Source organism: Nonomuraea guangzhouensis, from assembly GCF_019396345.1.
Taxonomy (GTDB): Bacteria; Actinomycetota; Actinomycetes; order Streptosporangiales; family Streptosporangiaceae; genus Nonomuraea; species Nonomuraea guangzhouensis.
In genome coordinates this window covers 167,685-224,323 of sequence record NZ_JAHKRM010000006.1, presented here as the reverse complement: position 1 = coordinate 224,323, position 56,639 = coordinate 167,685, and the positions used below count along the sequence as shown (strand labels likewise).

At 68.4% G+C, this 56,639-nt stretch carries 58 protein-coding genes, 1 tRNA gene and 2 pseudogenes (2 of these 61 cut by a window edge); 26 read left to right on the top strand and 35 right to left on the bottom strand.

Annotated features, from left to right (window positions below; translation table 11 throughout):
• Positions 1-623, bottom strand: partial view of an aromatic amino acid ammonia-lyase gene (locus tag KME78_RS14015; protein ID WP_219529290.1) — the 5' portion only. The gene continues 871 nt to the left of window position 1, outside the view; 623 of the gene's 1,494 nt are visible here — the first part of the coding sequence; the start codon lies at positions 621-623; the stop codon falls past the left edge of the window.
• Between the two features lie 62 nt (positions 624-685).
• Here KME78_RS14015 and KME78_RS14010 point away from each other — a divergent pair, with 62 nt between their 5' ends.
• Entirely contained in the window at positions 686-2,239 is a 1,554-nt protein-coding gene (locus tag KME78_RS14010; protein ID WP_219529289.1) for an NAD(P)-binding domain-containing protein, read from the top strand.
• Complete coding sequence (locus KME78_RS14005) at positions 2,223-3,716, top strand: class I adenylate-forming enzyme family protein (RefSeq protein ID WP_219529288.1); 1,494 nt, start codon at positions 2,223-2,225, stop codon at positions 3,714-3,716. Before KME78_RS14010 ends, KME78_RS14005 begins: the two co-directional genes overlap by 17 nt.
• On the opposite strand, the gene KME78_RS14000 is transcribed toward KME78_RS14005, so the two are convergent.
• Positions 3,703-4,512 carry a maleylpyruvate isomerase N-terminal domain-containing protein gene (locus tag KME78_RS14000; protein WP_219529287.1) on the bottom strand — a complete coding sequence of 270 codons (810 nt, stop codon included), beginning with the start codon at positions 4,510-4,512 and terminating at the stop codon, positions 3,703-3,705. The genes KME78_RS14005 and KME78_RS14000 overlap by 14 nt on opposite strands.
• 106 nt (positions 4,513-4,618) lie before the next feature.
• On the opposite strand from KME78_RS14000, the gene KME78_RS13995 reads away from it, so the two are divergent.
• Positions 4,619-5,305, top strand: coding sequence for a winged helix-turn-helix transcriptional regulator (locus KME78_RS13995; RefSeq protein ID WP_219529286.1), 687 nt, complete (start codon positions 4,619-4,621; stop codon positions 5,303-5,305).
• Between the two features lie 59 nt (positions 5,306-5,364).
• Here the strand turns inward: KME78_RS13995 and KME78_RS13990 are convergent, their stop codons facing one another.
• From KME78_RS13990 to KME78_RS13955, 8 genes are all read right to left on the bottom strand, one after another.
• The gene (locus KME78_RS13990) at positions 5,365-6,768 is read right to left on the bottom strand and encodes a S1 family peptidase (protein ID WP_219529285.1); all 1,404 of its coding nucleotides are present in this window, start codon (positions 6,766-6,768) and stop codon (positions 5,365-5,367) included.
• Positions 6,769-6,870: 102 nt separating this feature from the next.
• Complete coding sequence (locus tag KME78_RS13985; RefSeq protein ID WP_219529284.1) at positions 6,871-7,203, bottom strand: YnfA family protein; 333 nt, start codon at positions 7,201-7,203, stop codon at positions 6,871-6,873.
• Positions 7,200-7,640, bottom strand: a complete 441-nt coding sequence (locus KME78_RS13980) for a MerR family transcriptional regulator (RefSeq protein ID WP_219529283.1) — start codon at positions 7,638-7,640, stop codon at positions 7,200-7,202. Before KME78_RS13980 ends, KME78_RS13985 begins: the two co-directional genes overlap by 4 nt.
• Positions 7,637-7,957, bottom strand: coding sequence for a hypothetical protein (locus KME78_RS13975; RefSeq protein ID WP_219529282.1), 321 nt, complete (start codon positions 7,955-7,957; stop codon positions 7,637-7,639). Before KME78_RS13975 ends, KME78_RS13980 begins: the two co-directional genes overlap by 4 nt.
• A gap of 307 nt (positions 7,958-8,264) precedes the next feature.
• Complete coding sequence (locus tag KME78_RS13970) at positions 8,265-9,533, bottom strand: hypothetical protein (RefSeq protein ID WP_219529281.1); 1,269 nt, start codon at positions 9,531-9,533, stop codon at positions 8,265-8,267.
• Between the two features lie 417 nt (positions 9,534-9,950).
• Positions 9,951-10,931 carry a hypothetical protein gene (locus tag KME78_RS13965; protein WP_219529280.1) on the bottom strand — a complete coding sequence of 327 codons (981 nt, stop codon included), beginning with the start codon at positions 10,929-10,931 and terminating at the stop codon, positions 9,951-9,953.
• 475 nt (positions 10,932-11,406) lie between these two features.
• Positions 11,407-11,697: a hypothetical protein gene (locus KME78_RS13960; RefSeq protein WP_219529279.1), complete on the bottom strand. Its 291-nt coding sequence runs from the start codon at positions 11,695-11,697 to the stop codon at positions 11,407-11,409.
• Between the two features lie 303 nt (positions 11,698-12,000).
• Positions 12,001-12,564: an Imm21 family immunity protein gene (locus tag KME78_RS13955; protein WP_219529278.1), complete on the bottom strand. Its 564-nt coding sequence runs from the start codon at positions 12,562-12,564 to the stop codon at positions 12,001-12,003.
• A gap of 185 nt (positions 12,565-12,749) precedes the next feature.
• On the opposite strand from KME78_RS13955, the gene KME78_RS64245 reads away from it, so the two are divergent.
• Both KME78_RS64245 and KME78_RS64240 read left to right on the top strand, forming a co-directional pair.
• Complete coding sequence (locus KME78_RS64245; protein WP_246651035.1) at positions 12,750-13,274, top strand: hypothetical protein; 525 nt, start codon at positions 12,750-12,752, stop codon at positions 13,272-13,274.
• Positions 13,253-13,924, top strand: coding sequence for a tyrosine-type recombinase/integrase (locus tag KME78_RS64240; RefSeq protein ID WP_308126938.1), 672 nt, complete (start codon positions 13,253-13,255; stop codon positions 13,922-13,924). Before KME78_RS64245 ends, KME78_RS64240 begins: the two co-directional genes overlap by 22 nt.
• Before the next feature lie 221 nt (positions 13,925-14,145).
• Here the strand turns inward: KME78_RS64240 and KME78_RS13945 are convergent.
• Positions 14,146-14,227, bottom strand: a tRNA-Tyr gene (locus tag KME78_RS13945).
• An 81-nt stretch (positions 14,228-14,308) separates the two neighbouring features.
• A complete protein-coding gene (locus KME78_RS13940) occupies positions 14,309-14,638 on the bottom strand; it encodes a sulfotransferase (RefSeq protein ID WP_308126937.1) in 330 nt (109 codons plus the stop codon).
• Positions 14,639-14,751: 113 nt separating this feature from the next.
• On the opposite strand from KME78_RS13940, the gene KME78_RS13935 reads away from it, so the two are divergent.
• A complete protein-coding gene (locus KME78_RS13935) occupies positions 14,752-15,249 on the top strand; it encodes a YajQ family cyclic di-GMP-binding protein (RefSeq protein ID WP_219529277.1) in 498 nt (165 codons plus the stop codon).
• Positions 15,250-15,449: 200 nt separating this feature from the next.
• Here KME78_RS13935 and KME78_RS13930 read toward each other — a convergent pair whose 3' ends face one another.
• Positions 15,450-16,409, bottom strand: coding sequence for an ankyrin repeat domain-containing protein (locus KME78_RS13930; RefSeq protein WP_219529276.1), 960 nt, complete (start codon positions 16,407-16,409; stop codon positions 15,450-15,452).
• 175 nt (positions 16,410-16,584) lie between these two features.
• Here KME78_RS13930 and KME78_RS13925 point away from each other — a divergent pair, with 175 nt between their 5' ends.
• Positions 16,585-17,403 (top strand): glycerophosphodiester phosphodiesterase, encoded by an 819-nt coding sequence (locus KME78_RS13925; RefSeq protein WP_308126956.1) that lies wholly within the window; start codon positions 16,585-16,587, stop codon positions 17,401-17,403.
• Positions 17,404-17,417: 14 nt separating this feature from the next.
• Here the strand turns inward: KME78_RS13925 and KME78_RS13920 are convergent, their stop codons facing one another.
• Positions 17,418-17,900, bottom strand: coding sequence for a MarR family winged helix-turn-helix transcriptional regulator (locus tag KME78_RS13920; RefSeq protein ID WP_219529275.1), 483 nt, complete (start codon positions 17,898-17,900; stop codon positions 17,418-17,420).
• An 86-nt stretch (positions 17,901-17,986) separates the two neighbouring features.
• Between KME78_RS13920 and KME78_RS13915 the strand changes: the two genes are divergently transcribed.
• The 10 genes from KME78_RS13915 to KME78_RS13870 all read left to right on the top strand — a co-directional run bounded on the left by KME78_RS13915 (position 17,987) and on the right by KME78_RS13870 (position 24,434).
• Positions 17,987-18,286 (top strand): antibiotic biosynthesis monooxygenase family protein, encoded by a 300-nt coding sequence (locus tag KME78_RS13915; protein ID WP_219529274.1) that lies wholly within the window; start codon positions 17,987-17,989, stop codon positions 18,284-18,286.
• 38 nt (positions 18,287-18,324) lie between these two features.
• Entirely contained in the window at positions 18,325-18,654 is a 330-nt protein-coding gene (locus KME78_RS13910; protein ID WP_219529273.1) for a hypothetical protein, read from the top strand.
• 68 nt (positions 18,655-18,722) lie between these two features.
• Entirely contained in the window at positions 18,723-19,223 is a 501-nt protein-coding gene (locus KME78_RS13905; RefSeq protein WP_219529272.1) for a hypothetical protein, read from the top strand.
• A gap of 42 nt (positions 19,224-19,265) precedes the next feature.
• Complete coding sequence (locus KME78_RS13900) at positions 19,266-19,808, top strand: hypothetical protein (RefSeq protein WP_219529271.1); 543 nt, start codon at positions 19,266-19,268, stop codon at positions 19,806-19,808.
• 579 nt (positions 19,809-20,387) lie between these two features.
• On the top strand, positions 20,388-20,642 hold the full coding sequence (locus KME78_RS64235) for a GntR family transcriptional regulator (protein ID WP_219529270.1): 255 nt from the start codon (positions 20,388-20,390) through the stop codon (positions 20,640-20,642).
• 75 nt (positions 20,643-20,717) lie between these two features.
• A complete protein-coding gene (locus KME78_RS13890; RefSeq protein ID WP_219529269.1) occupies positions 20,718-21,695 on the top strand; it encodes an alpha/beta hydrolase in 978 nt (325 codons plus the stop codon).
• A gap of 12 nt (positions 21,696-21,707) precedes the next feature.
• Entirely contained in the window at positions 21,708-22,472 is a 765-nt protein-coding gene (locus KME78_RS13885; RefSeq protein WP_219529268.1) for a helix-turn-helix transcriptional regulator, read from the top strand.
• Positions 22,473-22,483: 11 nt separating this feature from the next.
• Positions 22,484-22,948, top strand: a complete 465-nt coding sequence (locus tag KME78_RS13880; RefSeq protein WP_219529267.1) for an NUDIX hydrolase — start codon at positions 22,484-22,486, stop codon at positions 22,946-22,948.
• 54 nt (positions 22,949-23,002) lie between these two features.
• Positions 23,003-24,205 carry a cytochrome P450 gene (locus KME78_RS13875; protein WP_219529266.1) on the top strand — a complete coding sequence of 401 codons (1,203 nt, stop codon included), beginning with the start codon at positions 23,003-23,005 and terminating at the stop codon, positions 24,203-24,205.
• A 19-nt stretch (positions 24,206-24,224) separates the two neighbouring features.
• Positions 24,225-24,434, top strand: a complete 210-nt coding sequence (locus tag KME78_RS13870) for a ferredoxin (RefSeq protein WP_219529265.1) — start codon at positions 24,225-24,227, stop codon at positions 24,432-24,434.
• On the opposite strand, the gene htpX is transcribed toward KME78_RS13870, so the two are convergent.
• From htpX to KME78_RS13840, 6 genes and pseudogenes are all read right to left on the bottom strand, one after another.
• On the bottom strand, positions 24,431-25,282 hold the full coding sequence (gene htpX, locus KME78_RS13865) for a zinc metalloprotease HtpX (protein ID WP_219529264.1): 852 nt from the start codon (positions 25,280-25,282) through the stop codon (positions 24,431-24,433). The genes KME78_RS13870 and htpX overlap by 4 nt on opposite strands.
• Before the next feature lie 128 nt (positions 25,283-25,410).
• Positions 25,411-26,991 carry an NADH-quinone oxidoreductase subunit N gene (locus tag KME78_RS13860; RefSeq protein WP_219529263.1) on the bottom strand — a complete coding sequence of 527 codons (1,581 nt, stop codon included), beginning with the start codon at positions 26,989-26,991 and terminating at the stop codon, positions 25,411-25,413.
• Entirely contained in the window at positions 26,988-28,607 is a 1,620-nt protein-coding gene (locus KME78_RS13855) for a complex I subunit 4 family protein (protein WP_308126936.1), read from the bottom strand. Before KME78_RS13855 ends, KME78_RS13860 begins: the two co-directional genes overlap by 4 nt.
• A gap of 70 nt (positions 28,608-28,677) precedes the next feature.
• Positions 28,678-30,588: an NADH-quinone oxidoreductase subunit 5 family protein gene (locus KME78_RS13850; protein ID WP_219529262.1), complete on the bottom strand. Its 1,911-nt coding sequence runs from the start codon at positions 30,586-30,588 to the stop codon at positions 28,678-28,680.
• A gap of 356 nt (positions 30,589-30,944) precedes the next feature.
• A pseudogene (gene nuoK / locus KME78_RS67930) lies at positions 30,945-31,226 on the bottom strand (NADH-quinone oxidoreductase subunit NuoK); the annotation flags it as partial.
• Positions 31,226-31,789: an NADH-quinone oxidoreductase subunit J family protein gene (locus KME78_RS13840; protein ID WP_219529261.1), complete on the bottom strand. Its 564-nt coding sequence runs from the start codon at positions 31,787-31,789 to the stop codon at positions 31,226-31,228. The gene KME78_RS13840 and the pseudogene nuoK, both read right to left, overlap by 1 nt.
• A gap of 166 nt (positions 31,790-31,955) precedes the next feature.
• Here KME78_RS13840 and KME78_RS13835 point away from each other — a divergent pair, with 166 nt between their 5' ends.
• Positions 31,956-32,534: a hypothetical protein gene (locus KME78_RS13835; RefSeq protein ID WP_219529538.1), complete on the top strand. Its 579-nt coding sequence runs from the start codon at positions 31,956-31,958 to the stop codon at positions 32,532-32,534.
• 163 nt (positions 32,535-32,697) lie between these two features.
• Here KME78_RS13835 and KME78_RS64230 read toward each other — a convergent pair.
• Positions 32,698-32,850, bottom strand: a pseudogene (locus KME78_RS64230) (4Fe-4S ferredoxin); the annotation flags it as partial.
• A gap of 376 nt (positions 32,851-33,226) precedes the next feature.
• Here KME78_RS64230 and KME78_RS13825 point away from each other — a divergent pair.
• On the top strand, positions 33,227-34,363 hold the full coding sequence (locus tag KME78_RS13825) for a serine/threonine-protein kinase (RefSeq protein ID WP_219529260.1): 1,137 nt from the start codon (positions 33,227-33,229) through the stop codon (positions 34,361-34,363).
• A gap of 432 nt (positions 34,364-34,795) precedes the next feature.
• On the opposite strand, the gene KME78_RS13820 is transcribed toward KME78_RS13825, so the two are convergent.
• From KME78_RS13820 to KME78_RS13800, 5 genes are all read right to left on the bottom strand, one after another.
• Positions 34,796-35,776, bottom strand: coding sequence for a hypothetical protein (locus KME78_RS13820; protein ID WP_219529259.1), 981 nt, complete (start codon positions 35,774-35,776; stop codon positions 34,796-34,798).
• Positions 35,777-35,852: 76 nt separating this feature from the next.
• Positions 35,853-36,794 carry a complex I subunit 1/NuoH family protein gene (locus KME78_RS13815; protein WP_219529258.1) on the bottom strand — a complete coding sequence of 314 codons (942 nt, stop codon included), beginning with the start codon at positions 36,792-36,794 and terminating at the stop codon, positions 35,853-35,855.
• Entirely contained in the window at positions 36,787-37,320 is a 534-nt protein-coding gene (locus tag KME78_RS13810; RefSeq protein ID WP_219529257.1) for an NADH-quinone oxidoreductase subunit C, read from the bottom strand. Before KME78_RS13810 ends, KME78_RS13815 begins: the two co-directional genes overlap by 8 nt.
• Complete coding sequence (locus tag KME78_RS13805) at positions 37,317-37,847, bottom strand: NADH-quinone oxidoreductase subunit B (RefSeq protein ID WP_443687372.1); 531 nt, start codon at positions 37,845-37,847, stop codon at positions 37,317-37,319. Before KME78_RS13805 ends, KME78_RS13810 begins: the two co-directional genes overlap by 4 nt.
• A 67-nt stretch (positions 37,848-37,914) precedes the next feature.
• Complete coding sequence (locus tag KME78_RS13800; RefSeq protein WP_219529256.1) at positions 37,915-38,286, bottom strand: NADH-quinone oxidoreductase subunit A; 372 nt, start codon at positions 38,284-38,286, stop codon at positions 37,915-37,917.
• Between the two features lie 85 nt (positions 38,287-38,371).
• Here KME78_RS13800 and KME78_RS13795 point away from each other — a divergent pair, with 85 nt between their 5' ends.
• The 4 genes from KME78_RS13795 to KME78_RS13780 all read left to right on the top strand — a co-directional run bounded on the left by KME78_RS13795 (position 38,372) and on the right by KME78_RS13780 (position 44,122).
• On the top strand, positions 38,372-39,844 hold the full coding sequence (locus tag KME78_RS13795; RefSeq protein ID WP_219529255.1) for a polysaccharide deacetylase family protein: 1,473 nt from the start codon (positions 38,372-38,374) through the stop codon (positions 39,842-39,844).
• A 251-nt stretch (positions 39,845-40,095) separates the two neighbouring features.
• A complete protein-coding gene (locus KME78_RS13790; RefSeq protein WP_219529254.1) occupies positions 40,096-41,940 on the top strand; it encodes a 2-oxoacid:acceptor oxidoreductase subunit alpha in 1,845 nt (614 codons plus the stop codon).
• A complete protein-coding gene (locus KME78_RS13785) occupies positions 41,933-42,979 on the top strand; it encodes a 2-oxoacid:ferredoxin oxidoreductase subunit beta (RefSeq protein ID WP_219529253.1) in 1,047 nt (348 codons plus the stop codon). The genes KME78_RS13790 and KME78_RS13785 overlap by 8 nt, the downstream gene beginning before the upstream one ends.
• Before the next feature lie 72 nt (positions 42,980-43,051).
• Entirely contained in the window at positions 43,052-44,122 is a 1,071-nt protein-coding gene (locus KME78_RS13780) for an acyltransferase family protein (RefSeq protein WP_219529252.1), read from the top strand.
• On the opposite strand, the gene KME78_RS13775 is transcribed toward KME78_RS13780, so the two are convergent.
• From KME78_RS13775 to KME78_RS13755, 5 genes are read right to left on the bottom strand one after another with little or no spacing between them, the layout of a single operon-like run.
• A complete protein-coding gene (locus KME78_RS13775) occupies positions 44,119-44,994 on the bottom strand; it encodes a Gfo/Idh/MocA family protein (RefSeq protein WP_219529251.1) in 876 nt (291 codons plus the stop codon). The genes KME78_RS13780 and KME78_RS13775 overlap by 4 nt on opposite strands.
• On the bottom strand, positions 44,991-46,286 hold the full coding sequence (locus KME78_RS13770) for a hypothetical protein (RefSeq protein WP_219529250.1): 1,296 nt from the start codon (positions 46,284-46,286) through the stop codon (positions 44,991-44,993). Before KME78_RS13770 ends, KME78_RS13775 begins: the two co-directional genes overlap by 4 nt.
• Before the next feature lie 11 nt (positions 46,287-46,297).
• Positions 46,298-47,593, bottom strand: a complete 1,296-nt coding sequence (locus KME78_RS13765) for a hypothetical protein (protein ID WP_219529249.1) — start codon at positions 47,591-47,593, stop codon at positions 46,298-46,300.
• Positions 47,593-49,686: a glycosyltransferase gene (locus tag KME78_RS13760; RefSeq protein ID WP_219529248.1), complete on the bottom strand. Its 2,094-nt coding sequence runs from the start codon at positions 49,684-49,686 to the stop codon at positions 47,593-47,595. Before KME78_RS13760 ends, KME78_RS13765 begins: the two co-directional genes overlap by 1 nt.
• 22 nt (positions 49,687-49,708) lie before the next feature.
• The gene (locus tag KME78_RS13755) at positions 49,709-50,530 is read right to left on the bottom strand and encodes a WecB/TagA/CpsF family glycosyltransferase (RefSeq protein ID WP_219529247.1); all 822 of its coding nucleotides are present in this window, start codon (positions 50,528-50,530) and stop codon (positions 49,709-49,711) included.
• A 107-nt stretch (positions 50,531-50,637) separates the two neighbouring features.
• On the opposite strand from KME78_RS13755, the gene KME78_RS13750 reads away from it, so the two are divergent.
• Positions 50,638-51,183, top strand: a complete 546-nt coding sequence (locus tag KME78_RS13750; RefSeq protein WP_219529246.1) for a dTDP-4-dehydrorhamnose 3,5-epimerase family protein — start codon at positions 50,638-50,640, stop codon at positions 51,181-51,183.
• Here KME78_RS13750 and KME78_RS13745 read toward each other — a convergent pair.
• Together KME78_RS13745 and KME78_RS13740 are read right to left on the bottom strand one after the other, a co-directional pair.
• Positions 51,122-52,477: an O-antigen ligase family protein gene (locus KME78_RS13745; protein ID WP_308126955.1), complete on the bottom strand. Its 1,356-nt coding sequence runs from the start codon at positions 52,475-52,477 to the stop codon at positions 51,122-51,124. The two genes, KME78_RS13750 and KME78_RS13745, sit on opposite strands and share 62 nt — an antisense overlap.
• Before the next feature lie 2 nt (positions 52,478-52,479).
• Positions 52,480-53,202 carry a hypothetical protein gene (locus KME78_RS13740; protein ID WP_219529245.1) on the bottom strand — a complete coding sequence of 241 codons (723 nt, stop codon included), beginning with the start codon at positions 53,200-53,202 and terminating at the stop codon, positions 52,480-52,482.
• Positions 53,203-53,311: 109 nt separating this feature from the next.
• Between KME78_RS13740 and KME78_RS13735 the strand changes: the two genes are divergently transcribed.
• Positions 53,312-54,208, top strand: a complete 897-nt coding sequence (locus tag KME78_RS13735; protein WP_219529244.1) for a DUF6492 family protein — start codon at positions 53,312-53,314, stop codon at positions 54,206-54,208.
• Here the strand turns inward: KME78_RS13735 and KME78_RS13730 are convergent.
• Positions 54,205-55,014, bottom strand: coding sequence for a hypothetical protein (locus KME78_RS13730; protein ID WP_219529243.1), 810 nt, complete (start codon positions 55,012-55,014; stop codon positions 54,205-54,207). The two genes, KME78_RS13735 and KME78_RS13730, sit on opposite strands and share 4 nt — an antisense overlap.
• A 264-nt stretch (positions 55,015-55,278) precedes the next feature.
• On the opposite strand from KME78_RS13730, the gene KME78_RS13725 reads away from it, so the two are divergent.
• Positions 55,279-56,247, top strand: a complete 969-nt coding sequence (locus tag KME78_RS13725; protein WP_219529242.1) for a glycosyltransferase family 2 protein — start codon at positions 55,279-55,281, stop codon at positions 56,245-56,247.
• Here KME78_RS13725 and KME78_RS13720 read toward each other — a convergent pair.
• On the bottom strand, positions 56,216-56,639 hold the final stretch of the coding sequence (locus tag KME78_RS13720; RefSeq protein ID WP_219529241.1) for an oligosaccharide flippase family protein. 1,043 nt of this gene lie beyond the right edge of the window; 424 of the gene's 1,467 nt are visible here — the last part of the coding sequence; its start codon lies off the right edge, out of view; the stop codon is at positions 56,216-56,218. The two genes, KME78_RS13725 and KME78_RS13720, sit on opposite strands and share 32 nt — an antisense overlap.

Genomic DNA, 56,639 nt, shown 5'->3' with positions numbered 1-56,639 from the left:
GCGGTCGCGGCCGTGGTGAGGGAGGTGCCGTTGACGAGCGCGAGGGCGTCGCGTCCGTCGAGCGTCAACGGGGTCAGCCCGGCATGGCGCAGCGCGTCGGCCGCGGGCATCCGCCGGCCGTCGACATACGCCTGTCCCCGGCCACGCAGCGCCTGGGTGGCATAGGCGAGCGGGATCAGGTCTCCGCTCGCGCCGACTGAACCGTAACGTGGGATCGCCGGTACGAACGTCGTCGCGAACATCGCCGCGAGCCCGTCGACCACGTGTGCCGAAACCCCGGACGCCCCCTGCGCGAGAGACCACACGCGCACGAGAATCGCGGCCCGGCTCACATCATGGGCCAGATCCGGCCCCTGCCCGGCACCGAGGTGGGCCAGGGTGTTGTCACACTGGTCCGCCTCCTCCTCCCGGCCGGCGTACCCGACCAGGGCCCCGAAGCCGGTGGTCGCGCCGTAGACCGGGCGTTCCTCCTCCCGCAGCACGCCACGCAGGAAGTCACGGCCGCGCTCGACGCGGCCGCGGACGGCCTCGTCGACCACGACGGACACCGGTGTCGCGGCGCGGTGCAGGTCGGCGGAGCGCAGCGGGGCGCTGAGGTTGATGGCGCCTTCGACAGCGGGCATGCCTGGACCATAGATCGCGGATTCTCAGAATCCTCTGAGAATCCGTCCGTAGCTTTCGGATCATGGCGCATGACTACCTGATCATCGGGGCCGGACCGGCTGGGCTGCAGCTCGCCGCATCGCTGGAACGTAGCGGTCATGACTATGTCGTCCTGGAACGCGGAGCCGGGCCGGGCACCTTCTTCACCCGGTTCCCGCGGCACCGCCAGCTGATCTCCATCAACAAGGTGCACACCGGGTACGAGGATCCGGAGCTGCGGCTGCGGATGGACTGGAACTCGTTGCTGAGCGACGACCCGGAGCTGCTGTTCACCCGCTACAGCGAGAAGTACTTCCCGCAGGCCGACGATCTCGTACGTTACCTGTCCGACTTCGCGGCGGCGACAGGCGTCCGGGTGCACTATGACACCGATGTCGTCCGGATCAGCCGCGACGACGACGGGTTCACCGCCACCGACCGCAGTGGACGCTCATGGCAGGGCAGGCGGCTGGTCATGGCCACCGGCGTCTCCCAGCTGTACGTCCCGCCGATCCCCGGCATCGAGACCGCCGAACGCTACGACACGTTCGAGACCGACCCGGCGTCCTTCGTCGACCAGCAGGTCCTGGTGATCGGCAAGGGTAACTCGGGGTTCGAGACCGCCGAGGCGCTCATGGACAAGGCCGCGGTCATCCACGTCGCCGGGCCGCACTCCATCAAGATGGCCTGGCAGTCGCATTATGTCGGGCACTTACGCGCGGTGAACAACAACTTCCTCGACAGCTACCAGCTGAAGTCCCAGAACACGGTCCTCGACGGCACGGTGGACAGCATCGAACGCCGCGACGACGGTAGCTACCGCGTGATGTTCCGCTACGCCCGTACCGTGGAAGCGCTGCGCGAACTGTTCTACGACCGGGTGATCGTGTGCACCGGTTTCCGGTTCGACGCCTCGGCGTTCGACGACAGTTGCCGGCCCGCGCTGGTCATCAACGACCGTTTCCCCGAACAGACGCCGGCGTACGAGTCGACCACCGTGCCCGGTCTGTATTTCGCCGGGACGCTCACCCAGCAACGCGATTTCAAGAAGTCCACCAGCGGATTCATCCACGGCTTCCGGTATGGGGTGCGCGCGCTCCACCGGATCCTGGCCACCCGCTACCACGATGGAACCTGGCCGGCCGAGAAGGTCGAGCCGACCCCGGACGCGATCGGCGACGCGATCATCGCCCGGGTCAACCGCTCCTCGGCGCTGTGGCAGCAGTTCGGCGTGCTCGGCGACGTCGTCACCGTGGACGGCGCCACCGCGCTGTACCAGGAGGAGGTCCCGGTGGCGTACCTCGCCGACGGCGGGCTCGGCCAGGCCCGGCACAGGTTCGTCATCACCCTGGAGTACGGAGAGGATCACGACACCGTCGACCCGTTCGACATCTCGATCCCGCGGGTCGTCGAGAACGACGCCGCCAACGCTCACGACGCGAGCTACCTGCACCCCGTGGTGCGGCACTACCGCGACGGCACGGCGACCGGCGTCCACCACCTCGCGGAGAACCTGGACAACCGGTGGAACCTGCCGACGGTACATCAGCAGCCGCTGGCCGTCTTCGTCAAGGAATGCCTTGCCGACGTCGGCTGAGCCGTACCCGCGGTCCGTTCTGGACCTCCTTGCCGTGGCCGGGAACCGGCCCGTCTTCGAGCACGGTGCCCGTACCGTCACCGGCTCGCAGCTGCTCGGCCTCGTCCGGCGGATCGCGGCCGGGCTGCGCCGCGCGGCCATCGGGCCCGGGGACGGACTCGCCATGATGCTCGGAGTCACCCCGGAAGCGTTCGCCACGATGATCGCCGGTTACGTCGTGGGAGCTCGGGTCGTCGGTGCGCGGCCCGGACTGTCCGACAGCCAACTGCGCCACGTGCTCCACCAGGGCATCGCAGCGGTCGTGACCGACGCGGCCACGGGAGTGGAGCACGCGCGGCGCACGCTGACCGTCTCCGAGCTGATGGCCGCACCCGACGAGGACGGTCCGCTGCGCCTGTCCGGCCGGCCGGAGGACGTCGCCCGGCTCGTCTACACCAGCGGCAGCACCGGCACACCGAAGGCATGCGCGCAGACCTACGCCGCCATGAACGCCGCGTGGACGGCCCGCCCGGCGGCGTGGCCGCCGGCGATCCGCGAACTGGCCTCCCGGCTGCGGCGTTACCTGGTGTTCGGATCGCTGAGCAGCCAGGTGATGATGGAGTACGGCGTCCTCACGCTTGCCGCAGGCGGGACCATGGTCGTCGCCGAGCCGCCCGCGTTCCCCGAGGCGATCACCAAGTATCGGGCGTCCGCCAGCGTCATCACCGTACCCCGCCTGTACAGACTCGTCGCCGCCCAGCGCAGCGCCCCGGCCGACCTGAGCAGCCTCCGGGCGCTCATGGTGTCCGGATCGCCGCTGGAGGCGTCCCGGCTCCGCGAAGCACTCGATGTGCTCGGCCCGGTGGTGTTCCAGGGCTACGGGCAGACCGAGACCGGCACGATCTCCATGGCCACGCCGTCGGATGTCCCCCCTTCGGTCGGGTTCCCACCCGACGTCATCGACATCGTGATCAGGGACGCGAACGGCAGGCCCGTCCCGCCCGGCGTCGACGGCGAACTGCACGTCCGCACACCCGCGCAGGCGATCGGGTACTGGGCCGAACCAACGGAGACCGCGGAGGTGTTCATCGACGGATGGGTGCGCACCCGGGACCTGGGCCACTTCGACGAGGACGGGCGACTGTACCTGGTCGGACGGACACGGGACGTCATCATCGTCAACGCGAACCTCTACTACGCCGGCCCGATCGAGCGGGCCCTGGCCACCTCCCCTGACATCGCGGAGGCGTACGTGATCGGCACCCCGGACGAGAACACCGGCGAGGCGGCGCACGCGTTCGTGGTACCGGTGGCGGACCGGACCCCCGACCTTGATTCGCTGAGGACGCTGGTCAGCGAGCGGCTCGGCGACGCATGCGTCCCGGCGACCATCACCGTCATCGACGAGACGCCACTGGCGCCGAACGGCAAACCGGACAAGCGCCTTCTGGCGGCCGCGATACCCCGAGCCCTTGGCGAACGGGCTACGGGGGGCTGATGGCGGTGAGCATGCGGGCGAGCTTCCACGGCCGACGCCCCCACGCGGTGAGCTTTCCCGCGACCAACGGTTTGCCTATGCCTCGTCGGCCGATGAACACCAGCATGAGGGCCGCGGGATCGGCCGACAGGTGGGCGTCGACGTCGCGTGCGCCCCCTGTCTGGAGCGTCAACGAACCGCGGGCGAAGGCCATCAATACGCGTCCGCCGCCACGCAGGCGCAGGTCGAAGCGGGCTTGAAAGGATCGGGCCCGGTCCTGGTCCACCAAGGCCGTGGGGGGCAGGACGGCGATGAGCGGGAGCACGGCGCCCTCGATCGCGAGCAGGGCGTGGTGGCGCCGGATCGGCCACGGGCGGCCGACGGCTCGGGCGATGTCATAGCCGTGGATCAGGCATTCTTCCAGCAGGTGGCACGCCACCGCCGCCGGCGGCAGGCGGGTGTCTTGCAGCCAGTCGACGGTGGCGGCCCGTGCGCGCGAGGCGATGTCGTCGAACGTGTCCGCCAGCGCGGCGATGCGATCGGCGAGTAGCAGTGGGTTCCGTTCGTCGTCCCGGGCCAGCATCGTGGCGTTGGCCTCGGCCATGCCCGCCGTCGTCACGGTGGCGTCGGGGAGTGGCCTTGCGGCGATGGCGTCGGTGTCGAGGTGGAAAACGTGAGTCAGGTGAGCTGCGACATCGCCCACCGTCCAGGTACCGACTGAAATCGCATGGGGGTCGGGGACGTTCCGTACGAGTGTGACGAGGTGGGGAACGACCTCCCGCAATGCCGCACGGGCCTGGGCCAAGGTGTCGGTCATCGGTTCACTCCTTGGCGTGAGCGCTTGTGCTGGTGGCCGTCCCATAGCTGGGGTTAGTGATTTGCTTGATATTCTCAAGCACACTTGAAAATGTAAAGTGGTCTCCATGAGTCGGAGCTACGGACAGTACTGCGGTCTCGCTCGGGCACTCGATGTCGTGGGCGACCGGTGGAATCTGCTCATCGTTCGCCAGCTGCTCATCGCCCCCGCCCGCTACCACGAGCTGCTCGATGGGCTCGGCGGTGTGGCCACCAACCTGCTCGCCGACCGTCTTCGCGATCTGGAGACGGCCGGGGTGGTGGAGCGGCGGGTGCCCGAGGAGGGCAACGCCGTCGTGTACGCGCTCACCCCATGGGGCGCCGAGCTGAGGGAGCCGGTGGAGGGCCTCATCCGCTGGTCCACGCCGCTCATGGCGCGCGGGCCTGGCGGCGACCGCTTCCACCCCGAATGGCTCCTCGTCGGCCTGCGCGCCCTCCTCGCGGGCGGGGCGGGCACGCCCCCGGCATCGTCGGTGGGGATCGAGGTCGACGGCCGGCTGCTTCAGCTGCGGGCGACGCGCTCGGGCGTGGAGGTGACCCTGCATGATGGCGCCGATCTGGATGCCGTCGTGCGCGCCGACGCCTCGATCGTTCTCGGGCTGGCAGCGGGTGCGCTCACCTTCGACGACGCCCGTGGGCTCGTCGACATCGAAGGCGATGAAGCCGCCGTACGAGCCCTCCTGGCCCCCCGACGCATCCCTACCGCAAGCTCCACACCAGACAGGGACGCTCCAGACAGGTCAACTCAGGGCTGAGGGCTGCATCGACACGGAGCGTGACGCGGCCGTCGACGGGCCTCATCGGTACGGCGTGGTCAGCGTTGCCAGACGTCGTAGTTTCTGTTCTGGTACAGATACGCCGGCGTGAACGAGCACCGATAGCTGTCACCGGACTTGCGGATCAGGCCTTGGTGGATGCCCATGGCCATGCCACCGTGATACCAGGGGCCGCCGCTGTCGCCGCTGGCGCAGTCGGTCGAGTTCGAGATGACCATGTGCCGCAGGTCGTTGACGGAGACGTTGCGGTAGCGCACGCTGGTGCAGACCCGCCCGCTGATCTTGCCGAACTTGCATGCCGTGTCGCCGACCGCCGGCATGCCTGAACGCGAGTCGGCGTAGCGCTTCTTGCTGAAGTCGTAGTAGAAGGTGCGCGTGGGCGTGAAGCCGCCGGTGTCGTAATACCCGATGTCACCCCACCTGCCCTGATGAGACCAGATCTCCATGACGCCCGTCGATCCGCCGTCAGCACTGTGATTGGTGTACGTGCTGAACTCAGTGCTACCGCAGTGCCCGGCCGTGCCGATCCGCTTGGTGCTGCTGGTGGCGTACTTGAGATTGAACCCCGCGGTGCATCCGGTCAGGTAGCCGCCGCCACGGATGTAATCATCCTGCGGGACCGACACCGGCATGGAAGACACCTCGGCCTCGACCTTGATGCCCGCGCTGAGAGTCCGTACGGACGCGAGCCGGTCGCGGACGGCGTTCAGCTCGGCCGGCGGCATCTCCGCCTCGCGCGATTGCGCGGAGACGTGGATCACGCCGGTCTGGATCTCGTAGTACGTGCTCGCCCCGGCGACCGCCGGGTCCGCCATCGCGGCGGCGTGCGCGTTCTCCGAAGCCTCCGCCAGCTCGGCCTCTGAGAAGCCTCGCCCGCCGACCAGGCGCACCTCTGCGGGAAGCGTCTTCGCGAGCGTGACCGCCTCCTCGGGAATCGCGTTCTTGAACCCGAACCAGGCGCTGGAGCCGTCCTCAGCCCGGACCGCGCCGGAGAACTCCTGCGGGAACGCCGCCTCCAGCTCAGCTGCGACCTTCCGGTAGGCCGACGTCCAACCATGTCGATCGATCGTCTCGGCGAAGCCGGTCCCGGTGTCCCGCGCGAGGGCCGCGAGGTCGTCCAGTTCTACCGCCGACAGGTCGTCGACCATGACATCGGGGATGCTCGCTCTGCCGTCGGGCTGGTTCGCCCAGGCCGTGGGTGAGGTGGCGGCGGTCTCAGCCACGTACGCCTCGACGGCCGCCTCAAGAGTGCCGCGCTGATTGGCGGCCGCGCGTTTGATGCTGTCCAGGATGGGGCGCTCGATCCGGGGCTGGGTCTCCAGGGGCAGGACGACCGTGTCGGCGGCCGCCGCGGCTGGGACATACGCTCCAGCAAGGGGGGCAACCACGAGGGCGGCCACTGCCGTGACGCGGATCAACTGATGACCACGTAATAAGTGCACGGATATCTCCATCGGTATAGGGCGGCCAAAGAGTGCTCAGCGTTCCGTCCGGACAAGCGCATGTCAAGATCAGAAGCTGGCGGCCCCCTTGCCGGACCCTGGTCACCCGCGCGGGGCGTACATGATGACCAGCACGCCGATGATGCAGATGGCCGATCCGATGATGTCCCACCGGTCAGGCTGGAACTTGTCCACCACCACACCCCAGATCAGCGAACCCGCGACGAACACGCCTCCGTAAGCGGCGAGGATGCGACCGAAGTGCGGATCCAGCTGGAACGTAGCGACGAACCCGTACAAGCCAAGAGCGATCACACCGGCCCCGACCCACAACAACCCACGGTTCTCCCTCACCCCCTGCCAGACCAGCCAGGCCCCGCCGATCTCAGCGAGCGCGGCGACCACGAACAGCAGCAGGGAACGCGCGACAGTCACGTTCGTGACTGTAGGGGACTCACCAGATCGGAGAACGGCAACGGACAACGCGGGCTGGCGGCGCACGCCACCAGATCGTCACACCCGGCATCCACGGCCTCGCTCAGCGTCTCCCGAATCGCCTGGAGATCTGCGATCTTCTGCTCCACCTCGGCAACCTTCGCCATCGCCCGCGCTTGCAGACCTTGGTCCGGCCGACCATGATGACGGCCACCCATCTCCACCAGGTCTGCGACTTCGTCGAGGGTGAAGCCCAGCCGTTGCGCCGCCTTGATCACCCGAAGCGTTACCACGGTCTCCGACGGATACAGCCGATGACCACCATGAGTACGCTGCGGCTCTCGTAGCAGACCCCGCCGATGGTAGTAACGCAGCGTCTGAACGTTGACCCCCGCAGCCTCGGCGACCTCTCCCGTCCGCAACCACTGCCGGCTCATGACGCCGCCTGAGCCGCACGAGCCTGGAGACCGTCGAGCACTTTGACATGCGCGGAAGGTACCTCCACGTCCACGACCAGCCGCGTATCGCTGGGAGTGAGGGAGAAAGCGAAGAACGAGCAGCAACTCGTCTCCCGGGCGGTCAGGTCTCTTACGGTCTCCTCCACCTGCGATCCGCCATCCAACGTCAGCCGCAGATGAGTCGGCGCCACGCGCTCCAGCCCACGCAGCGCCGTCGCGAACATCTCGTCGAACTCCGCCACTCGCAGCGGCCGTTCCTCGGTCGGCAGTGCGCATTCAGCCGGTGCCCATTCCATGATCCCTCCCTGCGTCTGGGGGCCGCACGAACGTTCGCCCATGGCTCGACGGTAACCCTGGACCTGGGTACAGGATGCAACCCCCAATCCGTGCCTCCGGCGGGGGTCTGAGGCTCCGGGGAAACCAAAGGGAATCAGGCGATCTACGCGAAAGGCCCGTCACCACGTTTCCACTGGTAATGGGGCTTTTCCCGCTGGTATGGCGGGCGCAAGGTTCGAACTTGCATAGGCTGAGCCGACGGTTTTACAGAGAGCTGACCTTCCCGACCAGCTGGGCAGGAGAAGTGTGGTGCACCCCGGGGTGGAATTACTTCCAACCGAACCGCATTTCGCTCCCTCTGTTGACGGGGAAGGTGTTCATGTTGAGGAACGCATCCTTCATGTTTCCGCCGAAGACACTGGCCGCTGCAGCAGGAGCGGCCGTCAGCACGAACATCGCGATGGTGGTGAGCTGATTACCAAGGAACGCCGCCACCACGCGCATCGCAGGGATGAAGGACAGCGCCGCGTGCGCGATCAAAGCGGCCACCGTGATCGTCGTGGCTACGTACGCGGCCTTGTGCAGCGCGTTCAGTTGCTCGATCAGAGCCGCAAGACGGTTGGCCATCTCGGTAGCGAAGTCCGCGAGGTCGATCCCGCCATGGATGAACCGAAAGATGCGGTCGTCCGCCTTGTTCTTGGCCACGCCGCTCCAATTGGCCAGCGCGAGTTCCTTGAGCGCCGGAAGATCGGACCCGAACAGCGCCCGGGCCCTGGCGGCGACTTCTTCCCACCCGTGCATGGCCCGGTTGAGATCTTCATCCGACGGAATGGTGAGAAGCTCCCACACCACCCCAGCGGTCAACGCCAACAAGGAGAAGCGCTTGGCGAAGCGGAGCTTGCTCACCGTGGACTTGCTCATCACCGCTGACTGCGACTTCACCAAGACGACCCTCAAGGTCTTGGCCTTGCGGTCGAACCGTTCGTAGTAGGTGTACCCCTTGGGGACTGGGGATCTCCCGGTCTCGATCGCCTGGCGAGTGACCGGGTTCGTCAGATGCAGTACAGCCGAGCCTTTCCTGGCAGCTTTGGTCTCGGCGCTTACCTGCTTCCACTCCGGGTACCGTCTCAGCGCCCACGCGTTGACCCCGAGGCCCAGCATGCCGGTACCGAGTAGCCCGCGGAACGCCCAGGTCCCATCGTTGTCGGTATACCTGTCCTGATGGGACAGGTTCAGCTCGGGTTGCTTCTTGAACTTTCCGGAGGAATCGGGGTTCCATCCCACCGTGTACAGGAGGCTGTTCAGCCTGGCGTTCTCCGTGCTCAGGTAACCCTGGTCGGTCTTGGCTGACTTCTCGGCCAACTCTCGGGCTTTCCCCATGGCGAACTCCACCTCGCCGCGCCACGTGGAGACGAACATCGCATACTGTTTCCGGGCGCCCAGCTCCGCGGCCCACCCGAACGCTCCCTGAGAAAGCTGACACTCCGTCTCGAGAACGCGCAGGATCTTGCCCAGTTCGTCGCCGACCTCATCCAGAGCGACGCCAGCGCCCGCCATCGCGCCGAAGGTGTACTGGTACCCGTCCGCTGTCGCCACGTCTGCCCCTGAATCGACTGGCTCTCAAGATCACGGGCCATCGTAGTGAACCCCGATCCGCATGACCAGCGCACACTTGCCGGCCCAAGGTCGTCCAATCCCGAGGTGCCATGGGCTTCTACGAGCCACTCTTCAGGCAAGCTCCGGGATTGGAGTCATGGGGAATGCAGACGCTCCCGAACGGCCTTCCACGAGGTTACCTGCTCTCGCGCCCCCCGATCGGGCAGCAGGGCGGTGGGAGCGCAGCCATCGCTGGCGTTTCCTACCTTCACCCGGGCGACCGCCGACAGACCCGATCCGCACGTTACCTCTGGTTGGAGGCTGCTCGTATCCTGCGAGGATGGTTTACCGCCCTGGTCGGCCGGTGGTCACGCACGCTCAACCCCACGTTCTGATGTTGCCGGAACTCATGCTTCGTCATGCTTCTTCAGCGTGCACGATGCGCGGAACTCTCTTTTCCTGAGGTGGGTGCTCCCCAGGCCCATGAACGCCTTCCAGAACGGCCTGGCCTTGCCTGTCAGCAAACTTCGTGAACAGTTCTTGCGAATAGCCAAAAATAATGGCCCATGCGACTATTTGCGCAGGAGTATCGAGCGCGCTTAGCCCTGGAATGAACCATCCACGCATGAGAACGAGCCCGAGTACAGCGGTAAGCGCCCCCGTGGGAAGCTTCAATATGGCTAGCGCCACCGGGACCGGAAAAGCAGTCGATGTTCCCCTGATCTTCCGCAATGCAGAGGTTGCCGCAATTCCAGCCGCCAATAGTCCCACAATTTCGACGACGATATAATCACCCCAGTCCGCTGTTTTTCGGACTTCCTCCTCAAGATTATCTTTTTTGATTTTAGGTCCGCTGTCGTGAGTTGGGCATACGATGCTGAAAGTACCGTCCGGATCAAGAGGAGTAAAGCACAGCGGTACCGCCTCCGGGAAGAATGATGTAACCAAGAGGAGAGCAATAGCGAGCGCAGATAGGCATGCTGTCATGACACGCACGATACGCACAAAGTTCAGAGCTCGCGCCTCTTCCCGTATTGCGGTCTCCTGCGCCGTGGACACCACCTCGACCGTTGTGATCAGATCGTCAGCGGTCAGTTTCGAGTCGACCTCGGCTGCCTTTTCTGCTATTTTCTCAATACTGATTCGCCCCTCATCTATTACACCGAGGCGTTCTCTGATAATCGGTAGGACGATAGGTAGATACGGTCTTAGCTTCTCTGGCGGCAGGGCTCTCAGCCAGAGAATGCGTGCAGTATTGAAGTGAATCTGCGCGGCGATCGCGCGAGATCCATGCGAGCCCCTGCGATATATATTAGAGTCAAGGATGCTTTCTACCATGTCGAGCTCTTGCATTGCCCCGTTAGTTAGTTCATTGGCGCCAGGATCAATTTGCGTCATGGCACCAATGATGTATCTTAGTTCACGCGCATTTGCGCGGATCTCTTCGCATACCGCACAAGAGCTTCGCTTGCGATTCCATTCGCCAAACCGAGCGCCAAAGAGCTGCTGGATCAGGGACGACGGCATATAAAACGCTCTCCTACAACTGTCAAGACAGATGATCTTCGAGATACGGGATATCACAATAAGACTACTGCGATCCACGTGACGCGCCGTACGAGCGGGCTTCTTTGGAGTAGTAATGCCCTTGCTCTTCAAGAGATTGCAATAAACGGGCGTACAGAAAGAGGTGATGGACTGACAAATCGAGCCCCTGCATTCAAGGGCTGAAGCGTTCTCGGTACGGTCCATCACGAAACGTGAGAATCGTGGTGCCATTCATGATCATTGCACGTATATGGCACGGCGGCTGCTGCGGTGGAACCGAGGCCGAACATCCAGTAGCCGACGAGAGAACGGCCGTGGCGAAAGCTCAGAGGTTGAGGTCCTCTAGTTCGTCCAGAAGATCAGCGATGATCGAATCCTCGTCATCAAAGGTCAGCCACCAATCAGCGAAGGCCCGCCCATACTCGACGAGCGCGGCTTGATAGACGGCGTCGGGGTCCTCGGCCGGCGTCAGCCCGAAGGTGCGCTCCAACCAGGCGACGTGGGCCCCATGGGCGGGCTCGTCCTCGTCTTCTGCCGCAAGTAGGCGGAACAGCTCAGGTAGATCCCGTGCTGCGATGTACAGGTCGCCCTCGTCCCCGCAGAAGATCACCGTCATACTTCCACAGGGCGTAGAAGGAGCCTGAGGCCGTTGCCTGGGCGAACGGGATGAGATGGTCGCGCATCTCGGCGGACGGCTCGGCACCGAGAGCGGAGACGCGACCGTACTCAAACAGCTCGAAGCCGCGAGAATAGGGCTCCCCGTCGAGGCTGTCCTCGAATTCCTTGAGGAGGTTGAGCTCGGGTATCGGGGAGAATGTGGCACCCATGTTGCCTCCAAGGGGTGGATGTGTGCGGCCCACCTACGACTCCTGACCACATGATCCGTGGAAGGGCATAGGGGGCGGAGTACGCCCAAGGCTCAGATCGCTGGCTGGAGTTCGACGAGGATCATCCAGTTGTCCTCGTCCTTCGTGTAGGTGGCTCGGACCCTGTACTGGCCGGGCTCGAGATCGATGATGAGTCGCTCCTCAGGCTCCAGCTCAGCGCCGGGAATGGCGGAGTCAAAGAGTATGGCTGCCTCTCGTACCTCCCAGTTCAGGTGCTCGTCGTCGTCCCAATCCGGCTCCGTTGCGAGGGCTCGCTTGGCTGCCGTGACCAGCTCGGCTTCGGAGTTTGCGGCAGCCCAGCGCAGAAAGAGGCGTTCAGTCGGCAGATAGGTCGTCATGGCAGGTTCGTCGCCGAGGACAAGGGCCTGCTGCGTACCAACGGCAACGAGGCCGATGTAGCCCTGAACGGCACAGGCGCGGCCGTAGTCACCCCAGGTCTCTACGGGACCGTCGTTGTCATCCACACCCGCCCAGCTGTTCAGCTCGGACTTGGGGACGGCGATTAGTGGCCCTCCTGCGGTGCTGACCCAGGTATGCAGCACTGATGGCCTCGCTTTCGCTGTGTGATCGTTCTTGGGTGGAGAGAGTACGGGCATCGGCCAAATCCTTGGAAGGGGAGCACAGACGATCCACTGTCTACTTATGACCGAAGCAGTGCCAACATGCCAGGCCACACGTCGCCCGCAAGCGCTCCTCCAAGACCTACCGAACCAAGGCCCTGGCCGACAGCTTCCTGTCCGACCTACGGCAGGCCGCCAAGCGCGGTGAAGCGTTCGACGTGATGTCCGGGCTGCCCACATCCATGATCAAGGCCAAGGACGCTCAGAGCGTCCTGGAGTTCGCCCAGGCGTTCATAGAGATGAAGTGGCCACACGCGGCGGCCAAGAGCCGCGACAGCATGTCCGACGCCCTCGCAACGGTCCTGCCCACACTGAGCAAGGATCGAGCAGGCCGCCCGGACACTCGCGAGCTTCGCACCGTCCTGCGCAAGTGCCTGCTCCTGCCAGAGGACAAGCGACCGGATGTGCCGCAGCAGCACAGCGCGGTGGCGGCCTGGCTGAAAGCTGCCTCACTCGACCTGGCGAGCCTGGAGGAGGCCAAGACGGTACGGCTCGCCCTGCACGCCCTGACCTTGTGCCTCGACGGCAAGGCGGCGGCCTCCACAACCATCGCCCGCAAACGCGCCGTCTTCCACGCTCTCTTGGAGTACGCAGTGGAGCTGGAGGAACTTTCGGCAAATCCGCTGCACAAGATCAAGTGGAAGCCACCCAAGACAACGGAGACGTGGACCCTCGCGTCGTGGTGAATCCGCGCCAGGCGCAGGAGCTGCTGACCGCGGTGACCTACGTAGGACAGCGCGGCAGGGGCCGGCGCCTCATGGCCCTCTTCGCCTGCATGTCCTACGCCGCCCTACGTCCGGCCGAAGCAGTCGGCCTACGACTGCAAGACTGCCACCTGCCCAAGTCCGGCTGGGGGCGGCTCACGATCGACGTGTCCCGGCCAGAGGTCAACACCCAGTGGACCGACAGCGACCACGCCCATGAAGAACGCGGCCTCAAGCACCGTGGCAGGCAAGACGTCCGCCCGGTGCCCATCCCACCAGAACTGGTCAAGATCCTTCGCGAGCACATCGCGGAATACGGCACAGCCAAGGACGGCTGCATCTTCAGCAGCGAACGCGGTGGCGTCGTGGCCTCAACCGCCTACACCGAGGTCTGGCAGGCCGCTCGCCTCCTGGCCTTCGCACCCGCCCAGGTCGCCTCTCCGCTCGCCAAACGCCCGTACGATCTCCAGCACGCGGCCGTCTCACTCTGGCTCAACGCGGGCGTCCCAGCCCCGGACGTGGCCGAGAGGGCGGGCCACAGCGTCGATGTCCTGCTGAGGGTCTACGCCAAGTGCATCGACGGCCAACAGGAGATCGCCAACAAGCGGATCGGCGACGCCCTCGCCGCATGACCACGTCCCAACCGCGCCCAGAACCCCGGCCCACCACCGGGGCTCTTCCTCTTGGCCGCGTATTGGCCGAATCCGGCCGCCGACCTGCGGAAACGTGCTCAAGATCATTGCATGTATATTGGTGGACCAGCGACAACGGGCCGCTCAGAGCGGCATCCGGCTGCACACCCCTGAAATGCAGAAGAGGCCCCGTAGGGCCTCTGAGCTGCGCTTATTGCGTGTGGCAGGTGCAAGGTTCGAACTTGCGTAGGCTGAGCCGACGGTTTTACAGACCGCTCCCTTTGGCCACTCGGGCAACCTGCCGCGTCATCCGCTCTCGCGGCGACAGACAGAAGAATAGCGGACTTCCGAGGTACACGTGACACCGGTTTGTCCCACGCCGGATCACACCTCCCGGCTTCGCCGAAACAACAGTGGCCCCACCGCCCTCGCGAACATGTCCGCGTCGGAGGCCTGCGGGAACGGCTCCTCCGGCACCAGGACGCCGAGGAAGTCGCACAGCGGCTCCCAGCTCTGGGTCCCTAGGGTCAAGCACAGGGGGCGCGCTCCCAGCCGCTCGAGCGCGCTGTTCATGGACACCGTTCCCGTACGACCGAAGCCGACCCCGATCACCTGCATGACGCCTGCCAACTCGACCGGAAACTGCCCTAACAGGCAGGCGATGCCGACGATCCGCCGGCATGACGCGTGGATCAAGGCCCGGCTGCCCTGCACGACGCCCCGATGCTGGCTAGGCTCGTACGCTGGGGTCCGCGTTCGCAGGGGGCGCGTTTCGAGGTCCGCAAGAACTGGAACCGGATACCGCCTAATGCTTACGCAGCGAGAGGATGTGCGTTTTGGCCGATTCATCTTTCGACATTGTCAGCAAGATCGACCGCCAGGAGGTCGACAACGCGCTGAACCAGACGGTCAAGGAGATCGGACACCGCTTCGACTTCAAGGGCACCGGGGCGAGCATCAGCTGGTCCGGGCAGAGTATCGAGATCAAGGCCAACAGCGAGGAGCGGGCCGGGGCCGTGCTCGACGTGTTCAAGGAGAAGGTGATCAAGCGAGGCCTCTCCCTGAAGACTCTCGACGCGGATGAGCCCAAGCTGTCCGGCAGGGAATATCGCCTGCTGGTCGCGCTCAAGGAGGGCATCGACCAGGAGAACGCCAAGAAGATCTCCAAGCTGATCCGCGACGAGGGACCCAAGGGCGTCAAGGCCCAGATCCAGGGTGAGGAGCTGCGGGTCAGCTCGAAGAAGAAGGACGATCTCCAGGAGGTCATGTCCCTGCTCAAGGGCAAGGACCTGGACATCGCCCTGCAGTTCGTGAATTACCGGTAGCGGGCGCCCACCGTACGCCAGAAAGTGTCCGGGGCACACGGCCGAGCGCGCTGTCCACGAGGGCACGCGTCTTCTCCTGTGCCTCGGGCCGCTCCCCCGCATGCGTGCTGAGCGTGATCACCGGCGTGGAGTGACCGCGAGCGAGCTCTGCGGTCTTCGCCGAGGCGCCCCGCGGATCGGCGAAGCGGCGAGGGCCGGCGTCAGTGCCAGTAGTCGCCGTCCGGTAGCCGCACCCACATGTCGGGCGAGCCGTTGACGGCTGCGGCGTTGGTCAGCCGTAGTCCCGCGTAGGCGCAGCAGTAGGCCACGGCGTTGTACCGGTAGAGGAACGCGGCCAGGATCTCGTCGGCCGAGTCGTCGGGCGACGGGTCCCCGCCGCCCGGGTGCAGATCTCGGCCCTCGGTGACGCCGTCACGGACAATGCTCCCCTGGTTCCCGCTCTTGGGGTTGGCGTAGAGCCCGTAGCAGACGGTGCCCGCTGACAGCAGCCTCATGACCCGGGGCATCTCCGGCCCGTATCCCCAGGGCTGGCTGACGACACATCCGCCGGGCACATCCGTGATGCCGACCGTGAGGATGCTTTCGTCATCGTCGTCGTATCCGAGCTCGTCGACCTCTGCCTCCTCGACCGGTGCGGCCGACAGCCGCCTTGCCGCTTCTGCCGCGGTGATGCCGGCCACGCAGGCCAGCCCGGTGCCCTCCACGTACAGCGTGCCCAATGCCGCGATCAACCGCCTGGACTCCGCCGCCGCCTCAATCTCCGCTGTGAACAGGCCCGCCTGACCGGGCGGCACAAGAAACAGATTCGGGGTGAGTCCTGCCAGGCTGAGCCGTCCGGGTGACCAGCCGCCCATCATTGGCCGCCACGGGTCGGCTCCTGCGTCGGCCAGTGCGCGAGCGTTGTCGGGGCGGTTGGCGAAGACGGCTTGCCAGAGCGCGGTACGGCCCTCATGCTCAGCGTCGACATCGTCCACGCGCCGGGCCAGCTCCGTGACGACTTCCGGCGAGCCTTTCCCAGCTGCGGCGTGTAACGGTCGTACGGAGATGAACACGCCCGAGTTGGGGTCCGCGCCTGCGTCGAGCCGGGCACGGATCAGGGCGAGGTCGGTCCAGTCATCCCAGCCGACGCCGGACCAGCCGAGTCGCTCATTGACAGACATGGCGCTCCTTGGAAGGACGTACTGAAAGTGCGTGTCGATCATGGCGGACAGGGCTGACAAATTCGGCGATCCCTGCGCCAGTTGCGACAGCAGGCAGCCAGGGCTTGGTGGTTGCGAGCGTTGCGCGGGATGTGCCAAGGTCGCGGGACTTGCATGATCGAAAGGTGGGATCTTGGTGTTATCGCGTGTCGCAGGCGGGCTGGCCGTGGGTGTGCTGGCGACCGTACTGCCTGCGAGCAGTCCCGCAATGGCGAGCGCCGCGCTCCCACCATGTCCGCAGATCTTCGGTCACGGCGGCTATCCCAGCGGCGCCAACGGCGCCGACACCTGGAACAGGGATCAGGTACGCCAGCCCAACAACCCCACAGCGATCCGGAAGTACAAGGCTTGGGGTGCGGCAGGGGTCGAGGCGGATTTACAGCTCACCAAGGACGGTACGAAGGCCGTCATGTGGCACAACACCTCCACCTGGGGCCTGAGCGGCGCCAAGAAGAACATCACCGACATCTGGTGGGCCGCCGGTGACACCGCACTCAAGGGTCGGACGATCAACCGGGGCCTCTTCGACGGGGAGACCGTCTACACCTTCCGCGAGTGGCTGGCCGCCATGAAGGCCGACGGCATGATCGGACTGGTCGAGATCAAGCCCGAGACCCGGCGGTTCCTGCTCGGCGCCGACGCCGCGATCAAGTCGCGGGCCTGGGCGGAGGTGCTGAACCCGGTCAAGGAAGGGTACGCGTCGCAGGAGATCATCCTGTACTCCCATGATGCCGACCTTCAGGCCGAGCTCAAGCGGCGCGTCACCGCTGCGGGCCTGGCTCGGGTGCTGACCGGCGGGCCCAGTTGGCCGGAGGTCACCAAATGGGAGGAACCGCCGCCCTCGTGGAAGCTGAACGAGAGTGCCTGGCAGGCCGCACTCGAGCGGCAGGCCAAGCGGGTCGCGACCGACTACACGCCCCAGCTCAGCGCCTGGCTCAAGGGGAAGTGCCAGTAGCTGTTGACGCGGGCTCACACTTCGGAACCCTCAGCCAAGGCGTTCTCCCGCCAGGCGCGCTGCCGCGTTGTTATCTCGCGCAGGAGGCGCTCGAACTCGGCGTACACGTCGGCGCCAATGGCGTGCGTGTGCCGGTGCTCGATCGCGGCCAGGATGGCGTCCGAGCGGCTCATCTGGTCCAGCCCGTGCGCAGTGGGCACGATGAGCTTGGCGCGGCGGTCACTGGGGTCGGGGCGGCGTTCGACGTAGCCGAGAGCCTCTAGTTCGTCGATCAGCTTGCCGACGACCTGCTTGTGCTGCCCCGACGAGCGGGCCAGATCGGTGGCACGGCTGCCCTCGGCATCCAGGTAGGCCAGAACCGCCCCATGCTGCGGTCGCAGGCCGGGATGTCCCTGCTCGGCGAGGGTGTCGAACAGTTCCTCCTGTACGGCGAACAGTAGTCGGCTGGCGAGCACCCCCAGATCAGGATCCGTCTGTTTCCGCTCGCTACGCCTCATGGCCCGCCTCCTAAGTAGTCACCTTTATTGACTATATACTTGGGTGACTATAACGTTCACACCGTACCGCGATTGAGGAGGAGCCCATGAGCACAACCATCGAACTGACCCGCTTCAAGGTGCGCCCTGACCATGCGGAGGCGATGCTGGCGGCACGCCCGGGGATGCTGGCCGACTTCCGCGGCGACCGGGAGGGCTTCCTCGGCGCCCGTCTGGTGCGGTTGCCCGGAGACGAGTGGCTGGACGTTGTCGAATGGCGCTCGGCGGAGGACTTCGCCGCCTCGCGTGCCAAGGGCGCCAACCTGCCGGGCATCGCCGCCTTTTTCGGCACCATCGCCGAGTTGGTCAGCGCTGAGGAGGGCGTTCTGGCCGACGCCGACATGTAGCCGTGTAAAAGACATCAGCGGAAGAGAACCTATCGCACATGATCACCGACATTCAGGACACTGCCAACAGCCGGTCCGTACGGGCCATGGGTCCCGCGTCGTCGGGAAGCGTAGGGAACGCACGCGGCCTGGCGAAGATGTACGCCGCGATCATCAGCGATGTGAACGGCCGAGGGCCGCTGCTGCGGGCCGGCACCCTGGCCGCGTTCACCAAGCTCCATTCCCGGGGCATCGACCTGGTGACGGGCGAGCGCGATCACTGCCTGCTAGGTTTCGAGGCCCAGCACATTCGGTATCCGTTTCTCGGCGCCGACGCCTTCGGCCACAGCGACGCGGTGGGCGCACAGGCGTTCGCGGACCCCGCCTAGCCACCGCAGTCCTACGCGCGGCCACGCGATAGGGACCTTCGAACCGATCTCATCAGGAGCCTGTCACGATGACCATGCTTGTTCACATCACCGCCGCCAAGAACACGCGGTCAATGCGACGCAGCGGCATCCGGGCGGTGAGCGGTGGGCATGAGGGGGTCTCTGGCATCTATTGCCTGCCGGTGCTCCCGTCGTACCAGATCACCCATCAGTGGGTCCGCGAGCTGCGGCGAGGCGGGCAGCGAACGCTTGTCGCCGTCTATTTCAGGATGCCTGATGACGAGCCTGTGCAGGTCGGCCACTACAGCCGGTTTCCCGCCGAGATGGCCAGCTCCGAAGCGGCGGCGCTGATCGCGGCCCAGCCGGATGCACGCGGGTACGAGTTCTTCGTCTCGCGGCCCATCAGGGCCGACGAGATCCACCGCATCCGCGGCGTCAATCGGGTGACGGGGTGGCGCTACATGCCGGACGCCCATGGAAGACCGCCATGCGCGTGCCCGATCTGCAATCCCTCTGGCCAGTACGGCGCGGCCAAGATCCGGGCAGCCTTCGGTGATACGGACGACTAGCCTTGCCTGGCCCAGGCGACACGATACGGATCTGGATGTTGGGTGAACGAGGAAATCAGTGAGGAGCTACGAGGCAAGCTGATCGAGCTCGCACGGCTCCAAGACGGCGAAGCTGGCGACTTGACGGACGAGCATGAACGCTGGGAGCTCTACCGAGTCGCGATCGAAGATGGCATCGGAGTAGCCGAGCTTTTCGATCTGATCTCGCTGGAGCCGGATTCTGTGTTGGCCTCTTCTGTAGTCATACAAATGGTCGAGCGCTCAGCTCCTGACGAACGACGGTCATGGGTCGCTCGGCTTCCGGCAGAGGGTCAGGGCTATGCGGATGGGCGGGTGGTCGAGCTGGAGACGGTGGACAAACTCTGCTCTGGCGAGATTCCGCATGATCAGGTGACTGACAGCTTGGAAAACTGGTCCAACTGGCTCCAACTCCGGATTACCGAGTTCGTTGAGGACACTGCAGTGTTGAGGATCCTGGCAGAGCAGGGCAGGACCAAGAGAGTGCGCAGGCAGGCCGCAGAGGCCCTGCACCACCTTTGCGGCGGCCCGCCCGGCCGTTTCCGGCTGCGCGATCACCGCGCCTGACCCCGCAAGATCCGTGACCACAGCTCCTCAGCGGCACGGGCCGACAGCCAAGCACTCTCCATGATCGCTGACGTCTCGTCTGAGGGGCGACGGACGAACCACAGTCCGCCCGCCGCACACAGCTCGAACACCGGGCGCTGACAGTCGCACGTGTGCTCGCGCACCCGCACCCGATCCGCGCGAGGCCGACTCGGCTCCCAGCCCACTGGCTCTACTCGCGCGTACGGAGCGGCTACGTGCAGCCCGTGGTACTCGGCGAGGAACGTGGAGGTGTCCACGACATCACCGCCGGAGGTGCTGGTCTTGGAGGAGCGCTACGAATGTAGCCACATCATCGGCGCTCACCGTCTGGTGTTGCCCGCCTTCAATCTCAGCGTTCCGGAGCCGTACGCCACTCCTGGTCGCGTAGAAGACGCCTGCGTCGCTTTGGAAGAACGACCAGCCGGGGAAAGTGGCGCGAAGCGCGTCAAGGTCATAGCCGGGTGTTGTCATGGCCCCACGCTAAGGCAGGTTGTCTATAGGGGTCCATAGGGCCATCCGGTATGCGATGGAAGTCCACAGTTTCCTACAGTGGGAATCGTGATCGACTTTCGTGAGGATCAGCCGAGATGGCAGCAGGTTGCCCAGGTGATCCGCGAGCGCATCACTGCGGGGACATATCGCCCAGCCTCACGTGTGCCGAGCGAGAACGACCTCATGCAGGAGTTCGGCATCGCCCGGATGACCGCCCACAAGGTGATGAGAGCTCTCCGCGAAGAGGGAGCCATCTACACCGTTCGTGGCATGGGCAGTTTTGTCAGCCCACCCGACACCACGGCCCCGTCCGAGGCATAGCCCGCACTGCTTGTGATGCAGGTCACCACGCAACCGTGACAGTACGGTGTCGCGCCCCCAGCCGAACCTGACCCCATGACCCCACCCACCATCCTCGTCACCGGACTCGACCCGAACGACCTCGCCGAGACCCGCGCCGCCAACGACCGCCTGGAAGCGCTGCTCGACCGCCAAACCCCCCTCCACGTGCAGAATGACCCGCCCGCCGCCCGCTCCTTCCAGCGTTCGGGTGGCGGCGGGTTCCCCACCGCGGCCCTCCTCCCGGAGGGGAGTTGGCGGACCGCCGGCGGCCGGATCCCGCTGCGGGTCTTCTTGCCGCCGGACGGGCGGGCGCCGGCGGGTGTGTTCCTGCACTACCACGGTGGCGGAGGAGTGATCGGCTCGGCGGATGGCCAGGATCCGCGGCTGCGTGATCTGGCGGTCAACTGCGGCATCGCCGTCGTCAGCGTCGAATACCGGCTGGCGCCCGAACATCCCTACCCCGCCGCCATGGACGACGCGGAGCAGGCCGCGCTCTGGCTGCTGGAGCACGCCGCCGCCGAGTTCGGGACCGAGCGGTTGGTGATCGGTGGTGAGTCGGCGGGGGCTCGGTTGTCTGTGACCACCTTGCTGCGGTTGCGGGACCGGCATGGACTGGTGCCCGGCGAGGTGTTCCGCGCCGCGCAGTTGTCCTTCGGCACGTACGACCTCGCGCACGGGACGCCGAGCAGTCGCCTTGCCGGGGAACGCAATCGGCTGATCAACGCCCCGATCCTCAAGTGGTTCCGCGATCAGACGCTGCCGGGGCGGCCGCTGGAGGAACGCCTTGATCCCGACATCTCGCCGCTCTACGCCGAGCTGGGTGGGATGCCCCTCGCACGGTTCACCGTGGGCACGGCCGATCCGGTGCTGGATGACACGCTGTTCATGGCGGCCCGCTGGTGGGCGGCGGGGAACGCGGCCGAGCTGGTGGTGGCGGCCGAGGGGTGGCATGGGTTCACGCTGCAGCCCACGGCCCTGGCTCGGCGCGAGCTGGCGGGTCAGGAAGACTTCATCCGACGCCACCTCGCCTAACCTGATAGCGCCATGAACCGTACCGAACGCCTGTATGCGCTGGTCGACGAGTTGCGGGCCATCGCGCCTCGGCCCCGGACGGTCGGGTGGCTGGCGGACAGGTTCGGGGTGTCGCGGCGTACCGTACAGCGCGATCTGCAGGCGCTGATGGAGACCGGTGTGCCGGTGCGGAGCGAGGCGGGGCAGTACGGCGGGTGGTTCATCAACCGGAACACCGCCCTGCCGCCGATCAACCTCACCGCCGCGGAGGCGCTCGCGGTGGCGGCGGCGCTGGCCGGGGCCGAGGACGCCACCCCGTTCTCAGCCGCGGGTCCGGGCGCGATGCGGAAGCTGGCCGCCGCGCTCGGCGAGTCCGCCGCCGAGGAGGTACGCGCGCTGACCGAGCGGATCCATGTGCTGCCCTCCCGTACCGTGCCGGGCATCCTCGCCGCCGTCGAACAGGCCGTGGCGCGGCAGCGGGTGGTCTGGATCCGGTACGCGGACTCGAACGGCCGGGAAAGCGAGCGGGAGGTCGAGCCGGGCGGGCTGCTGGCCTCCGGAGGCTCCTGGTATCTGATCGGCTGGTGCCGTAGCCGTCGTGCGGGGCGCGGGTTCCGCCTGGACCGCATCCGCGCCGCCGAGCTGCGCGACGAACCCTCCCCAGCCCGTACGATCGCCGCGCTCGATCACGACCTGGCCGATCGCGCCCGCCAGGCGGAGACGCTCCGTTCGCTCAGTGGGCCGACGCCAAAGCGACCGCCCCAGGAATCACCCACAATTCGGAGAACACGCGCATAAGCTCAACTGACGTGACGAAGATCCCCCTCCGCCGTTTCACCGGCCGTGCCCTGCCCATCGACGAACAGGGCAGGGTGCTCCTGCTCCACGGTTTCGACCCCGACCGGCCTGACGAGCCGTTCTGGTTCACCATCGGCGGCGCCGCGGAGGACGGTGAGACGCTCCAGGAGGCCGCGCTGCGTGAGCTGCACGAGGAGGTCGGGATCCGGGCCGGCGCCGACCAGATCACCGGGCCGTACGGGACGAGCACGATCGAGTTCTTCTTCGCCGAGTACGCCGTCACCCAGGACCAGACGTTCTTCGCGATCCGGGTGCCCGGGGACACGACCATCTCGTACGAGCACATGGAGGAGATCGAGAAGGACACCACGCTGGGTCACCGGTGGTGGAGCGTCGAAGATCTGGAAGCCACCGACGAGATCTACTTCCCGGAGGATCTCGCCGCCATCGTACGCAAGATCAATTCGGCTGCTTGACGGCTGTAAGGCGATTGTTTTAAATGCGGTCATATCGGCCATCAGGAGGTCACCGTGAGTGGCACGCCCGATTACCCGTTCCGCAATCCCACCGCCCTGGAACCGCCTGAGGAGTGGGCGAACCTGCGCGAGAGCCACCCGGTGGCACCGATCCGGCTCGCCAGCGGCGACGAGGCGTTGCTGCTCACCCGCTACGACGACGTCAAGCAGGTGCTGTCCGATCCGCGGTTCACCCGCCACCTGGACGCCGCCAACGCGGCCAGGACCACCACCAACGCGTCCGGCGGGCCGTTCGCCCAGCGCAAGAGCGGTATGGCCGCCTCGGTCGGCGAGGGGCACCAGCGGTGGCGCCGCCTGGTCGGCAGGGCGTTCACCGCCAAGCGCGTCGCGGCCATGGTGCCGCGGATGACGGCGATGAGCGAGCAGCTGATCGACGCGATGGTGGCGCAGGGGCCGCCGGCCGATCTCGTCTCCGGGCTGGGGTTCCCGCTGCCGGTGTGGGTGATCTGCGATCTGCTCGGGGTGCCGAACGAGGACCGGTTCCGGTTCGCGTACTGGTCGGACACCCTGATGAATCTCTCGAAGTACGAGCAGAAGGAGATCGACGCCGCGCAGGCCGAGTTCAACGAGTACTTCGCCGCGCACATCGCCGCCAAGCAGGCACAACCCGGCGACGACCTGATCAGCGACCTCCTCGCCCTCGTCGAGGAGGACGACCTGATGACGGAGGCCGTGGTGCTGGGCACCGGCCAGAGCCTCCTGGTCGCCGGGCACGAGACCACCGCGAACATGATCGGGAAGATGGTGGCGATGCTGCTGGCTGACCGGCGGCAGTGGGAGCGGCTGCTGGCGGACCCGTCGCTCGTCCGGTCGGCGGTCGAGGAGACCCTGCGCTTCGACGCGAACCCCGGATTCGGGATGCCGCGCTACATCACCGAGGAACTCGAGGTCGGCGGCACGACCCTGCCGCCCGGGACCACCGTGGTCTGCAGCATGGCCTCGGCCAACCGCGACGGACAGGCCTTCGAAGACGCCGACGACCTGGACGTGAGCCGCTCGCCCAACGCCCATCTGTCCTTCGGCGCCGGGCCGTACTCCTGCGTGGGGCAGGCGTTGGCGCGCACCGAGTTGCAGACCGTCCTGTCCGTACTGCTGCGCCGGCTGCCCTCACTGGAGCTGGCCGTTCCCGCCCGCGAACTGGCCCGCCGCGAGGGGCTGCTCGTCGGCGGGCTCCAGCAGGTGCCCGTCAGGTGGTGACCGCGGAGAAGGGACGACCATGAGGGTGGCGGTGGACCGGGACAAGTGCTGCGGCGCGGGACAGTGTGTGATGATCGCGCCGGAGGTGTTCGACCAGGACGAGGACGACGGGATCGTGCTGCTGCTCGACGACACCCCGGAGGCGCGCCTGCACCGGGCCGTGCGCGAGGCGGCGAGCGTCTGCCCGGCCGCCGCGATCCAACTGTCCGAACTTCACGCGACGGATTAGCGGCGGTAGCCTGCCATGCGCTCCAGCCGGGCCACCCGCTCGGAGGTGGGCGGGTGCGTGGAGAACAGCCGTCCGAACCCGGAGCCGCTGAACGGGTTGGCGATCATCATGTGGGAAGCCGAGGTGAGGCGGCTGTTCTCCGGCAGCGGCAGCCGGCGAGCGCCCATCTCGATCTTGCGCAACGCCGACGCCAGCGCCAGCGGATCGCCCGTCAGCCGAGCACCCGACTCGTCCGCCTGGAACTCCCGCGTCCTGGAGATCGCCATCTGCACCATCCCCGCCGCCACCGGCCCGAGCAGCATCATGAGCAGCGCCCCCAGGAACCCGGGCCCCTCATCGTCATCGGACCCACCGAAGAACACGGCCAGATAGCTGAGCCAAGTGATCATCGTGGCCAGTGCCCCGGCCACCGACGAGACCAGGATGTCGCGGTTGTAGACGTGGGACAGCTCGTGCCCGATGACCCCGCGCATTTCGTCCGGGTTGAGCAGCTGCGTGAGCCCGTACGTCACGCAGACCGCGGCCTGGCGTGGGCTCCGCCCGGTCGCGAAGGCGTTCGGTTGGACGGTGGGGGAAATGTACAGGCGCGGCATCGGCTGCCGGGCTTCGGTGGAGAGCTCCCGTACGATCCGGTAGAGCATGGGCTGCTCGACCTCGCTGACCTGCCGCGCCCGCATCGCCGACAGAGCGATCCGATCGGAGAAGAAGTAGGCGACACCACTGCTCGCCATGGCGAGCACGAACGCGATCTGCAGGCCGGTGCCGCCGCCCAACCACCCTCCCACCGCGAGTATCAACGCAGACAGGCCGCCCAGCAGAATGGCGGTGCGCAGACCGTTGTGGTGCAAGGTTCCCCCCTTCGTGGTGTGGGTTCACCCGGTCCAACGACGATGCCCCGGTCCATCGTTCCCCGTCGTGCTCATCCGAAGGCGCAGCGCGACCGAACCGCCTGCTCAAAGCGCTGGAGTCCCCTTGGTCACCCGGAGGCGGACAGCGCCGTCACCCCCAGCACCAGCTGAGGCGCCACCGAGAACAGGAGCGCCACCACCAGCGCGATCCCGACGGCCACCCAGACAGCGGGCAGCGCCCGGCGGACCCCGGCGGGCACGGCCTCGACTGGGGTGAACAGCCGCGCCGTCCAGATCACGTAGTAGTACAGGCCGATCACGGTGTTGACGGCCATGACGACCGCGAGCCACCCGGCTCCACCCTCGATGATCTCCCGGAACACCACCACCTTGGCGAACAGCCCCGCCAGTCCCGGCGGCAGCCCGGCCAGGCAGATCAGGCAGAACGCCAACGCGATCGCCGCCATCGGGCTGCGGAAGGCGAGGCCGCGATAGTCGTCCAGCTCGTTGCGCGCGGTCGTCCGCGACACCAGCATGACGACCGCGAACGCGCCCAGGTTCATGGCCGCGTAGATGACGAGGTACGCCACCGACGCCCCGACCGCACCCGAGGTGAGGCTGGGCGCTCCGGTCCGGGCCGCCACCGCGAGCGGGGCCAGGATGTAGCCCGACTGGGCGACCGAGGACCAGGCCAGGAGGCGTACGGCGGAGCGCTGGCGCATGGCCAGGAGGTTGCCGACCGTCATGGTGAGCGCCGCGACGATCGCGATGATGGGCGCCCAGGTCGCTGCCTGGCCGGGCAGCGCGGTGACCAGGACGAGGATCAGCCCCGCGAACCCGGCCGCCTTCGAGATCACCGAAAGCAGCGCGGCGACCGGGACCGGCGCGCCCTGGTAGACGTCCGCCGCCCAGGAGTGGAACGGCACCGCGGCGATCTTGAACGCGAACCCGGCCACGACGAGCACCAGCCCGACCGTGACCACGCCCGGCAGTCCGTGATCGGCCGCCAGCAGTGCCGAGTGAGCCTCCGGCGTCGCCGCACCCGGCGCGGCGGCCGTCCCGCTGAACACCGAGGCGAGCCGGGAGAGGTAGACCGTCCCGGCGATCCCGTACAGCAGGGAGACCCCGAACAGCATGACGGCCGTCGACACGACCGAGACGAGGAAGAGCTTGACCGCCGCCTCGGAGGAGCGCCCGTCGTAGCGTTTGAGCGCGGTGAGCGCGAACACCGGCAGCGACACCAGCTCCAGGGCCACCACCAGCATGATCAGATCACGCGAGGCAGGCAGGGTCACCGCGCCGACCAGCGTACAGAGCACCAGGAAATACCACTCACCAGCCGGAATGCCACCCCCGGCCAGCTCGGACATGGACATCAGCACGACCACGACGGCCGCGACCAGCACCAGCCCCGCGAAGATCAGCGTGAACCGGTCGACCACGAACGAACACGCCGCCGCACTTCCTGCCCCCGCCGGGGTGGCGAGGCTTTCGGGAACGCAGAAGGTCGCCCGCGGACCGCCACCTCGTACGGCCTGCGCCACGACGAGCCCCAACGCGACGACGATGCCCCCGAGACTGACCAGACCGAGCCCGGTCTGGGTCCGCCCTCCCCTGGGCAGGAACGCGTCGAGCATCAGCACGAGCCCGGCCACCAGCGCGAGGACCAGAGGCACCGCGATGACGAAGTAGTCGATCTGCTGGATCATGACAAGGCCCCCAGCAGGGTCTGTACGGCCGGCGTGGTGAGCGAGAGGAGCAGTTTGGGCCAGAGCCCGAACAGCAGGATCAGCACGATCAACGGCACCCAGGCGGCCCACTCGTACCCCTGGATGTCAGGCAACACCCGCCGCCCGCGCCTGCCGTCGATCGGCTGCTCATCAGGCCACTCGGACGTATCGCTCACCGGGTGAGACCCGCCGGCCGACACCGCGAGCGCCCGTTCAGGCAGCCCGTGCGTCACGCGGGACAGCATGACGAGGAAGTACGCCGCCGTCAGCACCGCGCCCAGCCCACCGATCACCATGAACGTCAGGAACAGCCCCCGCGGCAGCCCGCCCCCAGGCTCGAAGGCACCGAACAGGGACAGCATCTCCCCCCAGAACCCGGCCAGCCCAGGCACCCCGAGCGAGGCGATGGCCGCGAAGGTCAGCACCGACCCCAGGTGAGGAAGCGTCGCCAGCATGCCGCCGCCGAGGGCCCGCATGTCGGCCGTGCCGTAGCGCTCCTTGATCGCGCCGGCGAGGAAGAAGAGCAGGCCGGTGATGAGGCCGTGGGCGACGTTCGCGAACAGGGCGCCGTTGACGCCCACCGTGGTCAGCGAGGCGAAGCCCAGCAGGACGAAGCCCATGTGGCCGACGGACGAGTAGGCGATCATGCGTTTGAGATCGCGCTGCGCGAGGCACGCCAGAGCGCCGTAGACGATGCCGACCACGGCGAACGCCCCCAGCCAAGGCGCCGCCGCCACCGCCCCCTCGGGCAGGACGGGGATGGCGATCCTGGCGAAGCCGTACGTGCCCATCTTCAGCAGCACGCCGGCCAGCAGCACCGAGCCGACGGTGGGCGCCTCGGTGTGCGCGTCGGGCAGCCAGGTGTGCAGCGGCCACATGGGCGTCTTGACCGCCAGCCCGATGCCGATGGCGACGAATGCGAGGATCTGTACGGCTCTGGGCATGCCCGCGCCGTGGGCCTGGCCGAGCGCGACGATGTCGAGCGTGCCGGTCCGCGCCCAGACGAGCAGCAGGCCGAGCAGCATCACGACCGATCCGAGCAGCGTGTACAGGATGAACTTGATCGACGCGCCGCGACGGCCCTTGCCACCCCAGATGGCGATCAGGAAGTACATCGGGAACAGCACGATCTCGAAGAACACGAAGAACAGCAGCAGGTCGAGCGCGAGGAACGTGCCGATCATGCCGACTTCGAGCACGAGCAGCGTGAACACCATCGCCCGAGGCCGCGAACCGCCCGCTCTCGGCCGCAGCAACTGGCCGGGCCCGCGCGCGTCGCCCCAGCTCAGGTAGCCGAAGCAGAGGAACGTCAGGAGGGCGGTCAGCGCGATCAGCGGCAGCGAGATGCCGTCGACGGCCAGGTGGAAGTGGAGCCCCAGCCCAGAGATCCACTCCCGGTCGACGGCGAACTGCGGCCGCGCCGCCTGACCGTAGTCGAACGTCGCCACCATCACCACGGCGAGCACCAGCGTGACACCCGACACGACCAGCCCGTAGACCCGCAGCCACGGGCGCAACGCGGTCGGCGCCACCAGGAGCAGCAGCGCCCCGAGCAGCGGCACGGCCAGCAACGCGACAGGAAGCAGGCTCGTCACGTGAACACCACCGCCCCCACCACAGCGGGAAGCTCGCTCGTCATGTGAACACCGACAGGAAGCCGGCTCGTCATGTGAACACCACCGCCCCCACCACGATCAGGAGGATCCCGGCGAGCACGCCGCTCACGTAGAGCTGGACGTTGCCGTTCTGGGCGAGCCGCAGCAGCCCGGACAGCCCTCGCGCGGACCGTCCCGAGCCGCGCACCGCCCCGTCCACGACCACGTCGTCCGTCCTGACCACGAGCCCGGCCAGCGCCAGGACCGGCCGGACGAACAGGGCGGAGTAGACACCGTCCACGTAGAACGCCCGCTCGCACGGCACGCGCAGCGGACCGAGCAGACGGGCCGGGTCGGCGAGGGGGTCGCTGCGCCAGAACGCGTACACCACCCCGGCGCCGAGCAGCGCGAGCACGAGGCCGATGGCCGCCACCCCCAGGTCCACGTGGAGCCCACCGGCGAGGCCGAGCAGCAGGGCGGGAACCGTGAGGAGCACGATGGGCACGAGCATCGTCCGTGGCGCCTCGCGGACGTCGATCACGTGGGCCGTGCCGGGCTCGGGCTCGGGGAGCGCGACGACTCTCGCCTGGCCGAAGAAGGTACGGAGCCAGGCCCTCGTCGCGTACGCCCCGGTGACGGCGACGGTCGCGAGCGCGCACCCGTACAGCAGCAGGGCGGCGGCGTCCGTCAGACCGCCACCCGAGAGTGCGTGGTCCATGGCCAGCAGGAGTTCGTCCTTGCTGAAGAAGCCGCTCGCCGGGGGCAGGCCCGCGAGGGCGGCGAATCCAATCGTCATCGTGACGAACGTGACCGGCAGCTCCCGTCTCAGGCCGCCCATCTGGGTCATCAGGTTCGAGCCGACATGGTGGATGACCGCGCCCGCGCACAGGAAGAGCAGCGCCTTGAACGCGCCGTGCGTGAGGAGGTGGAAGATCGCCGCGCTGTCGGAGCCCGCCGCCAGCCCGCCGGCCATGTAGGCGAGCTGGCTGATCGTCGAGTACGCGAGCACGCGTTTCAGGTCGTCCTGGGCGAGCGCGGCCAGGGCGGCGCCCAGCATGCCGAGGGCGGCCAGGACGGCCAGCACGTCGAGCGTGGGGCGGGCGGCCAGGAACGCGGGGAAGAGCCGCGCCACGATGAAGATCCCGGCGGCCACCATCGTGGCGGCGTGGATCAGCGCGCTGATGGGCGTCGGGCCCGCCATCGCGTCGGGCAGCCAGGTGTGCAGCGGCACCTGCGCGCTCTTGCCCGCCACCCCGGCGAGCAGCAGCATCGTGCCGGCCACCAGCGTGCCCGTGGACATCTCGGGCACCTTCGCCAGCACATCCGCTATCCGGAAGCTACCCGCGGCGGCGCCGAGCACGAAGATGCCGAACAGGAAGCCGACATCGCCGAGCCGGGTGACCAGGAACGCCTTGATGGCGGCTCGCGAATTGCCCTTGTCCTCCCACCAGTGGCCGATGAGCAGGTATGAGCACAGGCCCATGATCTCCCAGCCCACATAGAGGACGAGGAGGTCGCCCGCGTAGACCACCAGCAGCATCGCGCTGGTGAACAGGCTGATGAAGGCGCTGTAGGAGGGATAGCGCGGGTCGTCGTGGAGGTAACCGACCGAGTAGACCTGTACGGCCAGCGCCACGAGGGTCACCAGGACACCGAGGATGGCGGACAGGTCGTCGGCCTGGAGGGTCAGCGAGATCGGGATGGCGCCGGTGCCGATGGTGCCGTAGGTGCGGCCGACCGCCTGGCCCGGCCGGGCACCTTCGAGAAAGGCGAAACCGGGCTCCCAGGCCAGCCAGACCGCCAGGACCGCGGCGACCGCCGTCGGCACCACCGCGATCCACGCCGCCCGCCTGTTGGCGCCCGCACCTGCCACCGGTCCCGGTGTGCCCGCTGGACGTCGGTGCGGCCAACGGGACAGCAGCAGACCCGCGAAAGCCGCGGCGAAGGGGAGGACCACGGCCAAGAGCGGGAAGATCGTCACAACGTGCCCCCTCGCCTGACAGGCGCGGCCGTCTCGGCCGTCTCGGCCGAATCCCCCGCCGCTGCGGGCTCGCCCAACCGACGAGCCGTCGGGTCTGCCGGATCGTCCGAAGCGCCGGGGCCTGCCGGGCCGCCCGACTTACCGGGATCTGCCGAATCGTCCCCTGTGCCGGGACCCACCGGGCCACTCGACCTGGCGGGGCCTACCGGATCGTCCACCGCACCAGAACCTGACGGATCGCCCGACATACCGGAGCCTTCTGGATCATCCGACGCGCCAGGACCTGCTGGGCCGCCCGACCTACCGGGAGTTGCCGGGGCGGCCGGTGTGCCGGGTTCGGACAGGTCGCGGAGGTGGTCGATGTCGACCGTACGGCGGTTGCGGTAGAGGGCCAGTACGATCGCGAGGCCCAGCCCGACCTCGGCGGCGGCGATCACGATGATGAACAGCGTGAGCACCTGGCCGCTGTGCAGCCGATCGCCCAGCCACACGTCGAACGCGACCAGATTGAGGTTGACTGCGTTGAGCATCAGCTCGACCGACATCAGCACGAGGATCGTGTTGCGCCGGGCGAGCACCCCGTAGACGCCGACGGAGAAGAGGAGCGCGGAGACGACCGCCGGGTAGACGATATGCACTAAGAACCCCCGGTCTGCTCGGGTGGCGAACCCCCGGGAATGTCCGTGCGGGACAGCACGATGGCGCCGATCAACGCGGCCAGCAGCAGCACGGAAAGCGCCTCGAACGGCAGCACCCAGGTGCTGAACACGCTGGCGCCGAGCTCCTTGGCGGCGCCGGAGCCGGGTCTCAGCGGTGTGTACGCCGTATGGAAGCCGTCGATCACCATCGTGACCAGGACGGCCGCCGTCGCCACCGCCACCACGGCCGCCGCCCACCGGTTGCCGCTGTCGAGATCGGCGGAGCGGCCGATCGGAGCACGGGTCAGCATGATGCCGAACAGCAGCAGGACCACCACCGCGCCCACGTAGATGAGCACCTGCACCCAGGCCACGAACTCGGCGGTCAGCACCAGGTAGCCGCCGGCCAGGGCGCCGAAGGAGACGACCAGCCAGAGGGCGGCGTGGACCAGTTGCCTGGTCGTGACGACGAGCAGCGCGGATCCGACCGCCACCGCGCCCAGCAGCAGGAAGACGATCTCCTGCCCGGTGGGTGAAAGATAGGAGGGCACCGCCTCGGTCACGAATCCTCCCCGGACTCCCTTGTCTCATCAGAGCCGAGCCGCCCGGGCGGGCGGATGGATCGAGGGTCGGCCATCCTGCGCCCGCGTCGGCTCGCGCCAGAATTCTGCTCCCCCGCGGCGGGTGGCGACGACGGTCCGCCCGAGCCTGTGGATGACGCCTCGGCAGATGGCTGGCCTGTGGATGACGGGCCGCCTGAAGGTGATGCCGACGGACCGGATGCGGGTGTCGACGGGCCAGAAGCAGACGCTGGCCGACCGGATGGAGGTGCGGACCGACCGGATGTGGGCGCGGGCGAACCGGATGGAGGTGCGGGCGAACCGGATGTGGGTGTCGGCGGGCCGGAAGCAGGTGCTGACCGACCGGATGTGGACGCAGGTGAGCCGGGAGCAGGTGCCGACGACCCGGACGCGGGACCTGGCCTGCCAGGACGGTCAGCGCCCGAGTCTGCGGCACCAGAACGGTCAGCGCCCGAACCCGCGGCGCCAGGACGGTCAGCGGCGGCGTCTGCGGCACCGCGACGGTCATCCGCCGAACCAGCAGCTTCAGGACGGTCAGCGGTCGCGTCTGCGGCACCAGTCCGGTCAGGGGCCGAACCCGCGACACCAGAACGGTCGGCGGCCGAACCTGCGGCGTCGCGACGGTCGGCACCGGTGCGACCGGAGCTTGGGCGGGCGGCCGTGCCTGCGGTGCCGGGGCGGGCGGCACCCGCGCCTGTGGCGCCGGGGCGGCGGGGAGCGGCCGTGAGTTCCTTCGGGGGCGCGGCGCCGGGGTCGTGGGCGGGTGGCGGCGGGACCGTGGGGGCCCAGGCCGCGAGCCGGTCCTTCTCATGCAGCAGGTTGCGGATGTCGCCCTCGGCGTACTCGAACTCGGGCGACCAGAACAACGCGTCGAACGGGCACACCTCGATGCAGATCCCGCAGTACATGCACAGGGCGAAGTCGATGGCGAACCGGTCGAGAACGTTCCGCTGGCGGGCACGCCCACCCTCAGGGGCCGGGAGGGTCTCCTTGTGCGAGTCGATGTAGATGCACCAGTCGGGGCACTCGCGGGCGCAGAGCATGCAGGAGGTGCAGTTCTCTTCGACCAGGGCGATGACACCGCGGCTGCGCGGCGGGAGGGCGGGCTTGACCTCGGGATACTGCTGCGTTACGGATTTGCGCAGCATGTGACGAAGAGTCACCGATAGACCCTTCGCGAGGCCGACTCCCGGTATCCGCGCCATATCAACATCATGTCGCACTTGACCGTTCAGGTGAATGATCCCGGCCCGTTGTCCCCAAGTTTTCCACAGTCATCCACAGGCTGACGGGAGGTTATCCACAAGATGTGTCCACAGCCGATATGTGAAAGTCCCGCGCGATAGTCTTCCCGCCATGTCGTACAGCCAGCCTGCCCGTCCCACTAGCGGAGCGTGGGCGGCTGCCATCGTGTGGGCGGTGCTGCCTCTGATGACGTGTGGGCTGGCGACGCCGTTCACGATCGGCTTCGCGGCCTACTGGCTGCGGAGCTCGTGGCATGTCGTCGCGGCGGGCATCTACGCCATCTCCATCGGCTCTTTCGTGATGGCGGCCTTGGCCTACGACCGGTTCGAGGACATGCCGGGCCCGCTGTCGGGGTTGGTCTCGATCGGACTGGTCGTCAGCTGGCTGGGCGGGGTCATCCACTCGGCCGTCCTGGTCCCCACGATGGTCAGGGCGCGCCGCAACGGACCCGTCCATCAGCCTCCCCACCAGCACCGGAGCACTCCGCCGCCGTTCGATCTGCACCAGCGCACCACCGCTCCGAGTCAACAGCGCCGACCGCATGAGCCCGAGTGGATCGGGCACTACCGGGTGCTCCAGCCGCTCGGGCGGGGCGGGCAGGGCGCGGTCTATCTCGCGATGGCGCCCAACGGCGTACGCGTCGCCGTCAAGGTCCTGCACGACCTCGTGGACGACGTGGCACGGGCCAGGTTCGCCAGGGAGGTCGACGCGGCCCGGCGGGTGGCGACGTTCTCCACAGCGCGGGTGCTCGACGTCAGCATCACGGGTCAGCACGCCTACATCGTCAGCGAATACGTCGAGGGCCCGTCGCTCGAACATCTCGTACGGAAGTACGGCCCGCGCGACGAGGACAGCCTGACGCGACTGGCGTTATCCACAGCCGGAGCGCTCGCCGCCATCCACAAGGCGGGGATCGTCCACCGCGACTTCAAGCCGAGCAACGTGCTGATCGGGCCGGACGGGCCGCGGGTGATCGACTTCGGGATCGCGCGGGCGCTCGACCAGATGACGATGACCTCGGGCAAGATGGTCGGCACCCCGCCTTACATGTCTCCCGAGCAGTTGACCGGGGCGCCGGTGGGGCCGGCGTCCGACGTGTTCAGCTGGGCGGTGACGATGATGTTCGCGGCGACGGGGCGGCCGGCGTTCGGGGAGGATACGGTGCCGGCGGTGTTCAATCGGGTGCTCACCGTCCACCCGGACCTGTCGCCACTGCCGCCCGCCCTCCGCGGCATCGTGGGCTCCTGCCTCCACAAGAGCCCCGACGATCGCCCGTCCGCGTCCGACGTGATGCTGGCCATCGTCCACTGATCGCCGATCGGGTTGATCCACCGTCACGGACGCCGACCACCGACCGGGTCGATGCCGCCACACCGCACGCCAGCCTCCACACGGATCCATGCCGCCCGACCGGCAGAGCCGCGCAACAGGGTCTCTACCGCCACACCGGACACCAACCACCGCACGGGCCCACGCCCACAGACCGGCAGAGCCACGCAACAGGGTCTCTACCGCCACAGCAGACACCAACCACCGCACGGGCCCACGCCGCCCGACCGGCAGAGCCACGCAACGGACGTCAACCACCGATCGGGGAGAAGGTCGCGATCTTGTACGGCAAGCCACCCCAGCCGCTGCCCGCCGACCAGGGCCGGGCTCTGTCACTTCAACGGCCCTGAGGTGTGCGTGGCGCGCGCCGTAACGGGACGGCGAAATCCGCTGAGCCCCCAAGGACAGCCGGCGTCAGATGGTGGCGTCCCGGGCGTTGCGGGTCAGGTTCAGATACTCCTCCCGTGAGATCGAGTGCACCGCCAGCGGCAGCTTGTGGCGGTCCGCGAAGCGGTGGACGGCGTCGGGGGCCCAGCCGCCGGGCAGGTGGTGCACAGGCCCGCCCTCCCCGTCGAGGATGAACAGGCCGGCCAACTCGTCATAGCGGTAGAGCAACAGGGACGCGGCCTTCCTCCGGCCCTCGCCGATCTCGATGGGCGTTGTCTGTTCCTTGCCCCGATGCACCTGCAACTTCTCGTCTGGGAGCACCGAGAGATACGGCCCTCCGGCGGAGCCGAGGATCAGGCCGCGGTTCGCGCGCCAGCGATGGACGCGGGCGGACACCGGGCGCAGCACGAGGAGCACGGGGCTGAAGCCGATGGCCAGCCACTTGGCCTCCATAAGGTCAAGGAGTGACCTGCCGATCATGGAGATCCCGCGCCAGGCCGCCCACATGCCGGTCGACGCCAGGTAGACCATCACCGCCAGCCCGGCGACGCCGACCCCGATGCTCACCGGCCCGCGATACCTGGCCAGGAACGGCCGCGGCAGGCCCCGGAAGCGGCGCCAGCCTGGGGCGCGGCCGGCGAGCACCGCCCGGACCCGCTTCGAGGCCTCTCCCCGGGCGTCGACGACGGGGAGGCCCGCGTACTCCACGAACGCGGCCACGTCGGGGACATGCCACTCGCCCGGCAGGTCGACCAGCACCAGGCCGTCGCCGTCGAGCGCGGCCAGGCCCCGGACCGAGAGGGTCTTGACCTTCCTCCCTGACCCGAGGATCCGCTGCTCATAGCGGTAGTGATAGAGCGTCGCGGGCATCACGCGCACGGATTGGCCGGACGCGTCGTCGGAGACGGCCAACGCCGAGCCGTCCCATAACACCTCCGTCCGGGGACAGGGAGTCCCCGCCACCGCCCCCGCGACCGGCCGAAGCCGAGGTTGAGATCGTACGTCCATGAAGATCACCCTCCACAGGCCCCTTATCCACATAAGACGGATAAGCCGGAGGTAAAGTGCCGACAAACCAGCCGAACTACGTGAGCACCTTCACGACGCCCGTGAGCGCCAGCTGGACCAGCGCCAACGGCACCAGCCCCACCCACGCCAGCTTCTGCAACTGATCCTCACGCATCCGGGGAAAGCTCACCCGCAGCCAGATCACCACAAAAGCCAGCGCGAACACCTTGACCAGCGTCCACACCCACCCGGCCAGCAACGGCCCGTGCCATCCGCCCAGGAACAGCACGGTGGTCAGGAACGACAGCACGACGATCCCGGCGTACTCCGAGAGCATGAACAGGGCGAACCGCATCCCGGTGTATTCGGTCATCGGCCCCATGATGATCTCGGACTCGGCGATCGGCATGTCGAACGGCGGCCGGCGCAGCTCGGCCAGCCCGGCCAGGAAGAACACCACGCCGCCGATGGCCTGCCACGGCAGCCACCACCACTGCCACGCCGAGACGATCGCCGGGATGGACAGCGTGCCCGCCGCCATCGCGACGGAGGAGGCGGCCAGCACCAGCGGCAGCTCGTACGACATGAGCTGGGCGGCCGACCGCATGCCGCCGAGCACCGAGTATTTGTTGGCCGACGCCCACCCCGCCATGATCGAGCCGAGCACGCCGATGCCCATCACCGCGAGCACGAAGAACAGCCCGAGGTCAAGGTCCACGCCGACCAGCCCCTGGTCGACGGGGATGGCGATCAGCACGAGCAGGTACGGCACCAGCGCGACACCGGGCGCGATCATGAAGACGCGCCGGTCGGCGGCGGCCGGGATGACGTCCTCCTTCTGCGCGAACTTCACCCCGTCGGCGATGAGCTGCGCCCAGCCGTGGAAGCCGCCCGCGTACATCGGCCCAAGGCGCGACTGCATGTGCGCCATGACCTTGTGCTCGGTCTGCCCGACGATCAGCGGCAGCACGAGGAACACGATGAGGATGGCGGCGAAGCGCAGCACCACGTCAAGCATCGGGTGTCCCCCAGTCGGCGGGTACGCCAGGCGGCAGCGTCTTGCGCCGGCTCGGCGAGCCGTGCCCGGATTCGCCCGGCTCCTTGGCTCCCGGCCAGGGCTTGGCCACCCGGGCGGCGAGGATGAAGTCCTTGCGCAGCGGATGCCCCTCGAACCCGTCGGGCAGCAACAGCGGCACCAGATAGGGGTGGCCGTCGAAGAGCACCCCGAACATCTCGTACGTCTCGCGCTCGTGCCAGTTGGCGCCCCGGTAGACGCCCACGGCGGAGGGCAGCCGCGGATCTTCGCGCGGCACCCGGGTGCGGACGAGCACCCGCTCGCACGATTCGGGGTCGTAGACGTGGGCGACCACGAAGAACCCGTCAGGCGGATCGTCGACGCCGGTCAGCCAGTCGAAGAAGGTGTGGCCGGAGTCCCTGAGGAAGGTCAGGACCTCGATCCAGTCGGCCGGGCCGACGTCGACGGTGGACTCGCCGAAGGAAGTGGAGACGGAGACCCGCTCGCCGAAGCGCTCCTCAAGCGTCACGAGACATCCCCATGCGAGCGGGACCAGACGTAGCGGTCGCTGAGCTTCTCGGCGGCGATCTTCTCCTGGAGCTTCATGATCCCGTGGAGCAGCGCCTCCGGTCTGGGCGGGCAGCCGGGCACATAGACATCGACGGGAATGATCTGGTCGACGCCGTTGGTGACGCAGTAGGAGTCCCAGTAGGGGCCGCCGGTGTTGGAGCAGGCGCCGAACGAGATCACGTACTTCGGATCGGGCATCTGCTCGTAGAGGCGCTTGACGGCGGGGGCCATCTTGTCGGTGACGGTGCCCGAGACGATCATCAGGTCGGCCTGGCGCGGCCCGTTGGCGAACGGGATCACCCCGAACCGGATGAAGTCATGGCGGCTCATCGAGGTCGCGATGAACTCGATCGCGCAGCAGGCGAGCCCGAAGTTGAACACCCACAGCGAATAACGCCGCCCCCAGTTGAGCACGAAGCGCATCGGCTTGGGTGCCAAGCGCGAGATCGGCCCCACCGTGGGCATCGGGAGATCCGTGGCTGCCATAAGGCCATTGTCCCGCGTGATCTACCCAAGGAGTAGGGGGGCGGCGGATGATCGACCGAAAAACAACCTAAGTCCAGCCGAGTACGCGCTTCCGCCAGGCGTAGAGGATGCCGAGCGCGATGAACCCCAGGAAGACGAACATCTCCACGAGCGTCGTCAGCCCGTATCCCGGCGCGTCGAAGACCGTGGCCCACGGGAACAGGAATACGGCGTCCACGGCGAAGACCACGTACAGGTACGTGAAGACGTAGTAACGCACCTGCGACTGGGCCCAGCCGTCGCCGACGGGGTCGACGCCGCACTCGTAGGTGGTCAGCTTGTCGGCCGTCGGCCTGGTCGGGCGCAGGAGACGGTTGACCGTGAGGGCCCCGGCCACGATGGCCACGCCGATGGCGAGCAGCGCGGCGACCAGCACATAGGACCCGAAGTAGCCGTCCATGTCCTGATCGTAACTCAGTCAAGCCTCATCCCCCATAACCCCAAATCGGGGCAAACCGCATGATCTACCATTTAATCTGACCTTCATGCACAAAAAGGGACTCATTGGAGGAATCGCCCTGCTGGCCCTTTCCGCCGTGGGTGGTGGCCTGGCCACCGCATCCCCCGAGCGGGACGTCCTGGTCCCCGCGGAGCCGACCATGATCGACTTTGTCGACCCCGCGACCGTGGGCGGCCTGGTCGCCAGGACCATGGTCGAGGACCACGGCGGGCGCGCGCGTCGCCATGTGCATATCACCTACCCCGAGCTGCGGGACGCGCCCCGCCTCAACAAGGCCCTGCGCGACGAGGCCGAGCGGACGCTCCGCGACTTCCGCGACCTCACCAGGTTCGACGCCCCGCGGCCCCGCCCCGAGCTGAACGTGGACTGGCAGCTCGCCGCCGCCTCCGGCGACATCGTGGGCGTGCGGCTGCGCACCGGCGAGTCCCTCGGCACCGGCTGGGGCAACTCCACCCGGACCCTCTGGTACGACCGGCGGACCGGCAAGGCGACCGGCTCGGCCGGCCTGCTCGCCGGCCAGTCCGCGATGCGCGATCTCACGCGGCTGGTCAAGGAGCGGCTCGCGAAGCGCGGATCCCCGATGGACCTCGGCAGGGTGAGGGGCGACCAGCTCGACTCGATGGCCTTCAACCAGAGCGGGGACCTGGTGGTGGAGTTCGACGACTGCCAGGTCGGGCCGTGCTCCCTCGGCCGCCTGGCCGTGGCCGTACCCGCCCGGCAGGCCGATCCCCTGCTGTCGCCGACGGGACGGCGCGCGCAGGAGGCGGTGCGGGAGGCCGCCAGGCAGGCGTCGCCGACCACACCGAGGACGCTCCCGTCACCCAGTCCCGAGGCCGTCAGCAACCAGGCGGGCTCGGTCGACTGCACCAAGGCCAAGTGCATCGCGCTGACCTTCGCCGACGGGCCGGGACCGAACACGCCCAGGCTGCTCGACACGCTGCGCCGAGCCGGGGCGCGGGCCACCTTCTTCGTCGTCGGCACCAACGCCGCGACCCGGCCGGACCTGCTGGCCAGGATGAGCACCGAAGGGCATCTGGTGGCCAACCACACCTGGGCGCACCTGGACCTGTCGAAGTTGCCGACCAGCAAGATCGCCGACTCGCTCCGCCGTACCCAGGACACCATCACGGCGGCCATCGGCGAGCGGCCCACGCTGATGCGGCCGCCGTACGGAGCGATGAACCAGGACGTCCTGGACGTGGCGCAAGAGATGGGCCTGGCCGTCGTGGGCCAGAATGTCGACGCGGGTGACCTGCGCGCGAAGGACGCGAAGGCGATCGCCGACCGGGTGACCGCGCAGGCGGGCGCCGGGGCCATCGTGCTCCTGCACGATGTTCGGGCGGCGACCGTTGACGCGGTTCCGGACATCCTCAAAAAGCTGCGCGGGAAGGGTTACACGCTTGTCACTGTTCCAGAATTGTACGGAACGGCAGGTATGCAGGCCGGACGGCTTTACCGATCAGGGTCGGAGATCGCGCGTCATCGCCCCCTGACGTAAGTCACGCCTGGGGGGGACGTATAGTTGGCGCTCGTGACCCGAACAGTCCTCTTCGCACGCCTGCACGTCGACCTGTGCAGAATCGCCGCAGGGCTGTGTCACCCCTAGTGGTTCTCCGGTATCCCCTGATTGCCCCCGCGTTTACCCGCATTCTGTAGCGAGGAAACGTGTTGAACCTCGCGAGGATCTAGCATGGAACTGAGAACGCGCCACATACGACCGCGCCTCGGCGCGTCGGGGAGGACTGAGCTGTGACGAAGCAGGTCCAGCAACTCGACCGCGTGATCATCAGATTCGCCGGCGACTCCGGCGACGGCATGCAGCTCACCGGCGACCGCTTCACCGCGGGCACCGCGGAGTTCGGCAACGACCTGTCGACGCTGCCCAACTTCCCCGCCGAGATCCGGGCCCCCGCAGGCACGCTGCCCGGCGTCTCCAGCTTCCAGTTGCACTTCGCCGACCACGACATCCTGACGCCAGGCGACGCTCCCAACGTGCTCGTCGCGATGAACCCCGCAGCGCTCAAGGCCAACCTGGGTGACCTGCCCCGCGGCGCCGACATCATCGCCAACATCGACGAGTTCACCAAGCGCAACCTGCAGAAGGTCGGCTACGCGGTCAACCCGCTGGAGGACGACTCGCTCAGCGAGTGGCGCGTCCACGCCGTGGCGCTGACCTCGCTGACGGTCAAGGCGCTCGAAGGCTTCGATCTGTCCAAGAAGGACGCCGAGCGTTCGAAGAACATGTTCGCGCTGGGTCTGCTCTCGTGGCTGTACCACCGGCCGACCGAGCACACGATCAAGTTCCTCGAGCAGAAGTTCGCCAAGAAGCCGGAGATCGCCAAGGCCAACATCGCGGCCTTCCAGGCGGGCTGGAACTACGGCGAGACCACCGAGGCGTTCTCGGTCTCCTACGAGGTGAAGCCGGCTCAGCTGGCGCCGGGTGTCTACCGCAACATCTCCGGCAACCAGGCCCTGGCCTACGGCCTGATCGCGGCGTCGGTGCAGTCGAAGCTGCCGCTGTTCCTCGGGTCCTACCCGATCACGCCGGCCAGCGACATCCTGCACGAGTTGTCCAAGCACAAGCGGTTCGGCGTCCGCACCTTCCAGGCGGAGGACGAGATCGCCGGCGTCGGCGCGGCGCTGGGCGCGGCGTTCGGCGGCGCGCTGGGCGTGACCACGACGTCGGGGCCCGGTGTGGCGCTCAAGGCCGAGACGGTCGGCCTGGCGGTCACCACCGAGCTGCCGCTGCTCATCGTGGACGTGCAGCGGGCCGGGCCGAGCACCGGCATGCCGACCAAGACCGAGCAGACCGACCTGCTGATGGCCATGTTCGGCCGCAACGGCGAGTCCCCGGTGCCGATCGTGGCGCCGATGTCGCCGAGCGACTGCTTCGACGCGGCCATCGAGGCGGCGCGGATCGCGGTCAAGTACCGCACCCCGGTCATGCTGCTGTCGGACGGCTACCTGGCCAACGGCTCCGAGCCGTGGCGCCTGCCGGAGGTCTCCGAACTTCCCGACATCTCCCAGGAGTTCACCACGGCGCCCAACGGCGACGACGGCGAGTTCCTGCCGTTCAAGCGGGACACCGACACGCTGGCCCGCCCGTGGGCCGTCCCCGGCACGCCGGGCCTGGAGCACCGCATCGGCGGCATCGAGAAGGCCGACGGCACGGGCAACATCAGCTACGACCCGGACAACCACGACCTGATGGTCAGGACCCGGGCGGCCAAGATCGCCGGCATCGACGTGCCCGACCTCGAGGTCGATGACGCCGACGGCGACGCCAAGGTGCTGGTGCTCGGCTGGGGTTCGACCTACGGCCCGATCGCGGCGGCCGTCCGCCGCATCAGGAGGGCCGGTGGCAAGGTCGCGCAGGCGCACCTGCGGCACCTCAACCCCCTGCCCGCCAACACCGGCGAGATCCTCAAGAGCTACGACAAGGTGCTGCTGCCCGAGATCAACCTGGGCCAGCTCGCCCTGCTGCTGCGGGCGCGCTACCTCGTCGACATCATCAGCTACAACCGAGTGCGCGGGCTTCCGTTCAAGGCCGAGGAGCTGGCCGGAGTCATCCAGGACGTGATCGACAGTGACTGAGCTGGTAAATGGGCGGGGCCTCTCGCTCGTCCCCAAGACCGACACCAAGCAGACCCTGAAGGACTTCAAGTCCGACCAGGAGGTCCGCTGGTGCCCCGGTTGCGGTGACTACGCGATCCTGGCCGCCGTACAGAGCTTCCTGCCGGAGCTGGGGCTGAAGCGCGAGAACATCGTGTTCGTCTCCGGCATCGGCTGCTCGTCCCGCTTCCCGTACTACCTCAACACCTACGGCTTCCACTCGATCCACGGCCGTGCGCCGGCGATCGCGACCGGGCTCGCCGCGAGCAGGCCCGACCTGTCGGTGTGGGTGATCACGGGTGACGGTGACGCGCTGTCGATCGGCGGCAACCACCTGATCCACGCGCTGCGCCGCAACGTCAACCTGAACATCCTGCTGTTCAACAACAGGATCTACGGTCTGACCAAGGGCCAGTACTCTCCCACCTCGGAAGTCGGCAAGATCACCAAATCGACGCCGATGGGCTCGCTGGACAAGCCGTTCAACCCGATCTCGCTGGCCATCGGCGCCGAGGCGTCGTTCGTGGCCAGGACCATCGACTCCGACCGCAAGCACCTGCAGTCGGTGCTGCGTGAGGCCACCGCTCACCGTGGCACGTCGCTGGTGGAGATCTACCAGAACTGCAACATCTTCAACGACAACGCCTTCGAGCAGCTCAAGGATCCGGAGATCCGCGACGACATCACGCTCAGGCTGGAGCACGGCCAGCCGATCGTGTCGGCGTCGAAGGCGGTCGTCAGGGCCGCCAACGGCGGCATCGAGGTGGCCGACCGCGCCTCGGTGAGCGCGGACCAGATCATGGTGCACGACGCGCACAACCCGGACCCGTCGCTGGCCTTCGCGCTGTCGCGGCTCGACGAGCCCGCGTTCGAGCACGTGCCGATCGGCGTGTTCCGCTCGATCGACCGGCCCGCGTACGACGTGCTGATGGCCGAGCAGATGGAGGAGGCCGTGGCTCAGAAGGGACCCGGCGACCTCAGCGACCTGCTCCTGGGTGGCGACACCTGGCGTATCGGCTAAACCACCGGGTAACGCAGCTCCTTCGCGAACCGATACACATCAGATGCATCGGACTCGCGGGGGAGCTGCGCAGTGGCCGAAGCGCCAAAAGAAGCCCGATCCCGGCTGAACGCCTTCAACCTGCTGCGCCTCCTCGGAGCGCTCGCGGTCATTGTCGAACACAGCTGGGTGCTCACCGGGCACGGCTCACCGCTGACACCGGCCAGCGGGATCGGCGTCGGCGGCATAGGCGTCGGCGTCTTCTTCCTCATCAGCGGCTATCTGATCAGCACGAGCTGGCTGTCGGACCCGTCGTTACGCCGCTACACGGTACGCAGGGCGCTGCGCATCTATCCCGCGTACGCGCTGGTCGTCATCGTCACGGCCCTGCTGCTCGGCCCGTTGGTGAGCGTGCTGCCCGCCGCCTCGTACTTCTCCGGCACCGGTGCCTGGAGCTACATCGCCAGAGGGCTGCTCATCCAGCCGGTGAGCTACTCGCTGCCCGGCGTCTTCCAGGGGCTCCCCTATCCGGGCGCGGTCAACGGGTCGCTCTGGACGATCTGGGTGGAGGTGCTCTGCTACATCGGCGTGGCCGTGATGGGCCTGCTGGGCCTGCTGCGGCGCCGGACGGTCCTGGTGGGGCTGGTGCTGCTCGGGCTGGCCGCCGCTTCGGCCGTGCATCTCACCGGCTACTCCGGTCCGCTCATCCCGCTGGTCGTGTCGGCCTACGCCGCGCAGCCCGTGGCGTTCTTCGCGCTCGGGATGCTGATCCGCGAGGTCCGCTGGGTCCCGCCGCTCTGGCTGACGGCCCTCGTGGTCATCGCGTGGCGGCTGCTGTGGGGCACGCCGGTGGCCAATCTGGCGGCGATCGCGGCGGTCACCTGCCTGACGTTCCTCATCGCCTTCCGCGCGCCGGCGTGGCTGCACCGTCCCACCGGCTCGTACGACCTGTCGTACGGCACCTACCTGCTGGCCTTCCCCGCCCAGCAGGTCCTGGTCCAGTCCGGCCTCCGGGAGCCCGTGCTCGTGTTGCTCGCAACGGTCGCCATCGTGCTGCCGCTGGCTGCCCTGAGCTGGCGGCTGCTCGAACAGCCCGCGCTGCGCCTGCGCCATCGCAGACCCGCCCCGGTCCCGGCCGCCGCGCCGGTCCCGGAGACCTCTTAGCGCGGCTCGGCCTGCGCCAGGAGCCGCTGCAGGTGCAGGCCCCGGTGCACGTCGATCTCGTGTGACCGCCCCGTCCGTACGGCGGTGGCGAACTCGCAGCGCAGGGTCGCCCTGGTCTCTATCGAGTCCTCCGGCAGCAGCTCGGAGTCGAGCACCAGCGTGCCCTCCGGGCCGTACAGCTCATAGCGGGTCCTGCGGCGTGGCGGGACCCGGCCGCTGATCGTGAGCTGGCTGATCACCTCGTTCTCGTGCAGGCAGGTCAGCGCCAGGAAGCCGGCCGCGTTGCCGGCCGGCCTGATCTCCGTGATGCGGCCCAGCGCCGCGTCGAGCAGGTCCAGGCCGTGCGGGCCGGTGTTGTAGAGCACGCCCGCGCGGGAGCGCCACGGGCTGTCGGCGAAGGTGTCGTCGAGGAACTCGCCGGTGGTCTGGCAGGCGCGGCCGCCGATGGCCGGGAAGTCGCGGGCCTGCTTCAGGAACTCGCGGACCACGGGACGGTAGCGGTTGGTGAGCACGAGCTGCGTGGCCACGCCCGTGGCGTCCACCGCGTCGGCCAGCGCCTGCGCGTCGCGTACGGTCAGCGCGATCGGCTTCTCCAGCAGCAGCGCCCGGCCCTGCCACGCCGCCTGCACGGCCATGACCGCCTGGACGTCGGGCGGGACGGCGAAGACCACGGCCTCGCTGCGCTCCAGCAGCCGCTCGTAGGAGGTGAAGGCGGGCACGCCGAACCGCTCGGCCAGCGCCTCCGCTGCCGGGGCCCGCCTGCTCCACACGCCCGCCAGCCGGGTCTCGGGCCCGGCGGCGAACAGGGGCGCGTGGAAGTCCCGCGCCCAGGGGCCCGCGCCCACCAGGCCCACTTCCACCGGCGCGCTCATGGCGTGACCTTGTAGACGTGGTAGCTGTTCTCCCGCTCGAAGGTGTCGGTGAAGCCGCCGTCCTTCACCGGAAGGGTCCGGTTCTCGAACAGCACCTCCACGCTGGAGGCCGAGGCCAGGGCTTCGGGCAGCCGCAGTGTCTGCGGTCCCGGCTGGACGCCCGCCTTGGGCATGGCGAACACGTACGAGGAGCCGTCGAGGTCCTTGAGCATGGTGTCGAGTCCCGGCGCGAAGGTGTGGACATAGGACTGGGTGTTCAGTACGGGCGCGAGCGTGCGGATCCGGCGGTTCAGCTCCGTCGCGACCGTCCTGATCCCCTGGGCGCACGGCTCACGCAGCACGTGCTGGGTCGGGCAGGGCCCGGCGAAGCTGTGGTTGAAGTAGATGATGCCGCGCGCCTCGTGGATGAGGGAGTTCATCACCGCGCCGGCCAACTCGTCGCCGGCGATCGAGCGCAGGCCGTTGGTGCCCGGCCAGCCGAGCTCCACGAACGCGTAGATCGGCTGCCTCTTGCCGTCGAGAGCGTCGAGCTGCCTGCCCCGGTCGACGACCTGGCCGTAGTTGGCGGCCCGCGGGCAGCGGTCACGGGGCAGCTTGAGGAAGTTCTCGGCCTCCTCGCAGATGCCGGTGTCGGTGTACCAGTACACGTCGGTGGACATGACGTCGGTGTAGCCGTTGACGAACTTCGTCGCCTCGCCGTCGTTCTCCCACATGGCGATGCCCTTGCCGTAGTTGGCGTAGTGCAGGCGGCCGTCGTTCTTGGGCAGCTTGTCCTTGAGCGTGCGCATCGCGGTGTAGCCGCAGGGCGGCTTGTCAGGCAGGCACACCTGCCCTTCGCCGCCGTACTTGCCGCTCCAGACGCCGTCGCCGGGCCCGGCGAACATGTCGGCCTCGTCGGCGATCATCCAGCCGACCGTCTCGCTGCCCGATCCGGCCAGGGGCTTGCTGGTGATGGCCGACATCCCGTTGCTCCGGACCAGGCCCATGTCGCTGTTGGCGGTCAGCTCGACGTAGGTGTTGAGCCCGGCCTCCTTGTCCATCCGCACGTCGCGTTCGTCGACCACGGACTCGAACCAGACCCCGATGGGGAAGAACGACGGATCGCTCCAGCCCGCGGCGGCCGGCGCGGCGAACCGGCCGTAATAGGCCGGGCCCCCGTCCCAGGGGACGCGCGGCAGGCCCAGATCGTCGCGGGTCGACTTCGCCCCCGCGATGACCCAGCCCACGGCGATCACCAGCACGACGGTGATCGCGATCAGCAGGATCCGTCTGTTCGTCGTTCGAGAAGACATAGCCCTCCCAGCTACGGGGCGATCCGGTAGACGTGATAGCTGTGCTCCGCGTCGAAGGTCTCGGTGAAGTGTCCCGCCTTGTCGGCCTGGATGGTCCGCTTCTCGAAGACCTCCTCGACGCGGCCCGACGCCGACAGATCGCTGGGTACGGTCAGCACGTGCCGCCCCGGAGCCTGGCCGCGGCCGAGCATCGCGAACAGGTAGGTGGCGCCGTTGTGGCGCTTCAGCATGGTGTCCAGCTCGGGGGCAAAGTCGTAGGCGTACGACTGGGTGTTGAGCACCGGCGCGAGCCGTTTGATCCGGCCGTCGAGTTCGGCGACCCCGCGCCTGACCGCCTTCCCGCAGGCGCGGCGGAGCACGTTGTCCACCTGGCAACCCGGTCGCGTGCCGTGCGCGTCGTAGACGATTCCCCTGGCGCCGTGGATCAGCGCGCTCATCGCCGCGCCGCCCACCTGCTCGGGCGTGAGGCCGGAGAGCGCGATGATCGCGAAGACCGGCTGCCGTCGGCCGTCGGCGGCGTCCAGGGCGCGCAGCCGCTCGACGGTCGCGCCGTAGTTGGCGGCCAGGCGGCACTGGGCCGCCGGGAGCTGCAGCCACCGGGTGGCCTCCGCGCAGACGTTGGCGTCGCCGTACCAGGAGACGTCGGCCGCGACCACGTCGGTGTAGCCGTTGACGAACTTGGCGGCCTGCGCCTCGTCCTCCCAGTAGGCCACGCCCTTGCCGAAGGAGGCGTACCGCAGCCGGTCGCCCTTGGGCAGGCGCGCGGCGAGCGTACGCAGGACGGTGTAGCCGCACGCGGTGAGCACGGGGGCGCACACGGGCCGGTCGAAGCCCCGGGCGCCCGTCCACCGCCCGTTGCCGGGCCCCGCCCACACGTCGGCCTTGTCGGCGATCAGCCAGCCCACGGTCTCCGCGCCCGCGCCGGGCAGCCGCCGGCTGGTCAGCGCGGTCATGCCGGACTGCCTGAGCAGCGCGGGGCGGCTGCCGTCGGTCAGCTCGACGTAGGTGTTGATCCCGGCCGCCCGGTCCAGCGCGATCTCCCTGCCGGTACGCGCCGAGGCGAACCAGAGCCCCACGGGGAAGAACCCCGGACGGGTCCAGCCTCCCTGCACGGCCGCCGCCGAACCCGCGTAGGCGGCCGGGCCGCCTTCCCACGGCACCGCTCTCAAGGCCATCGTCAGAGCGGGCAGCGTGCTCGCCACAGGCTTCGGCGGCACGGACCGCAGCCACAGCCAGCCCCCGACGGCCACCGCCGCGGCGGTCAGGAGCGCCGCCCACTGCGCGATCGTCGTCAGCCTCACCTTCATCACCGCACGTCGGACGGCTGCTCGGCCAGCGCCATGAGATCGGCCGCCCGCGCCGACCAGGAGGCGTCGGCCAGCGAGCCGCGCAGCGTCTCAGGCGACTGCGGGCCGCCTTCGGCCAGGCAGACGCGGATGGCCTCGATGAACTGCTCCGGGGTCGTCGCGGTCCTGACCCGGCCGGCGTAGTGGGCCAGCTCGTCGAACTCGGTGCTGACCACGGGCAGGCCGAGCGCCAGGAACTCCTTCAGCTTGATCGGGTTCGCGTGCTTGATCCACTCGTTGTCGAGCCATGGCATGATCGCGACGTCGAAGCCCGAGCCGTAGGCGGGGATCACCGAATAGGGGCGTAACCCCAGCCAGTGCACGTTGGGATGCTTCGTGAGCCGCTCGATCTGCCCGTTCGCGTCGCCGACGAGCACGAGCGACGCCTCGGGCAGGCCGATCGCGACCTGTTCCAGCAGGTCGAAGTCCACCACGAAGTCGTCCAGGGCGCCGAAGAAGCCGATCCGCGGCCCAGGGACGGCGCGCAGGTCGGCGGGCTGCCGGTCGGCCGGGACGCGGCTGAAGTGCTCCAGGTCGACCCCGTGGTCGAGGAAGCGCGCCCGCGTGCCCGCGATCGGGCGTTCCTCGGCCATGAGCCCACGGCTGGCGTAGACCACGTGGTCGGCACGTTCCAGCAGGTCGCGTTCGAGGGTCTCGATGGTGTCCGTGTCGGACTCGGGGAAGGCGGAGTGGCGGTCCGAGCGGTTGAAGATCAGCGCGCGGCGGCGCATCGGGCGGACCACGTCCCAGGCGGTGGGGATGGTCACCACGATCACCGGCACCTTCAGGCCCAGCGCCCGGCAGACCGCCCGCACCTGCGTCCTGACCAGCCAGGCGTTCAGGCCGCGGCCCAGGCGCGAGCCGTACAGGGGGAGCGGGAGCGGCGACATCACCCACAGGTCGGGCTCCACCCGCCTGACGAACTTGGCCACACTGCGCAGCTTCCTGGCGATGCGCCGGAGCACGAAGGTGGAGCGGCCGGGCAACGGCATCCGCATGCCGATGCTGTTGACGATCAGCACCTTGCGCGATCCCGCGAGGTGCCGCATGAGCTGGAAGTCGGAGTGCGCCCGGTTGTGGTACCACCAGTCCTGGGCGGCGAAGCAGACATAGGCCGGCGGCGATAAAGGGCCGCCCGGCGGCGTGGGCCACTCGGCCATCGTCGCGAGCTCGCGGAGGGCCGCCCGGTGCCGCTCCCCCGCCCGCCGGCCGCGGGTGACGGCGCGCAGCGCCTCGTTCAGGGCGACCGCCAGGCGCATGAGCACCGCGCGGGGCCTGCCGTACCGCTGCCGGTGCAGCCGCACCCGGTTGGCGGCGGCGAGCGTCCACAGCGGGCTGGAGTTGGCCTGCTCGCCGCCGAGGTGGACGACCACGGCCTCCGGCTCGTAGCGGACCGTGAAGCCGAGGTCGCGGATCCGCAGCATGTACTCGGTCTCCTCCGAGTACAGGAAGTAGCGCTCGTCGAGCGGTCCGGCCGCGTCCAGGCAGGCGCGCGAGATCAGCCAGGCGGCGCCCGTCGCCCAGTCGGGCGTGCCCGGCCGCTCGTACTCCCGAGGGTCGACGACCAGCTCGCCCAGCGGCGCGTGGCGGCCCGCCCTGAGCCCGCCGAGCAGGGCCTCCCCCACGGCCCGCAGGACGGTGGGCCGCCGGCGCTGGGACAGCTGGAGCTCGCCGTCGGCGCCCAGCAGGCGCGGCACCGCGATGCCCGTGCCGGGCACGGCCAGCGCCTCGCGCAGCCGTCGCACCGAGCCGGGCCTGAGCCGGATGTCGGCGTTCAGTACGAGGACGTCGCAGCCGGAAGCGGCGGCGATGCCCGCGTTGACGCCGGCGGAGAATCCGCCGTTACGGCCCGTCCTGATCAGCTCGACGTGCGGTCCGGCCGCGAGCACCCGCTCCACCGTGTCGTCAGGGGAGTCGTTGTCCACGACGATGATCCGGAACGGGTCACCCTCGCGTAACACGGCGTCCAGAGAACGCAGGCACTCCTCGATGACCTGACCGCTCTGGTAGGTGACGATCACGATGGCAAGCGGAGGCCGCTCGGGAACAGTCATCAGGCAGACCAATCTGTGGGGATCAGGAGCGCCGGCCCGTGGCCAGCCGGTGCCACGCGGCCCCGGCCAGCAGCCTGAGCGCGAAGGGCAGGTCGTCACGGAGGTAGCGGCGTACCAGGCGGCGGGGTTCGAGGGCAAGTCTGAACAGCCATTCGCCGCCCACCCGCTGCATCCCGTCCGGGGCCCGGCGGAATTGCCCGGCGGCCATCGGGATGGCGGCGCCGCAGCCGAGGTACCAGGCACGCGGCAGTTCGGGGCGGAGCGCGGTGATGACGTGTTCCTGCTTGGGGAAGCCCAGGCCCACGAAGACGAGGTCGGGCCCGGCCGCGCGGACCTTCTCCACGATCTCCCCCATCCCCCCGGCGAGCCGCTCGAAGCCGAAGGGCGGCGCGTACACGCCGGCCACCCGCAGCCCCGGATAACGCTGGGTCAGCACCTCGCCGGCGGTCTCGGCCACCCCCGGCTCGCCGCCGAGCAGGAACACCGACCGTCCCTCGCGGGCGGCGACCTCGCTGAGGGTGTAGATCAGGGAGGCCCCGGTGACGCGGTCGGGCACCCGCAGCCCGCCGATCCGGGCCGCCCACACCACCGGCATGCCGTCGGCGACCACGAGCTCGGCGCCCGCCACGAGCCCGGCGAGCTCGGGGGCGCGGGTGGCGGCGCGGACGATGTCCACGTTGGCGGTCACGATCATGCCGCCCCGGCCGTCGCGCCAGGCCCGGGCGAGATGCTCGGCGACCTCCGGCTCGGTGATCGCGTCGATCCCGACGGCGCCTACCCGCGCGCGAGGCGCGACGGGTATGGCGCGGTTCTTTGGACCGTTCTCAAAAGAAGAGTGGCCCATCGGAATGCCGCACCCCCCGTCTGACGACTCACCCTTTTGACATCGGTATCGGGCTATATCCGTTACACGCTGGCGGCCGACAAAGGAGCGGGCCAGGATGTGTTCCCATGAGAGTCGAGCAAGGGGCACTCGCGGGAACGCTGCTGTTCATTCCGACCCCGCACAGCGACGAGCGCGGCCTGTTCACCAGGACGTTCGACGCCGAGATCGCGGCCGAGCACGGCCTGGACGGCGCGGCGTTCGTCCAGGACAGCCAGTCGCGCACGGTCAAGGGCGCGATCAGGGCCATGCACGGCCGCTCGGGCCGGGGCGAGGCCAAGCTGGTCCGGTGCGCCCGCGGCGCGGTGTTCGACGTGCTCGTGGACGCCAGGCCCGGGTCGGCCACCTTCGGCGAGCGGATGTCGGTGGTCCTCGACGACGAAACTTTCATCCACCTGTACGTCCCGCCCGGCCTGCTCCACGGTTACCAGGCGCTGAGCGACGCCGACGTCTGCTACCGGATCGACCGGCCGCACGACCCGACCGAGGACATCTCCGTGCGCTACGACGACCCCGACCTGGCCATCGACTGGCCGCTCCCGGTCTCGGCGATCAGCGCGCGGGATCTTTCGGCCGGCTCGTGGAAAGAGGCACGGCGGCGCCTGGAAGGCTGACCTCGCGGCGGGCGGCCCGCATCAGCGCCCCGGCCAGGCCGATGAGCAGGAACGACAGCGCGGTGGCCGTGCTGAAGGAGTTCAGGTCGAACGTGGCAGACCCCACCATCGGCACGATCAGGCAGGCGGCCAGCGTCAGCCCGAGGTCGCGGGTCTGGTCGTCTACGCTCAGCCGCCTGGCACGCAGCGCCGACCACATCCCGACGACGAAGAGGCCGACGAACGCCAGCACGCCGATCGCGCCGCCCTGCACGGCCGTCAGCAGATACTGGTTGTCGAAGACGGGATGGTGCGGCGGGAACCAGGTGCCGTTGCCCCTGCCCAGCAGGGGATGCTGGGAGAACTCCGCGATCGCCGTGGTGTAGTCGTTGGTCCGCCAGCGCAGGCTCTCGTCGTTGTCGAGGTTGGTGAACAGCCCGGCGATCGCGCCGATCAGGCCGGGGACGAGCAGCTTCATGACGACCAGGAACCCGGCGAGCGCGGCGGCCGCCCTGATGCGCCGGGCGTTGGGCCAGCCGAGGAACAGCACCGCCCCGGAGGCGGCCAGGCCCAGAACCGTCGAGCGCGAGGCGGAGAAGGCCATCCCGCAGGCGATCAGCGTCACCAGGAGCCACCAGCGCCGCTGCGGCTCACCACGTTCGCGCGCGCCGAAGGCGTAGTGGAGGGCGACCGGCAGCACCATCGCGGACACGACACCGAACTCGATGGGGTGCCCCGCGGTCGAGGCCACCCGGTTGAGCCCGTTGCGCTCCAGGATCGTCACTTCCACCGCCCGTACGCGGCTGCCCGGGATCTGCATGTACTGGGTCAGGTCGAACGACAGCACGAACTGGACCGCGCCGATCACCCCCATGATGGCCCCGGCCACCACCAGCGTCTTCAGCACCAGGTCGATCCGCTCACGGCTCGGCACCCCGTCCACGCCGATCAGCGAGATGCCCACCATCGCGACCGCGATGACGAGCACGTGGTCGGACAGGTCCAGCTCGTACGAGGGCAGGAACCCGGCCGTCGCGTAGGCGTAGGTCGCCACGAAGGCGAGCGCGTAGAAGTAGATCGCGTACCGCACCGCCGTCGGCCCCTTGGCCGCGCCGAGCGTACTGGTGAGGTGCGCGCAGAACCACCACACGGCGGCGAACAGCCCGATGGCCTCCGCGTAGGTGAGGTCGAACGGCAGGCCGCCGATCACCTGACGGGCGGGCACCAGCATGAGGACCACGGTGAAGATCGCGCACAGGGTGGCGGCGTCGGCCCGGTGCGGCACCGGCCGGGCGATGGACCGCTCTATGGCCACGTTCAACGCTGCAACACCGCTTCCTCGGTCCTGGTGCCGGTCTCGGGCGCCGATTCCGGCTCGCCCTCCTCCCGCCTGCGCCGCAGCCCGGCCATGACGCTCTCGGTGCAGAAGGAGGCGCCCAGCGCGGCGGCCACGCCCAGCGCGAACACGGCCGCGGCGCTGCGGATCTTCCCGCCGCGCTGCGGCTGCGGCTCGGTCGGGGCGACCATCTCGTTCAGGTTGATGTACGTCTCGGGCGGGGCCTTCAGGGTCTCCTGGCGCCGTTTCAGCTCGACCTTGGCCCGCTCGGCGACCCTGACCACGATCGCCCGCGCGTCCTGGGGCGCCCGGCTCGTACCCTCGATGACCACGAAGGGCGCGCTGATGAGCAGCTCGGGATTGGGGTGGCCGTTGTTCACCTTGTACGTGGTGTCGCCGTCCGCCCGGATCCCCATCTGGTCGGCCACCTCCTTGGTGTTGAGGATCTGCACCAGGATGGAGGCCGACATGTTCAGCCCGCCGTCGAAGTTCAGCAGCGGGTTGATCAGCGGGTTGGGATTCTTGGGGTTCGGCGGCCGGTACGACCCGTTCGGCGGCACCGTGAGCACCATGAGCGTGGTCGAGGTGTACTGGACGGGGATCTGCGTGTAGACGCCGTAGGCGGCGGTCAGCGTCAGCAGGAACGCGGGAGCCGCGACATACCAGCGACGCAGGAGGACGGCGATCGCTCTCCAGAAGTCCAACACAGCCCCCCAGGCTTCTCACACCCGTACGACAAGCCATCGCCGAGGCTGCGACCAGCGTTACTTATGACGTGTAACGTGCCAAAGCCTCCTCCCGATAGAGGGTGACGTGACCAAGCCCTTGAACTCGCTGGCCGTCGTCACTCCCAGCTACGGACCTGACGCGGATCAGTTCGCCGATCTGCACCGCTCCGTGCTGGAGTACACGCCCGAGGACACCGTCCACCACGTCTTCGTGCCGCGTGCCGACCGGCAGCTGTTCGCCGCGCACGAAGGGCCCCGTTGCCGGGTCAGGACCGTGGGCGAGCTGCTGCCGAAGCGCTACGTCAAGGTGCCCCGGCTGGGCATGTGGGTCAACGTCCTGCGGCCCTGGCCGCCCGTACGCGGCTGGGTGATGCAGCAGATCGTCAAGCTGGCGGCCACGGCGGCGATGGACGCGGACGTGGTCCTGGTGGCCGACTCCGACGTGGTGCTCGTCCGGCCGACGACGGCCCAGCGCGCCCTGGTCGGCGGCCGGCCGCTGCTGCACCGGCTGGAGGACGGGGTGCACCCGCTCATGACGCGCCACGTGCTGTGGCACCGGGTCGCCCGCGAGCTGCTCAGGCTGCCGCCCCCGCCCGAGCCGCCGCTGCCCGACTACATGAGCCCGCTCACCTTCTGGGACCCCGCCATCGTGCGGGGGCTCCAGCGGCGGCTCACCGAGAACATGGGGCGGCACTGGGCCGACGTCTTCGGGTCCAGGCTGCACGTGTCGGAGTTCATGCTCTACGGCCTCTTCGTGGACGAGGTGCTCAGCCCCCCGGGCGGGCGTCCGCCGTCGGACACCTCCCTGTGCCACAAGTCCTCCGACGAGTCGCCGATGGACCTGCCGACCGCCCTGGCCTTCGCCGATCGCCTCGGGCCCGGGGCGATCGGCATGATGGTCTCCGCCAAGTCGGGGACCCCGCGAGAGGTACGGCAGGCGGCCATCAAGCGCTGCGCCGAGGTCGCCAACCGGGTCTCCTAACCCGCGTGGTTGTCCCGCTCGGACTTGCGCGGGTCGGTGCCGGCGTTCAGCAGCTCGCTCGTGATCCGGGCGAACTCCTCCGTCGGCGGATCGTCGTTCTCACGGTCCGCCGACGAGCCCTCGGGGGCGGACGCGCCGGCGGGAGATCGGCCGTTGAGCGCGGGCCCCTTCGCCGCTTCCGGCTCGATGGCGACAGGTGCGGCGTCGTCCGCTTCGTCCTCAGCCGGTCCCTCCGGAGCGGGCCGGCCGCGAAGGCGGCGGACCCACATCAGGTAGGCCCCGCCGAAGCCGAGCAGCAGGGTCACGACCAGCACCTCGACGGCCAGCTGGAGCTTGCCGGTGCCGTCGTACTCGACCGGGATCAGCGCCACGTTGTTGACCGCGATGAACGTGCTCTTCGGCGCGCCGAGCGAGCTCTGGTAGCTGGTCAGCTCCTCACGCAGGCGGCGCTCGGCCCGTTCGAGGATGGCCTTGGCGGTCGCCTCCACCGGGTCCTCGACCGCGATGTGGATGAACGGCCCCTGCGTCACGACGCCGAGCAGGTCGGCGTTCGACCGGCCGTCATCGATGACGATCTCGGTGCTGCCGTTCTCCGCGATCCCGAGCTTGCGCAGCTCGTCCTTGCTGTTGAGCGCCAGGATGAGGATGCCCGCGACCGTCCGCAGCCCGTCGTTGTACTGCAGCAACGGGTTGGTCAGGCCGACCGGCTTGGCCGGGTCCATCGACAGCGTGCCACCGGACGGCGGCGCGGTCAGGATGAGCGACGACTCCGTTTTGTAACGCGGCGAACCCAGGAAGAACGCCACTGTCGCGAAGATCAGGGCGAGGGCGATGATGGGAGGTCCAACGCGCTTGTTTCGGATAAGGCCGAACAGATCGTTCCAAAAAGCCATATTTACCCGCCCAAGCCCCCGCTGTATGAGCCATGCCTGGCCAAAAAAAATGGTACAGATTGCTTATCGTGACCGCTCGGTGCGATGTTACGAATCGCTGCCCTTGGTTGCCGTTCGCCCTACTTCGCGAGACCATCGCCCCGACCGTACCTCAGCCTCCGCAGAAAGGCTGGCCGGATGACGTCCAGATCACCGTCCGTACGCTCCTCCGCCGCACTCGTCGGCCGCGCCGCGCCACCCATCGGGGTGGGCATGCCCGTCTACAACGGCGAGCCGTACCTGGCGGGCGCCCTGCGATCGGTGCTCTCCCAGAAGGGTGTCGACTTCGAGCTGGTGATCGCCGACAACTGCTCGACCGACGGCACCGAGGAGCTCTGCCGCGAGCTGGCCAGGACCGATCCCCGCGTCCGCTACCTGCGGCGCGAGCGCAACGTCGGCATCACGGCCAACCACAACAAGGTCGTCCACGAGACCCGCGGCGAGTTCTTCTCCTACGCCACGTCCGACGACGAGTACCGCGAGGACCGCCTGGCGCTGCTGTCGGCGGCGCTGCGCCGCCATCCGACGGCCGCCGCCGCCGTCTCGGGCGTCGAGGAGATCGACGAGACCGGGCAGACGATCGGCACCTGGCGCGACACCGCCCCCACCGACCAGCCCGATCCGGTGACGCGCCTACGCCACCGGCTGGACAACTACGACGAGACCATGCACTTCTACGGGCTCATGCGCAGGGAGACGCTGCTGCGCGCCCGGCCCCTGGAGCCCATCCTGCCCGCCGACCGGGTGATGATCTCGGGCCTGGCGCTGCTCGGGCCCCTGGTCGTGGTGGACGAGCTGCTGCTGCGGCACCGCAACCACTCGGGCAGCAACAGCCAGGTCAACCACGCGCGGGCCTTCCGCGCCCGCGAGAAGCCCGGAGACCAGCGCTTCTTCCTGCCCAACGTGGAGGAGGGCCGCGCGCTGCTCCGGGTCATCAGGAACGCTCCACTCAGCCCCGGCCAGCGGCTGCGCGCCTACGCGGCGCTGCGCCCCTGGCTGCGCCGCAACGCCGTGCCCATGGCCCGCAACGTCGCCCACTCCGGCATCGACGTGGCGCGCGGCTGGCGGGGCCGGCTCAGCTCATCACCACCTCGCGAATCTTCCTGATCCGCTCCCGCGAGAGTCCCGTCACCACGTACACGACCACTCCGGCTCCGCCCGCCGCGCAGAGCCGGACGAAGTCGACGGCCCCCTCGGTCCACCTGGCCACCAGCCAGGCGGCGAGGCCGGCCAGCAAGCCGCCGAGCAGCAGCCGGAGTATCCCGGGCAGGATCGGCCCGAGCACGACCCCCGAGCGGCGCAGCTGCAGCGCCGTCACGGGAAGGGCGATCAGGAGCGCGACGGCCGCGTGCGCGATCGCCACGCCCTGGATGCCGTCCAGCCGCGCGCCCGCGTAGAGCGCGGGCAGCAGCACCACGGCCCAGCTCAGGTTCATCCACACGACGAGCCGGGTCGCGCCGAGCGAGGTCAGGATGTCGAAGGCCAGCGCGGTGAGCATC

Bases quoted from the DNA above. Each gene is read 5' to 3' on its own strand.
- KME78_RS14010 (WP_219529289.1), top strand. From the start codon at position 686: ATGGCGCATGACTACCTGATCATCGGGGCCGGACCGGCTGGGCTGCAG.
- KME78_RS14000 (WP_219529287.1), bottom strand. From the start codon at position 4,512: ATGACCGACACCTTGGCCCAGGCCCGTGCGGCATTGCGGGAGGTCGTT.
- KME78_RS13995 (WP_219529286.1), top strand. From the start codon at position 4,619: ATGAGTCGGAGCTACGGACAGTACTGCGGTCTCGCTCGGGCACTCGAT.
- KME78_RS13980 (WP_219529283.1), bottom strand. From the start codon at position 7,640: ATGAGCCGGCAGTGGTTGCGGACGGGAGAGGTCGCCGAGGCTGCGGGG.
- KME78_RS13975 (WP_219529282.1), bottom strand. From the start codon at position 7,957: ATGGAATGGGCACCGGCTGAATGCGCACTGCCGACCGAGGAACGGCCG.
- KME78_RS13965 (WP_219529280.1), bottom strand. From the start codon at position 10,931: ATGACGCAAATTGATCCTGGCGCCAATGAACTAACTAACGGGGCAATG.
- KME78_RS13960 (WP_219529279.1), bottom strand. From the start codon at position 11,697: ATGACGGTGATCTTCTGCGGGGACGAGGGCGACCTGTACATCGCAGCA.
- KME78_RS13955 (WP_219529278.1), bottom strand. From the start codon at position 12,564: ATGCCCGTACTCTCTCCACCCAAGAACGATCACACAGCGAAAGCGAGG.
- KME78_RS64245 (WP_246651035.1), top strand. From the start codon at position 12,750: ATGTCCGGGCTGCCCACATCCATGATCAAGGCCAAGGACGCTCAGAGC.
- KME78_RS13935 (WP_219529277.1), top strand. From the start codon at position 14,752: ATGTGCGTTTTGGCCGATTCATCTTTCGACATTGTCAGCAAGATCGAC.
- KME78_RS13930 (WP_219529276.1), bottom strand. From the start codon at position 16,409: ATGTCTGTCAATGAGCGACTCGGCTGGTCCGGCGTCGGCTGGGATGAC.
- KME78_RS13920 (WP_219529275.1), bottom strand. From the start codon at position 17,900: ATGAGGCGTAGCGAGCGGAAACAGACGGATCCTGATCTGGGGGTGCTC.
- KME78_RS13915 (WP_219529274.1), top strand. From the start codon at position 17,987: ATGAGCACAACCATCGAACTGACCCGCTTCAAGGTGCGCCCTGACCAT.
- KME78_RS13910 (WP_219529273.1), top strand. From the start codon at position 18,325: ATGATCACCGACATTCAGGACACTGCCAACAGCCGGTCCGTACGGGCC.
- KME78_RS13905 (WP_219529272.1), top strand. From the start codon at position 18,723: ATGACCATGCTTGTTCACATCACCGCCGCCAAGAACACGCGGTCAATG.
- KME78_RS13890 (WP_219529269.1), top strand. From the start codon at position 20,718: ATGACCCCACCCACCATCCTCGTCACCGGACTCGACCCGAACGACCTC.
- KME78_RS13885 (WP_219529268.1), top strand. From the start codon at position 21,708: ATGAACCGTACCGAACGCCTGTATGCGCTGGTCGACGAGTTGCGGGCC.
- KME78_RS13870 (WP_219529265.1), top strand. From the start codon at position 24,225: ATGAGGGTGGCGGTGGACCGGGACAAGTGCTGCGGCGCGGGACAGTGT.
- KME78_RS13860 (WP_219529263.1), bottom strand. From the start codon at position 26,991: ATGATCCAGCAGATCGACTACTTCGTCATCGCGGTGCCTCTGGTCCTC.
- KME78_RS13835 (WP_219529538.1), top strand. From the start codon at position 31,956: ATGGCTGGCCTGTGGATGACGGGCCGCCTGAAGGTGATGCCGACGGAC.
- KME78_RS13820 (WP_219529259.1), bottom strand. From the start codon at position 35,776: ATGGACGTACGATCTCAACCTCGGCTTCGGCCGGTCGCGGGGGCGGTG.
- KME78_RS13815 (WP_219529258.1), bottom strand. From the start codon at position 36,794: ATGCTTGACGTGGTGCTGCGCTTCGCCGCCATCCTCATCGTGTTCCTC.
- KME78_RS13805 (WP_443687372.1), bottom strand. From the start codon at position 37,847: ATGGCAGCCACGGATCTCCCGATGCCCACGGTGGGGCCGATCTCGCGC.
- KME78_RS13800 (WP_219529256.1), bottom strand. From the start codon at position 38,286: ATGGACGGCTACTTCGGGTCCTATGTGCTGGTCGCCGCGCTGCTCGCC.
- KME78_RS13795 (WP_219529255.1), top strand. From the start codon at position 38,372: ATGCACAAAAAGGGACTCATTGGAGGAATCGCCCTGCTGGCCCTTTCC.
- KME78_RS13775 (WP_219529251.1), bottom strand. From the start codon at position 44,994: ATGAGCGCGCCGGTGGAAGTGGGCCTGGTGGGCGCGGGCCCCTGGGCG.
- KME78_RS13770 (WP_219529250.1), bottom strand. From the start codon at position 46,286: ATGTCTTCTCGAACGACGAACAGACGGATCCTGCTGATCGCGATCACC.
- KME78_RS13765 (WP_219529249.1), bottom strand. From the start codon at position 47,593: ATGAAGGTGAGGCTGACGACGATCGCGCAGTGGGCGGCGCTCCTGACC.
- KME78_RS13760 (WP_219529248.1), bottom strand. From the start codon at position 49,686: ATGACTGTTCCCGAGCGGCCTCCGCTTGCCATCGTGATCGTCACCTAC.
- KME78_RS13755 (WP_219529247.1), bottom strand. From the start codon at position 50,530: ATGGGCCACTCTTCTTTTGAGAACGGTCCAAAGAACCGCGCCATACCC.
- KME78_RS13750 (WP_219529246.1), top strand. From the start codon at position 50,638: ATGAGAGTCGAGCAAGGGGCACTCGCGGGAACGCTGCTGTTCATTCCG.
- KME78_RS13725 (WP_219529242.1), top strand. From the start codon at position 55,279: ATGACGTCCAGATCACCGTCCGTACGCTCCTCCGCCGCACTCGTCGGC.